At 69.2% G+C, this 49,764-nt stretch carries 44 protein-coding genes and 1 riboswitch; of the genes, 26 read left to right on the top strand and 18 right to left on the bottom strand.

What is annotated here, in order from left to right; genetic code table 11:
• Positions 1-439 precede the first annotated feature (439 nt).
• The 3 genes from SPF06_RS21005 to SPF06_RS21015 all read left to right on the top strand — a co-directional run bounded on the left by SPF06_RS21005 (position 440) and on the right by SPF06_RS21015 (position 2,596).
• Positions 440-874 (top strand): SRPBCC family protein, encoded by a 435-nt coding sequence (locus tag SPF06_RS21005; protein ID WP_323281115.1) that lies wholly within the window; start codon positions 440-442, stop codon positions 872-874.
• Positions 875-927: 53 nt separating this feature from the next.
• Positions 928-1,503 (top strand): dCTP deaminase, encoded by a 576-nt coding sequence (gene dcd / locus SPF06_RS21010; protein ID WP_323281116.1) that lies wholly within the window; start codon positions 928-930, stop codon positions 1,501-1,503.
• Positions 1,504-1,654: 151 nt separating this feature from the next.
• Positions 1,655-2,596, top strand: coding sequence for a hypothetical protein (locus SPF06_RS21015; RefSeq protein WP_323281117.1), 942 nt, complete (start codon positions 1,655-1,657; stop codon positions 2,594-2,596).
• A gap of 78 nt (positions 2,597-2,674) precedes the next feature.
• Here the strand turns inward: SPF06_RS21015 and SPF06_RS21020 are convergent, their stop codons facing one another.
• A complete protein-coding gene (locus tag SPF06_RS21020; protein ID WP_323281118.1) occupies positions 2,675-3,412 on the bottom strand; it encodes a FadR/GntR family transcriptional regulator in 738 nt (245 codons plus the stop codon).
• A gap of 116 nt (positions 3,413-3,528) precedes the next feature.
• Here SPF06_RS21020 and SPF06_RS21025 point away from each other — a divergent pair, with 116 nt between their 5' ends.
• From SPF06_RS21025 to SPF06_RS21040, 4 genes are read left to right on the top strand one after another with little or no spacing between them, the layout of a single operon-like run.
• On the top strand, positions 3,529-4,365 hold the full coding sequence (locus SPF06_RS21025; protein ID WP_323281119.1) for a (Fe-S)-binding protein: 837 nt from the start codon (positions 3,529-3,531) through the stop codon (positions 4,363-4,365).
• Positions 4,362-5,879, top strand: coding sequence for a lactate utilization protein B (locus SPF06_RS21030; protein WP_428985813.1), 1,518 nt, complete (start codon positions 4,362-4,364; stop codon positions 5,877-5,879). Before SPF06_RS21025 ends, SPF06_RS21030 begins: the two co-directional genes overlap by 4 nt.
• Positions 5,876-6,514, top strand: coding sequence for a LutC/YkgG family protein (locus SPF06_RS21035; protein ID WP_323281121.1), 639 nt, complete (start codon positions 5,876-5,878; stop codon positions 6,512-6,514). Before SPF06_RS21030 ends, SPF06_RS21035 begins: the two co-directional genes overlap by 4 nt.
• Positions 6,515-6,566: 52 nt before the next feature.
• Positions 6,567-6,773, top strand: a complete 207-nt coding sequence (locus SPF06_RS21040) for a PLDc N-terminal domain-containing protein (RefSeq protein WP_323281122.1) — start codon at positions 6,567-6,569, stop codon at positions 6,771-6,773.
• Between the two features lie 23 nt (positions 6,774-6,796).
• Here the strand turns inward: SPF06_RS21040 and SPF06_RS21045 are convergent, their stop codons facing one another.
• The 4 genes from SPF06_RS21045 to SPF06_RS21060 form a co-directional block, all read right to left on the bottom strand.
• Positions 6,797-7,693: an ACT domain-containing protein gene (locus tag SPF06_RS21045; protein ID WP_323281123.1), complete on the bottom strand. Its 897-nt coding sequence runs from the start codon at positions 7,691-7,693 to the stop codon at positions 6,797-6,799.
• A gap of 75 nt (positions 7,694-7,768) precedes the next feature.
• Positions 7,769-9,004 carry a cation:proton antiporter gene (locus SPF06_RS21050; RefSeq protein WP_323281124.1) on the bottom strand — a complete coding sequence of 412 codons (1,236 nt, stop codon included), beginning with the start codon at positions 9,002-9,004 and terminating at the stop codon, positions 7,769-7,771.
• Between the two features lie 7 nt (positions 9,005-9,011).
• Positions 9,012-9,494: a cation:proton antiporter regulatory subunit gene (locus tag SPF06_RS21055; protein WP_323281125.1), complete on the bottom strand. Its 483-nt coding sequence runs from the start codon at positions 9,492-9,494 to the stop codon at positions 9,012-9,014.
• 112 nt (positions 9,495-9,606) lie between these two features.
• Positions 9,607-10,992, bottom strand: coding sequence for an MFS transporter (locus SPF06_RS21060; RefSeq protein WP_323281126.1), 1,386 nt, complete (start codon positions 10,990-10,992; stop codon positions 9,607-9,609).
• Between the two features lie 142 nt (positions 10,993-11,134).
• Between SPF06_RS21060 and SPF06_RS21065 the strand changes: the two genes are divergently transcribed.
• From SPF06_RS21065 to mnhG, 6 genes are read left to right on the top strand one after another with little or no spacing between them, the layout of a single operon-like run.
• Positions 11,135-14,128: a Na+/H+ antiporter subunit A gene (locus tag SPF06_RS21065; protein WP_323281127.1), complete on the top strand. Its 2,994-nt coding sequence runs from the start codon at positions 11,135-11,137 to the stop codon at positions 14,126-14,128.
• Positions 14,125-14,643 carry a Na(+)/H(+) antiporter subunit C gene (locus SPF06_RS21070; RefSeq protein WP_323281128.1) on the top strand — a complete coding sequence of 173 codons (519 nt, stop codon included), beginning with the start codon at positions 14,125-14,127 and terminating at the stop codon, positions 14,641-14,643. Before SPF06_RS21065 ends, SPF06_RS21070 begins: the two co-directional genes overlap by 4 nt.
• Positions 14,640-16,211 carry a Na+/H+ antiporter subunit D gene (locus SPF06_RS21075; RefSeq protein ID WP_323281129.1) on the top strand — a complete coding sequence of 524 codons (1,572 nt, stop codon included), beginning with the start codon at positions 14,640-14,642 and terminating at the stop codon, positions 16,209-16,211. Before SPF06_RS21070 ends, SPF06_RS21075 begins: the two co-directional genes overlap by 4 nt.
• Positions 16,208-16,786, top strand: a complete 579-nt coding sequence (locus tag SPF06_RS21080; RefSeq protein ID WP_323281130.1) for a Na+/H+ antiporter subunit E — start codon at positions 16,208-16,210, stop codon at positions 16,784-16,786. Before SPF06_RS21075 ends, SPF06_RS21080 begins: the two co-directional genes overlap by 4 nt.
• Positions 16,787-16,791: 5 nt before the next feature.
• Positions 16,792-17,055: an MrpF/PhaF family protein gene (locus SPF06_RS21085; protein ID WP_323281157.1), complete on the top strand. Its 264-nt coding sequence runs from the start codon at positions 16,792-16,794 to the stop codon at positions 17,053-17,055.
• Positions 17,052-17,426: a monovalent cation/H(+) antiporter subunit G gene (gene mnhG / locus SPF06_RS21090; protein WP_323281131.1), complete on the top strand. Its 375-nt coding sequence runs from the start codon at positions 17,052-17,054 to the stop codon at positions 17,424-17,426. The genes SPF06_RS21085 and mnhG overlap by 4 nt, the downstream gene beginning before the upstream one ends.
• Before the next feature lie 153 nt (positions 17,427-17,579).
• On the opposite strand, the gene SPF06_RS21095 is transcribed toward mnhG, so the two are convergent.
• Positions 17,580-17,840, bottom strand: coding sequence for a DUF4235 domain-containing protein (locus tag SPF06_RS21095; RefSeq protein WP_323281132.1), 261 nt, complete (start codon positions 17,838-17,840; stop codon positions 17,580-17,582).
• Positions 17,841-17,909: 69 nt separating this feature from the next.
• Positions 17,910-18,037, top strand: a riboswitch (TPP riboswitch).
• A 42-nt stretch (positions 18,038-18,079) separates the two neighbouring features.
• Between SPF06_RS21095 and SPF06_RS21100 the strand changes: the two genes are divergently transcribed.
• The 5 genes from SPF06_RS21100 (at position 18,080) to SPF06_RS21120 (ending at position 23,244) form a co-directional block, all read left to right on the top strand.
• Positions 18,080-18,670, top strand: a complete 591-nt coding sequence (locus tag SPF06_RS21100; protein WP_323281133.1) for an ECF transporter S component — start codon at positions 18,080-18,082, stop codon at positions 18,668-18,670.
• Position 18,671: 1 nt separating this feature from the next.
• Complete coding sequence (locus SPF06_RS21105; RefSeq protein ID WP_323281134.1) at positions 18,672-20,192, top strand: ABC transporter ATP-binding protein; 1,521 nt, start codon at positions 18,672-18,674, stop codon at positions 20,190-20,192.
• Positions 20,193-20,244: 52 nt separating this feature from the next.
• On the top strand, positions 20,245-21,072 hold the full coding sequence (locus SPF06_RS21110) for an energy-coupling factor transporter transmembrane component T family protein (RefSeq protein WP_323281135.1): 828 nt from the start codon (positions 20,245-20,247) through the stop codon (positions 21,070-21,072).
• A 124-nt stretch (positions 21,073-21,196) separates the two neighbouring features.
• Positions 21,197-21,592 (top strand): VOC family protein, encoded by a 396-nt coding sequence (locus tag SPF06_RS21115; protein WP_323281136.1) that lies wholly within the window; start codon positions 21,197-21,199, stop codon positions 21,590-21,592.
• Between the two features lie 110 nt (positions 21,593-21,702).
• Positions 21,703-23,244 (top strand): UDP-N-acetylglucosamine 1-carboxyvinyltransferase, encoded by a 1,542-nt coding sequence (locus SPF06_RS21120; protein WP_323281137.1) that lies wholly within the window; start codon positions 21,703-21,705, stop codon positions 23,242-23,244.
• A gap of 28 nt (positions 23,245-23,272) precedes the next feature.
• On the opposite strand, the gene SPF06_RS21125 is transcribed toward SPF06_RS21120, so the two are convergent.
• Positions 23,273-23,758 carry a glutathione peroxidase gene (locus SPF06_RS21125; protein ID WP_323281138.1) on the bottom strand — a complete coding sequence of 162 codons (486 nt, stop codon included), beginning with the start codon at positions 23,756-23,758 and terminating at the stop codon, positions 23,273-23,275.
• Between the two features lie 168 nt (positions 23,759-23,926).
• On the opposite strand from SPF06_RS21125, the gene ggt reads away from it, so the two are divergent.
• Entirely contained in the window at positions 23,927-25,771 is a 1,845-nt protein-coding gene (gene ggt, locus SPF06_RS21130) for a gamma-glutamyltransferase (protein ID WP_323281139.1), read from the top strand.
• Here ggt and SPF06_RS21135 read toward each other — a convergent pair.
• The 8 genes from SPF06_RS21135 to SPF06_RS21170 all read right to left on the bottom strand — a co-directional run bounded on the left by SPF06_RS21135 (position 25,768) and on the right by SPF06_RS21170 (position 34,971).
• Positions 25,768-26,874, bottom strand: a complete 1,107-nt coding sequence (locus SPF06_RS21135; protein ID WP_323281140.1) for a DUF2891 family protein — start codon at positions 26,872-26,874, stop codon at positions 25,768-25,770. The two genes, ggt and SPF06_RS21135, sit on opposite strands and share 4 nt — an antisense overlap.
• 9 nt (positions 26,875-26,883) lie before the next feature.
• Positions 26,884-27,852 (bottom strand): DUF979 domain-containing protein, encoded by a 969-nt coding sequence (locus SPF06_RS21140; RefSeq protein ID WP_323281141.1) that lies wholly within the window; start codon positions 27,850-27,852, stop codon positions 26,884-26,886.
• Positions 27,849-28,565, bottom strand: coding sequence for a DUF969 domain-containing protein (locus SPF06_RS21145; protein WP_323281142.1), 717 nt, complete (start codon positions 28,563-28,565; stop codon positions 27,849-27,851). The genes SPF06_RS21140 and SPF06_RS21145 overlap by 4 nt, the downstream gene beginning before the upstream one ends.
• 214 nt (positions 28,566-28,779) lie before the next feature.
• On the bottom strand, positions 28,780-29,457 hold the full coding sequence (locus SPF06_RS21150; protein WP_323281143.1) for a GntR family transcriptional regulator: 678 nt from the start codon (positions 29,455-29,457) through the stop codon (positions 28,780-28,782).
• 41 nt (positions 29,458-29,498) lie between these two features.
• Positions 29,499-31,232 (bottom strand): acetyl/propionyl/methylcrotonyl-CoA carboxylase subunit alpha, encoded by a 1,734-nt coding sequence (locus SPF06_RS21155; protein ID WP_323281144.1) that lies wholly within the window; start codon positions 31,230-31,232, stop codon positions 29,499-29,501.
• Complete coding sequence (locus SPF06_RS21160; RefSeq protein WP_323281145.1) at positions 31,225-32,835, bottom strand: 5-oxoprolinase subunit B/C family protein; 1,611 nt, start codon at positions 32,833-32,835, stop codon at positions 31,225-31,227. The genes SPF06_RS21155 and SPF06_RS21160 overlap by 8 nt, the downstream gene beginning before the upstream one ends.
• Positions 32,836-32,839: 4 nt before the next feature.
• Positions 32,840-33,610: a LamB/YcsF family protein gene (locus SPF06_RS21165; protein WP_323281146.1), complete on the bottom strand. Its 771-nt coding sequence runs from the start codon at positions 33,608-33,610 to the stop codon at positions 32,840-32,842.
• Positions 33,611-33,753: 143 nt separating this feature from the next.
• Positions 33,754-34,971: an FAD-dependent oxidoreductase gene (locus tag SPF06_RS21170; protein WP_323281147.1), complete on the bottom strand. Its 1,218-nt coding sequence runs from the start codon at positions 34,969-34,971 to the stop codon at positions 33,754-33,756.
• 133 nt (positions 34,972-35,104) lie between these two features.
• Here SPF06_RS21170 and SPF06_RS21175 point away from each other — a divergent pair, with 133 nt between their 5' ends.
• Positions 35,105-37,336, top strand: a complete 2,232-nt coding sequence (locus SPF06_RS21175) for an ATP-binding protein (protein WP_323281148.1) — start codon at positions 35,105-35,107, stop codon at positions 37,334-37,336.
• A 30-nt stretch (positions 37,337-37,366) separates the two neighbouring features.
• Here the strand turns inward: SPF06_RS21175 and SPF06_RS21180 are convergent, their stop codons facing one another.
• On the bottom strand, positions 37,367-37,615 hold the full coding sequence (locus SPF06_RS21180) for a putative antibiotic biosynthesis monooxygenase (RefSeq protein ID WP_323281149.1): 249 nt from the start codon (positions 37,613-37,615) through the stop codon (positions 37,367-37,369).
• A gap of 143 nt (positions 37,616-37,758) precedes the next feature.
• Between SPF06_RS21180 and SPF06_RS21185 the strand changes: the two genes are divergently transcribed.
• Positions 37,759-39,984, top strand: coding sequence for an ATP-binding protein (locus tag SPF06_RS21185; protein ID WP_323281150.1), 2,226 nt, complete (start codon positions 37,759-37,761; stop codon positions 39,982-39,984).
• A 16-nt stretch (positions 39,985-40,000) separates the two neighbouring features.
• On the opposite strand, the gene SPF06_RS21190 is transcribed toward SPF06_RS21185, so the two are convergent.
• Positions 40,001-42,580 (bottom strand): ATP-dependent DNA ligase, encoded by a 2,580-nt coding sequence (locus tag SPF06_RS21190; RefSeq protein ID WP_323281151.1) that lies wholly within the window; start codon positions 42,578-42,580, stop codon positions 40,001-40,003.
• Between the two features lie 99 nt (positions 42,581-42,679).
• Between SPF06_RS21190 and SPF06_RS21195 the strand changes: the two genes are divergently transcribed.
• From SPF06_RS21195 to SPF06_RS21205, 3 genes are all read left to right on the top strand, one after another.
• Positions 42,680-44,293 (top strand): PucR family transcriptional regulator, encoded by a 1,614-nt coding sequence (locus tag SPF06_RS21195; protein WP_323281158.1) that lies wholly within the window; start codon positions 42,680-42,682, stop codon positions 44,291-44,293.
• 132 nt (positions 44,294-44,425) lie between these two features.
• Positions 44,426-45,601 carry an alanine racemase gene (gene alr / locus SPF06_RS21200; RefSeq protein ID WP_323281152.1) on the top strand — a complete coding sequence of 392 codons (1,176 nt, stop codon included), beginning with the start codon at positions 44,426-44,428 and terminating at the stop codon, positions 45,599-45,601.
• A gap of 213 nt (positions 45,602-45,814) precedes the next feature.
• Positions 45,815-46,756 (top strand): ABC transporter substrate-binding protein, encoded by a 942-nt coding sequence (locus SPF06_RS21205; RefSeq protein WP_323281153.1) that lies wholly within the window; start codon positions 45,815-45,817, stop codon positions 46,754-46,756.
• Positions 46,757-46,875: 119 nt separating this feature from the next.
• Here the strand turns inward: SPF06_RS21205 and SPF06_RS21210 are convergent, their stop codons facing one another.
• Positions 46,876-47,070 carry a CsbD family protein gene (locus SPF06_RS21210; RefSeq protein ID WP_323281154.1) on the bottom strand — a complete coding sequence of 65 codons (195 nt, stop codon included), beginning with the start codon at positions 47,068-47,070 and terminating at the stop codon, positions 46,876-46,878.
• A 285-nt stretch (positions 47,071-47,355) separates the two neighbouring features.
• Between SPF06_RS21210 and SPF06_RS21215 the strand changes: the two genes are divergently transcribed.
• Entirely contained in the window at positions 47,356-48,462 is a 1,107-nt protein-coding gene (locus tag SPF06_RS21215) for a LacI family DNA-binding transcriptional regulator (protein WP_323281155.1), read from the top strand.
• Positions 48,459-49,361 (top strand): carbohydrate kinase family protein, encoded by a 903-nt coding sequence (locus tag SPF06_RS21220; RefSeq protein WP_323281156.1) that lies wholly within the window; start codon positions 48,459-48,461, stop codon positions 49,359-49,361. The genes SPF06_RS21215 and SPF06_RS21220 overlap by 4 nt, the downstream gene beginning before the upstream one ends.
• Positions 49,362-49,764 lie beyond the last annotated feature (403 nt).

Here is a 49,764-nt window from a genome sequence, read left to right on the forward strand (position 1 = left end):
TCTGCCGTGCCTTGAGGCCCTTGTGGTAGCCCGCATCCTCGGCATGGATGACGTGGTCGGACGAGTGGGCGTGGCCGCCATCCTCAAGATGGTCGAGCTCAGGTTGCTGTGTCGTCATGATGCACTTTCCGGTAGGGGTGGGAGCCTGTCGAGCCGTAAGTGTGTCATGGCCTGAAGGGCTCACCTACGGGATTCCGGGCCCGGAAAGAGGAATTCACAAGGTCGCAACATGCCCGGAATATCAGGCGGAAGTGGCGTCCAGAATGCGGACGGAACCCGTGTGCTGCTTGGCTGTCGGACTGCTCGGCTGGCTGTCAGCCGGGCGGTGATCATCGCCGTCGTCCTCCAGCTGCGCGGCGCTGAGGTGGGGTTCGCCGCGTGGTTCCGCGCGCAGGCGATTCACAGGGGAATTCCAGTGGATTCCAATAGTCTTGACCTCATGCCAGCGGCCGAGAAATCAGTGACCATCCGACGCACCCCCGAAGACGTCTACGCGTTCATCGCCGACGGTCTCAACAACAAGCTGTGGCGACCCTCGGTGAAGTCGGTCTCACTCGCCTCGGGCGATGCGGGCCAAGTCGGGGCGGTCTACGCACAGCGCCTCGCGGGCCCTGGCGGCCGCGAGATCGACGGCGACTATCGCATCGTCGAGGCGACGCCGAGCGAGTCGCTGCGCTTCGAGGTAGTTGCGGGCCCCGCGCGCCCGAAAGGCACCTTCACGCTGCGGCCGACGGACGACGGCGGGACGGCCCTGAGTTTCGGCCTCGCCTATGAGCCCAAGGGCTTCATGAAGCTCATGGGCGGCATGATCCAGAAGACCATGGACTCCGAGGTCAAGCAGCTCGAGACGCTCAAGGCCGTCCTCGAACAGTAGTCACGGTTGAGGCCCGCGGGCATCGCGCCCGCGGGCTGCGGTATTTTGGGGTGGTGCTGCTCTCCGACCGCGACATCCGAGCCGAGATCGAGGCCGAGCGAATTGCGCTCGCCCCGTTCGACCCGGCCATGGTCCAGCCGTCCAGCGTCGACGTGCGGATCGACCGGTTCTTCCGGCTCTTCGACAACCACAAGTACGCGCACATCGACCCCTCGCAGGAGCAGCCCGAGCTCACGCGCCTCGTCGAGGTCGATGCGGACGAGCCGTTCATCCTGCACCCCGGCGAATTCGTTCTCGGGTCCACGTTCGAGACCGTCTCGCTCCCCGAGGACATCGCGGCGCGTCTCGAGGGCAAGTCCTCGCTCGGGCGCCTCGGCCTCCTCACGCACTCGACGGCGGGGTTCATCGACCCCGGATTCTCGGGCCACGTGACGCTTGAACTCTCGAACGTCGCGACCCTCCCGATCAAGCTCTGGCCCGGTATGAAGATCGGGCAGCTGTGCTTCTTCCGGCTGTCCTCGGCGGCGGAGCACCCGTACGGTTCGGGGGCGTACGGCAACCGCTATCAGGGCCAGCGGGGGCCGACCGCGTCCCGCAGCTACCTCAACTTCCACCGCACGACGGTGTAGCTGCTCGCTCGGGGCCCGAAGCGTGAGATCTCGTCGGATTGCGCCGGCGTTGACGGCCAGATCTCACGCTTCGATTTCGACCGATGAATTGCCCTGTGGATAAGTGACGTTTGCTCCCGAACGGGCCACATCGATTGGCAAGACTGGCCCCATGCGGACACCCGAGCCCCTGCCTGAGCCCCTTCGAGATCGATCGTTCAGCCTGCGCGAGCAGCGGATCGCCGGCGCGCGGGAGAGCGTGTCGCGCCGTCGCGACCTTTATGTCGCGAGCCGCGGCGTCCGGGTGCCCTGGGGCGTCGACCAACCCGTGGCCGGCACGGTGGCTCCACTTCTTGACGTGACGCCGGGCGCCGTCGCGAGCCATCTGACGGCGGCGCGGCTCCTCGGAGTGCCCCTCCCGTGGGACGCTTCGCCAGAGATTCACCTTTCGACGGTCGACGGCGGCAACCGTCCTGTGCGCCGCGGTGTCATTGGCCATCGGTTGACGCTCCTGCCGGCGGACGTCGTGAGCTGGGGAAAGCTCCGGCTCACGAGTCCCCGGCGGACGTGGCTCGACCTTGCGGGGCTACTCTCGCACGAAGACTTGGTCGCGGCGGGAGACCATCTGGTCAACGAACAGGGGCGTCGTTTCGGGGGAGCCAGGAAGCCTTACTGCCATCTTCCCGACCTTGCGGCCGTCCTTGAGTCGTACAAAGGCGTGCGCCACCTCGCGAAGGCTCGCGACGCCGTCGCCCGCGTGCGGGTCGGCGCGGACTCGGCCCCGGAGACCAAGCTGCGCCTCGCGTGCGAAGACTCAGGGCTGCCGGAGCCCGAGCTTCGGTACGAGGTGCTGGATGAAACCGGTTGGGGGGTCGCTTGGCCGGACCTTGCGTTCGTGCGCTGGAAGGTCGCCGTCAACTACGACGGGCGCCACCACCTGCAGGCCCAGCAGAGGCGCAACGACATCCTCCGCGACGAGGCCCTTGCCGCGCTCGGGTGGATCACCGTCACCATCGACGCCGAGATTGCTCGTCAAGTCGGTTTCGCAGGGGCGGCGGCGAAGATCGAGGCCGCGCTCCGGCGTGCGGGATGGGCCCCCGGAATCGAAGCGTGAGATCGCGGGCGGAAACGGCGCGTTTGGTGCCGTGATCTCACGTTTCGGCAGCGGGTGGGGCGGGATGGTCGCGGAGGGTCAGAGCGTCTGCGCGTAGAACCACTCGATGTGCTCGCGGACGAGACGTGCCGCCCGCTCGCCGTCGCGCGCCTCGACAGCGCCGAGGATGCCCCGGTGCTGTCGCCGCAGCTCCTCGACGATGCTGTGCCACTCGCCGTGCGCGAGCACCGCCTCGTCGACGTAGCCGCGGATCGATTCCCGCAGCGAGTCCATCATCGTGCTCACGACGGCGTTGCCCGCGAGCGCGCTCAGCGCGACGTGGAACTGCGCGTCCAAGGCGGTGAACGCTGCGGAGGGGAGCGCCTCGTCGTCCATCGCCTCCAGGAGGCGCCGCGGCTCTGCGAGCTGCGCGGGCTCCCACGGGGCGGCGGCCGCGTGGGCGAGCGACCATGTCTCCATCATCACGCGGGCCTCGACGATGTCCTTCACGGGCAGGCGCTGGCTCGCGACGTGCAGGCGCAGCGCCGAGCCCAGCGCCGAGGAAGGGTCTGACACCACGATCGTGCCGGCGTTCGGCCCAGACCCCGTCGCGGATCGCACGATTCCCATGACCTCGAGCGCGCGGATCGCGTCCCGTACCGACGCCCGCGAGATCCCGAACTGCTCGGCCAGCGCGCGCTCGCCCGGAAGCCGGTCGCCGAGCCTGAGGTCGCCGGACCGCAGGCTGTCCTCGATATGGCGCAGCACGGCGTCGTGGGCGCGGTCGGTGGTCGGGCGCTCGGAGACGGACCTCTCGGCGCGGCGGCGGTCAGGCATGTGATCCATCTTGCCGTACGGGCCCACCGGAGCGGGATTGCGGTCCGTGCTGAACCCTGACACTATGGTCAGACCACATGGCCCGCGAGGCTGGACTCGGGCCGGAGAGGACTCCCATGAAGATCGCGCTCTTCGCGACGTGCATCGTCGACGCGATGTATCCGCGCGTCGCGCAGGCCACGGTCCGGATCCTGGAGCGGCTCGGGCACGAGGTCGTGTTCCCCGCCGGACAGGCGTGCTGTGGTCAGATGCACATGAACTCGGGCTACTTCCGCGAAGCGCTGCCGGTGGTGCAGAACCACGTGCGCGCGTTCGAGAGCGAGGAGTACGACGTCGCCGTCGCGCCTTCCGGATCTTGCGTCGCCTCGGTGAAGCATCAGCACGCGATGGTCGCGCGGTGGGCGGTTGAGAAGGCGGATCGGCGCGCGGATCCCACGCTCGAGGCGCGGGCGAACGCCGTCGGCGATCGCACCTACGAGCTCAGCCAGCTCCTCGCCGACGTCCTTGGCGTCACCGACGCCGCAGCGCAGCTCGGCTCGTACCTCCCCGGCACGATCACCTACCACCCGTCGTGCCACGGCATGCGACTCCTCCGCCTGGGCGACCGCCCCCTGAGCCTGCTTCGCACCGTGGAGGCGCTCGACGTCGTCGCCCTCCCCGAAGCAGACCAGTGCTGCGGCTTCGGCGGCACCTTCTCCATCAAGAACGCCGACGTCTCCTCGGCGATGCTCGCCGACAAAGTCGCGAACATTTGCGGAACGGGCGCCAGCGCGTGCGCGGGCGGCGACGTCTCGTGCCTCATGCACATTGGGGGCGGACTTTCCCGTGAAGGGCGGACGACGGCGGATGGCACCCCGGTGCGGACCGTCCACCTCGCGGAGGTGCTCGCCTCGACCCGCGAAAACCCGCTTCGCTTCGATGGCGAGCTCGCGTTGGCAGGGGGTGCACGATGACGGCTGTAAGCCTTGGAATGCCTGGTTTTCCCTCCGGGGGTCCTCTGCGGGGCTTGCCCCGGGGGACGGGAAACATCTCCGCCGTCGAGCCCTTCCCCCAGGCCGCGCACCGCGAGCTCGGGGACGCCCAACTTCGCGCAAACCTCGGCCGCGCGACTCACACGATTCGCGACAAGCGGCTCAAGGTCGTGTCCGAGCTGCCTGACTGGGAGGCCCTCCGCGACGCCGGCTCCGCGATCAAGACAGAGGCTATGGCGAGGTTGCCCGAACTCCTGACCCAGTTCGAGGAGCAGTTCGCGGCCCGTGGCGGCACGGTGCATTGGGCGCGGGACGCGGCCGAGGCGAACGCGATCGTCGAGGGCCTCATCCGCGAGACGGGGGAGAAGGAGGTCGTCAAGGTCAAGTCGATGGCGACCCAAGAGATCGGCCTCAACGAGCACCTCGAGGAGCGCGGCATCGCGGCGTTCGAGACCGACTTGGCCGAACTCATCGTCCAGCTCGGCCACGACAGGCCGAGCCACATCCTCGTCCCCGCGATCCACAAGAACCGGACCGAGATCCGCGACATTTTCCTGCGCGAGATGCCCGACGTCGACCCCACGCTCACCGACGAGCCGCGCCGCCTCGCGATGGCCGCTCGAGCGCACTTGCGCAAGAAGTTCCTCTCCGCGAAGGTTGCCATCTCGGGTGCAAACTTCGGTATCGCCGAGACCGGAACGCTCGGGGTTGTGGAGTCTGAGGGCAACGGGCGCATGTGCCTCACGCTTCCAGAGACCCTCATCACGGTCATGGGGATCGAGAAGGTGCTGCCGCGCGCCCAGGACCTCGAGGTCTTCATGCAGCTGCTCCCGCGATCCTCGACCGGCGAGCGCATGAACCCGTACACCTCGATGTGGACGGGCGTGACGCCGGGCGACGGCCCCCAGAACGTCCACGTGATCCTGCTCGACAACGGCCGGACCCGTGCCCTCGCCGACCGCCACGGACGCAGCGCCCTGCACTGCATCCGCTGCTCCGCGTGCATGAACGTGTGCCCCGTGTATGAGCGGACGGGCGGCCATGCCTACGGTTCCACGTATCCGGGCCCGATCGGCGCGATCCTCTCGCCCCTGCTCACAGGCGTCGAGGCGGAGGAGAACGCGTCGCTCCCGTATGCGTCGTCGCTGTGCGGGGCCTGCTTCGACGCGTGCCCCGTCAAGATCAACATCCCCGAGATCCTCGTGCATCTGCGCGGCGAGGACGTCTCGGGCGGGACGGCGGGCCGACGACGGCGGGGCTTCCCTTCGCAGCTGGACGTCGCCTTGGGTGCGGCGTCGTGGGCGCTCTCCTCGGGTGATCGGCTGGGGCTCCTCGAGAAGGGCCTTCCCATTGCCCGGGCGCTCGCCGGGCGGGACGAGAAGATCTCGCGGCTCCCGGGTCTCGGCGCGGGCTGGACGCAGAGCAGGGATGTGCCGGCGCCGCCGAGCGAATCGTTCCGGAGCTGGTGGAAGAAGCGCGAGAAGGAGGCGCGATGAGCGCACGCGAGGACATTCTGGGACGCGTCCGCGAGGCACTTGGCCGCGAGCCCGATGTCGAGGAGTCCCTCGTTCAACCGTCAGGGTCCGTGGGCTACCGCACCGCGTCCGGGCTCGACGAGGACGCCCTCGTGGAGCTCCTCGTCGACAGGCTTGAGGACTACAAGGCCCGCGTCGAGGTGGTTGGCCGCGAGTCGCTGGCGGACGCGATCCGCGCCCGCCTCGACGGCAAGCGCTTCGTCGCGCCCGAGGGACTCCCGCGCGGGTGGCTCCACCCGAGCCTCGTCGAGAACAGGGTGACGGACTCGCACGAGGCACCGGTCGCCGTCGGCCGCCTCGACGCGCTCGACGCCGTTGTCACCTCCTCGGCCGTGAGCATCGCGGAGACGGGAACGATCGTGCTCGACGGATCGCCGGACCAAGGGCGCCGGGCGATCTCACTCGTCCCGGACCACCACGTGTGCGTCGTCCCGGTCGAGACGATCGTGGGCATCGTGCCGGAGGGCTTCGCGCGCCTCGACGTCACGCGGCCGCTCACGCTCATCTCTGGCCCGTCCGCGACAAGCGACATCGAGCTCGAGCGCATCGAAGGAGTGCACGGTCCGCGCACGCTCGACGTCATCATCGTGCGTTAGGCGGGGCCAAAGAGCCCTAGGGACGAGGATCCTCCGCGCGGACAATGTAGGCATGAGCGGCGTGTTGGCGAGTTGGCTGCCCGGCATCGTCCTGGCGGCTGCTTTGGTCTTCTGGGCGGTGTCGATCGTCGATCTCGCCCGTACCGATCCCCGCAACGTGCGGACGTTCCCACGCGAGGTGTGGGCCGCGATCGTCGTCTTCGGCAGCGTGATCGGGGCCGTGGGCTGGTGGACCGCCGGACGGCCCAGGCAGGAATAGCCACGCGCCGAGCCGGTAGCCGGTCACGATCCCGCCGTCCCGGCCCGGAGTACGGCGGCTTCGGCGAGTTCCGCGAGGCGGCTCACGCGCGCCGATTCGGCGGGCGTGAACGGTTCGTCGGGGCGCACGAGGACCAGGGGTTCGGGGGAGGCCGGCACCTTGAGCACGGTTCCCCGGGCGACGGCGGCAGGGTCGAGCAAGCTGTCGGCAGGCACGCGTTCGGCGCCCAGGAGCTCGGCCGCGGCGTGCGGGAGCTCGGCTGGGTTCGCGGCGACGCGCGTCGCGAGGCTCAGGGCCTGCGTCGGCCCGTCGACGAGGGCTAGCGGCGTCGTCGGCCAGACGCGTGGCGCGGCGCCGCCGCCGATGGCCAGCGCGTCGAGGAGGTCGTCCTCGGTGAGCCCGCCGGGCGCCGAGAGCACGAGCGCATCGACGACCCCGCCCGTGACCGGCTGCGACTGGATCGAGAGCACGTTGATACCGAGCTTCGCGAGGGAGCGCGTGAGTTTCTCGAGCGCGCCGGGCATGTCCGGGAGCGTCACGCGGCCTCGCCACAGCGACGGAGCGGCCACGAGTTCGCGGCGTCGCCGGAGTGCGGGCGCGTGAAGCCACGAGCGCAGGAGACGCCGGACGCTCGGCTCGGCGACCCAGATGACGAGTGCCGTCGTCGTCGCGGCGAGCAGGAGCACCTTGAGCGGAAGCGGCCACTCTGCGCCGACGACGGCGGCGTGCACCGCGAGCTCGATCGGCAGCATCGCGGCGACGTTGGCAAGTGTCAGCCGAATTTTCGGAGGTTCGGGCAGGCGTCCGCAGACCTCGCACGCAAGGTCTGCATGGGCGGAGTGGGCGGTTTGGCCGGGGGCGGCGGCGCGGGACGAGTCCGGAGGGGCAGATGCTGCTGCGGCCGTGCGTGAGGCGTCCATGCCTCCATGCTCGCGGAGCCGCGTTTCGTCGGGGTTGCGGTGGCGTTTAACCTCGGCTCGTGCACCCGTTGGGGGTCACGTCCCGCGGGTCGAACCCGCGCCACCTGACTCTTCGACGACTCTCAACTCGGGGGAGGCGAGCCCCGTCCGCCGCGCGCGCCGCAGGGCCTTGACCGCGGGTTCGATGAACCGCGCCGCGAGTGGGCCGATGACGGCCATCAGCAGAACGTAGGCCGTCGCGAGCGCCGCAAGGTCGTCCGTCACGGCACCGGAGGTCACGGCGAGGCCCGCTATGACGATGGAGAACTCGCCGCGCGCAATGAGCGACGCCCCCGCACGTGCGCGCCCGGGCACCGCGACGCCTGCCCGTGCGGCCGCCCACCAGCCGGTCGCCATCTTCGTCAGGGCCGTCACAAGCGCGAGCAGGAGCGCCCAGCCGAGCACGGGCGGGATCGAGCGCGGGTCCGTGTTGAGTCCGAACGCCACGAAGAAGATCGCGGCGAACAGATCGCGCAGGGGTTCGAGCAGCCGGGAGGCGATATCCGCCGTCGTGCCCGAAATGGCGATTCCGAGCATGAAGGCTCCCACGGCCGCCGAGACCTGCATCGCGGACGCGATCCCTGCCACGAGGAGCGCGAGCCCCATGACATTGAGGAGGAACACCTCGGAGTTCTCGCTGTGCACTGCCTTCGAGACCCGGTGCCCATGGCGGAGGGCGATCACGAGAACGATCGTGATGACGGCGAGCGAGATGCCGACCGTCTGGAGCCCTCCGAGCCAGCTCACTCCCGCGAGCATCGCGGTGAGGATCGGCAGATAGATGGCCATCGCGAGGTCCTCGAACACGAGGATGGAGAGGATCGTGGGCGTTTCGCGGTTGCCCACGCGGCCCAGATCGGTGATGACCTTCGCCGCGATGCCCGATGACGAGATATACGTGACACCGCCCATCACGAGAGCGCCGAGCGGGCCCCAGCCGAGGAGGAGTGCGACCACAGCGCCGGGGATGATGTTCAGCACGGCGTCGACCACGCCGGCCTGCCATGAGCGCCGGAGGCCCGTGAAGAGCTCCTTCGCGGTGTATTCGAGGCCGAGCAGGAGCAGGAGGAGGATCACGCCGATCTCGCCCGCGAGATGGGCGAACTCGCGCACGCCGTGGAGGTCGACGACGCTTCCCGCGCCGAACACGAGCCCTCCCAGGAGGTAGAGCGGGATCGGCGACATGCTGATCCGACCTGCCAGCCGCGCGAGGAATCCGAGGGCGAAGATCACCGCCCCCAGTTCGATGAGCGTGAGTGCGATCGGGTCCATGGTCTTCTCAGCCGTTGCGCAGAACGGCCGCCGCCGCGTCGAGGCCCTCCTGGGTGCCGACCGCCACGAGCAGGTCCCCGACGCGCAGCACCGTGTCCGGACCAGGGGAGGGCAGCACTTCGCCCTCCCGCATGATCGCGACGATCGAGACGCCCGTGCGCGTGCGGATCGCCGCCTTGCCCATGGGCTGCTCGCGGTACGGCGAGTCGGAGAGGATGCTGAACTGCCGGGTCGCGATGCCCGGGACTTCCTTGTGCTCCTCGCTGAGCTGCATGACGATCCGCTGGCTGCCGAGGAGATTGGCGAGCGCCGAGGCCTCTTCCCCCGTGAGCGGTACGGACGCTTGGCACGTGTCCGGATCGTCCCATGCCGAGACGATGAGCTCCGTCTGCCCGTCGCGATGAGTCACGACGCCGAGGCGGCGCCCCGACTGCGTCATGAAATCCTTGCGTACCCCGATCCCGGGGAGCTCGGTCTCGTCCACGTTCATGAAACAACTCTAGTCCGGCGTCTGTTTCCCCTCGGGGGTCACCTCGCGTCGGTGCAGGGGCGATCTGAAGGCCACGTTCCGTGGGGGCCCGCGGGTGGCGACCGCTGGACGGTCAGCGTTCGGGGACGACGGCGGTCGCGACCTTCGACGGCGGCCGCACCGGGAGCAGGACGAGCAGCCCCGCGAGGAGCACGACCATGATCCCGAGGATGCCCCAGCGCTGCGCCTGCCCTTCCGCGACGAGCGGGGCCGCGATCGCGATGCTCAGGCTGAAGAGCGACGGCGCGAGGAAGCTCACGGCGCGGCCCGTCGTCGCGTAGAGCCCGAAGAGCTCGCCGGACTCGCCGTCGGGGGCGAGGCGCGCGAGATACGCGCGAGCCGACGACTGCGCGGGGCCGACGAACAGGGTCAGGAAGAGCCCGAAGACCCAGAACGTCAGGGTCCCCGTCCACGTGAAGCCCCCGAGCTGGTAGTTCCCGTTCCCGAGGACGAGGATCGCGGTCCCCGCGACGAGCAGCCCAAAAAGGGCACCGAGGATGACACGTTTGGGGCCGATGCGGTCGTCGAGGAATCCGCCCGTGATCGCGCCCGCGGCCGCGACGATGTTGCCGAAGATCGCGAAGAAGATGACCTGGCTGAGCGAGAAGCCGAACGTCCCTCCCGCGATGACGCCGCCGAACGTGAACACCGCGGCGAGCCCGTCGCGGAAGATCGCGCTCGCGAGCAGGAAGTAGAGCGTGTGCGGGCTCGTGCGCCACATCGCGCCGATCCGCCGGAACAGGAGCCCATAGGAGGCGAAGACGCCCAGCCGAGCCGCGGGCCGCCGTCGTACTTCCGGCACAGCGATGAGGACGGGGATCGAGAAGGCGATGATCCACAGCATCGAGAACACGGCGACGAGCCGGACGTTGAGGTTCTCCGCCGTCGACGCGCCGAACCAGTGCACGACGGGCTGGATGAAGAGCACGAGGACAAGGATGAGCGCGACGATGCCGCCGAAATACCCCGCGGACCAGCCGATGCCCGAGATGCGGCCGATCGTCTTGGGGGTCGCGATCTGGCCGAGCATCGCGTTGTAGTTGACGCCCGCGAGCTCGGAGAACACGTGGCCGGCCGCGATGAGCCCGGCCCCGTACCAGAGCAGCTCGGGGCGCGGATAGGCGAAGAAGCACAGGCCCGTGAGGAGCGCGGCGACTCCCGTGTGGATCCCGAGCCAGAGCCTGCGCCGCCCGCCCGCGTCCGAGCGTTGGCCCGAGACCGGCGCGAGGAGCGCGATGAGCAGGCCGCCGATTCCGAGCGCCGCACCGAGCACGGAGGACGCGTGGTCCGCCCCGCCGAACGCGCTCGAGGTCAGGTACACGGTGAACACGAAGGTCGTCATGACGGCGTTGAACGCCGCCGAGCCCCAGTCCCACGAGGCCCAGGCGAGGATCTGGGACTTCCTGACGGGTGCGGTGTGGAGCTCAAGCTCCGATGGCTGCTGCGCGGCAGTCGTCATAGCTCGCATGCTAGCGCTTGATAAGCTGACGGGGACGCTCGCACCCCGCATCACCCTCTTCTGATTACTTTCACTGCACCCAACTGACATCCGCCGACCCCAACTTTCTGCGATTCCCACACCTGACATAGCGGAGGCCCCTGTGGTACCAGTTCTCGCCCTGCACTTTGCGGTGGCGGCTGGTGCGCCCTGGATCTTCCGGCGGTGGGGCCGCGCGTCGTTCCTCCTCCTCGCGGCCGTGCCCGCGCTCTCGCTCGTGTGGCTCGCCCTGCAGCACGACACTGCGTACGGCGGGGGCGTCGAGGAGATGCTCTCCTACATTCCCTCGCTCAAGCTCGAGTTCGCCTTCCGGCTTGACCCGCTCGCGTGGGTCATGGGCCTCCTGGTCCTCGGGATCGGGGCGCTCGTCCTCGCCTATTGCGCGCGGTACTTCAAGAACGACGACGACGGGCTGGGGGGCTTCGGCGGGCAGCTCTTGGCGTTCGCGGGCGCGATGCTGGGCCTCGTCGCCGCCGACGACCTCATCGCGCTCTTCGTGTTCTGGGAGCTCACGAGCGTCCTCTCCTTCCTCCTCATCGGCTTCGCCCGGACGCGCCTCGCCGCGCGCCGTTCGGCGGTCCAAGCCCTCATCGTGACGACGGCGGGCGGCCTCGCGATGTTCGTGGGCCTCGTGCTGATCGGCACCGCGGCGGGCACCTACCGGATCTCGGCGATCCTTGCGCGAGCGGGCGAATTGACGACGGCGCAGGGCACCTCGGGCGCTATGGCCATCGGCGCGCTGTTGATCCTCGTGGGCGCCCTCAGCAAGTCCGCGCTCGTCCCGTTCCACTTCTGGCTCCCCGGGGCCATGGCCGCTCCCGCCCCGGTCTCGGCGTATCTGCACGCCGCCGCGATGGTCAAGGCGGGCGTGTACCTCGTGGCACGCCTCGCGCCCGGTTTCGCGGACACGCCGTATTGGCGCCCGGTGGTCCTGGGGTTCGGCGTCGCGACGCTGCTCATCGGCGGCTACCGGGCGCTGCGCCAGACCGACATCAAGCTGCTCCTCGCGTTCGGCACCGTGAGCCAGCTCGGATTCATGGTCGCCGTCGTCGGCCTCGGCAGGCCGGACGCCGCGCTCGCGGGCCTCGCCCTCGTCGTCGCCCATGCCCTCTTCAAGGCGACGCTCTTCCTCGTCGTCGGGATCGTCGACCACCAGACGGGCACGCGCGATGTGCGCCGGCTCTCGGGCGTGTTCCGCCAGTCGCGCGCGCTCGGCGTGGTGGCGATCCTCGCGGCCGCGTCCATGGCCGGGCTGCCGCTGCTGGGCGGATTCGTCGCGAAGGAGACGGTGTTCGCCGCGTTCGTGCACCCCGGGGGCGACGTCCTCGCGGGGCTGTGGGCCGCCGTCGTCCTCGTCGGCTTCGTCCTCGGTTCCGCGCTGACTGTCGCGTACAGCGCGCGCTTCGTGTGGGGCGCGTTCGCGCGGAAGCCCGGGCTCCCGGACACGCCGTTCAAGCCCGTCACGCCGCTCTTCGTAGCGCCGCCCGCCGTTCTGGCCGTTCTCGGGCTCGTGTACGGGATCTGGCCCGCCCCGGTCGAGGAATGGGCGGCGCCGCACGCCGCGGAGGCGGGCCACGTCTCCGAGCATCTCGCCGCGTGGCACGGGCTCGGCCTCCCGCTCGCGCTCTCGGCGGCCGCGTGGGCGGTGGGCGGGCTGCTCTTCTGGGCGCGCGGACCGGTGTACCGGCTCCAGGTCGCAGTCTCGGGGCTTCCCGACGCCGAGCGGATCTATCGCGCGGCGATCGGTGCGGTCGACGACGTCGCCATCTGGGTGACTGGCCGGACGCAGCGAGGCTCGCTCTTCTTCTACCTCGCCGTCATCCTCTCCGTCGCGACCGTGCTGCCTCTCGCCGTCATGCTGATCACGCGGCCCGCGATCCCCGGCGGGGCGTTCTTCCTCGACCCGAACGCGCCGCTCCAGGGCGTCATCGGCGTGGGAATCGCGATCGGCGCGCTCGCGGCCGTCCGCGCGAACAAGCGCTTCCTCGCGGTGCTCATGGTCTCGGTCACGGGCTACGGGATCGCGCTCATCTTCGCGCTCCAGGGCGCCCCGGACCTCGCGATGACCCAGCTCCTCGTCGAGACGATCGTGCTCGTCGCGTTCGTGCTCGGCATGCGCCGCCTCCCGGCTCAACTCCGGGACCGCACAGGCGGGGCCTACCGCGTGGTGCGCATCGTCATCGCTGCGCTGTTCGGCGCCGTCGTCGTGTTCGCGGGGATGTTCGCTATGGGCTCCCGCACAGCCGAACCGATCTCGCTCCGGTTCCCCGAGCTCGCCTACACGCAGGGCGGAGGGGCCAACATCGTCAACGTCGCGCTCGTCGACCTCCGCGCGTGGGATACGTTCGGCGAAATCTCCGTGCTCGTCCTCGCGGCGACTGGCGTCGCGAGCCTCATCTTCATCAGCCACCGCGGCCGCGGGCTCGGGCCGACGCGCGACGTCGAGACGGGAAGCGTCGGGCGCGTGCGCGGCGTCGATCCCTCGACCCGGGGAGGTGCCGAGCTCGCCGTCGCGCGCACGTTCGCGAGCGTCGAGCGGGATCCGTGGCTCGTCGCCGGCCGGACGCTCGCTCCGGAACGCCGCTCGATCATCTTCGAGGTCATCACTCGGCTCGTCTTCCACAGCATGGTGCTGTTCTCGATCTACCTCCTGTTCGCGGGGCACAACGCGCCCGGCGGTGGATTCGCGGGCGGGCTCGTGGCCGGCATCGCGCTCACGATCCGCTACCTCGCCGGCGGCCGCTTCGAGCTTTACGAGGCCGCGCCCTTCAACCCCGGCCGGCTCCTCGGCGTCGGGCTCGCGACGGCGGCGCTCGCGGGCGGGATTCCGCTCCTCGCGGGAGGGCACGTGCTCGAGAGTGCGATCATCACGCTGTGGCTGCCCGTCTTCGGGGACGTGAAGTTCGTGACCTCGACGATCTTCGACGTCGGCGTGTACTTCATCGTCGTCGCGCTCGTGATCGACGTGCTGCGGAGCCTCGGCGCGCGGATCGACGAGCAGCTCGAGGAGGGCGCGCAGGCGGACGCGGAGCGAGCACGGTCTGACGGGGAGCCGGGCCTGCGGGACTCCGATGCTCGAGCGAAGGAGCGCGCATGAGCCCCAACGTGACGCTCCTCATCATCTCCGGCGTGCTGTTCGCGTGCGGAATCTACCTGCTTCTTGAACGGAGCCTCACCCGCGTCCTCCTCGGGCTGCTCATGCTCACGAACGGTGCGAACCTTCTCCTGCTCACGACTGGCGGCTACGCGGGCCTCGCGCCGTTCTTCGCCAAGGGCACGGATCCGCGCGCATACAGCGATCCGCTCCCGCAGGCGTTCGTGCTCACGTCGATCGTGATCAGCTTCGCCGTGACGGCGTTCATGCTCGCGCTCATCTACCGCACGTGGCAGCTTGGCCGCGCCGACGAGGTCGCCGACGACATCGAGGACCGCCGTGTCGCCTCCCAGTCGGGCTGGGTTGCCGAGGACGACGCCGATGTGCCCGCCGATCTGAGCGAGTTCCCGAGCGTCGAGGAGGCCGCCGCGGCGGACTGGGAGGCCCTGCATTCCGGCCCGCGCGAGAAGGCGTACGCCCGCGACGCCGACGAGAAGGCTGAGGGGAGCCTCGAATGAGCCTTGCAAGCCTCGCGCCGCTCGCCGTCGTCCTTCCCATCTTCGGCGCGGCGGTGACGTTCATGCTCCTGCGCCAGGAGCGCGCGCAGCGGATCGTGAGCATCGGCGTGCTCGCCGCGACGCTGGTCCTCGAGATCGCGCTGCTCCTCTCGGTGTGGGGCGGCGGAACCGTGGCCGTGCCGATCGGGGGGTGGGTGCCGCCGTGGGGCATCACGCTCGTCGTCGACCAGTTCTCCTCGCTCATGCTCGTCGTCTCGAGCTCCGTGAGCCTCGCCGTCCTCGTGTACGCGGTGTCGCAGGGCATTGCGGACGGGGACAAGGACGGGCCGATCTCGGTGTTCCACCCGAGCTTCCTCATCCTCATCGCGGGGGTCTCGGACGCGTTCCTCGCGGGCGACCTCTTCAACCTGTACGTCGGCTTCGAGATGCTCCTCACCGCGAGCTACGTGCTCCTCACGCTCGGAGGAACGACGGCGAGGATCCGCGCCGGGGTGACCTACGTCGTCGTGAGCGTCGTCTCCTCGCTCCTGTTCCTCGTCGCCATCGCGATGGTCTACGCGGCCACGGGCACCGTGAACATGGCGGACCTCGCTGTGAAGCTCGGGCAGCTCGCGCCCGAGACGCAGGTGCTCCTCCACGTCATGCTGCTCATCGGCTTCGGGATCAAGGCCGCGGTCTTCCCGCTCTCGTTCTGGCTCCCGGACTCGTACCCGACCGCCCCGGCCCCCGTCACGGCCGTGTTCGCAGGACTCCTCACGAAGGTCGGCGTCTACGCGTTCGTGCGCACGGAGACGCTCCTGTTCCCCGGCGACCAGCTCAACACCCCGCTCATGGTCGTCGCGCTCCTGACCATGGTCATAGGCATCCTCGGTGCGCTCGCGCAGACCGACATCAAGCGACTGTTGTCCTTCACCCTCGTCAGCCATATCGGGTACATGGTGTTCGGCCTCTCGATGAGCTCCGTGATCGGGCTCGCCGCGACGGTCTTCTACGTCATGCATCACATCACGGTGCAGACGTCCCTGTTCCTCGTCGCGGGGCTCATCGAGCGGCGCGCCGGCTCCGCGTCCATCGATCGGCTCGGCGGCCTCGCGAAGCTCTCGCCTCTCCTGGCCCTCCTGTACTTCATCCCGGCCATGAACCTCGCGGGGATCCCGCCGCTCTCGGGGTTCCTCGGCAAGCTCGGCCTCGTCCAGGCCGGTGTCGCGCTCGGGACGCCCATGGCGCTGGCCGTCGTCGTCGCCGGCGTCGTGGTGAGCCTCCTGACCCTGCTGGCCATGGCGCGCGTGTGGGGGCGCGCATTCTGGCGGTCGATCGACGACGCCGACAATCCCGATGCCGCCCTCCTCGCTCCCGCGCGGGCCGGCTCGATGCCCCGCGCGATGGTTGGCGCAACCGCCGGACTCGTGGGGCTCGGCCTTGCCCTCTCGGTCTTCGCCGGGCCGCTCTTCCAGGTCAGCGAGGAGGCCGCGAAGGAGATGCTCGACCGCACGCCGTACATCACCGCGGTGCTTGGTTCCCAGCCGGGCGCTCAGCAGCCGGGCGCTCAGGGGGCGGTGCGCCCGTGAGCCCCGTTCGCCGTCGGACGTCGCTGCGCAAGGAACTCCCGCTCCTCGCATGGCTCGTGATCGTGTGGGGCGCCCTGTGGCAGGATTTCAGCCCCGGCAATCTCGTGTTCGGCCTCGTGCTCGCGCTCCTTGTGACCCGATTCCTGGCGCTCCCGCCGGTCGAGCTGAGCGGGCGCTTCAACGTGTTCCACGCCGCGCGCTACGCCTTCGTGTTCGTGGGGCAGCTCGTCGCCGCGAGCGCGACCCTGCTCCGGCTCGCGGTGACCGTCGGGCCGCGGGTGAGCAGCGCCGTCGTCGCCGTCCCCCTGCGGAGCCACGCGGATCTCATGGTGACCGCAACGGGCCACCTCGTCTCGCTCATCCCCGGCTCGCTCATCGTCGACGTGGACCGAGCCAACGCGACGCTGTACGTCCACGGCATCGACGTGCCGGACGCCGCCGCGGCCGAACGCGTGCGCCGCTCCGTGCTCGCGACCGAGGCCGAGCTCATCCGGATCATGGGCACGAGGGAGGAGCTCGCGCTCGTGCGGGACGAGGAGCAGCTTCGCCGAGACGAATCGAGGGGAACCCTATGACGTTCATGGACGGGGTCCTCGTGGTGTGCAGCGTCCTGCTCGCGCTCGGGGCGCTCGGCGCGGTGGTCCGCATGATCAAGGGCCCTGCCCTGCTGGATCGGGTGCTCGCGGCGGACGTCCTGCTCGTCGTGCTCGCGTCGGCGCTCATCGTGGACATGGCCGCGCACCGGAATACGGACAACCTCCCGCTCGTCGTCGCGATCACGCTCATAGGCTTCGTGGGCTCGGTGACCGTCGCGCGCTTCGTGCAGGATCGGAGGCAGCCGTGAACCCTGGTCTTGACGCGGGCATCGACGTGATCGCGGGCGTGCTCATGGTGCTCGGGGCGCTCATGTCCCTCGGGGCCGCGATTGGACTCCTCCGCTTCCCCGACCTCCTCACGCGCATGCACGCCGCAACGAAGCCACAGGTGCTCGGGTCTTTGCTGCTGCTCACCGCGCTCGGGCTCGAACTGCGATCGTGGGCGCTCGTGCCCCTGCTCGTCGTCGCGTGGATCTTCCAGCTCCTGACCGTTCCCGTGTCCGCCCACATGGTTGGCCGCGCGGGGTACCGGACGAAGCACGTCGACAAGGCCGCGCTCACGGTCGACGAGCTCGATGAGGTCGTGGCGCGCGTCGAGCGGACCGACGAGGCCGGCTGAGACCCGGCGCCGCGTCGCGCTTCTCGAGACGGTTTGCGGCCGAGAAGACGCCCTCAGTGCGTCTTCTCGTGCACAAGCCGTCTCGGGTCACATCCGGAGCCAGCGTTCGAGCCTGAAACTGCCCTCGGCGCGTCGGAGCCCGGGAACCCCCCGCTACACCGCGTCCGGCGTGCTGTTGAAGCGCGCGATCGCCTTCTGCGTGAACCGCTGTGTGAGGACCTGGATCGTGGCTCCGACCGAGGCGGAGACCAACGCGAACACGAGGGTGTCGCGGAGGCTCTGCTCGATGTTGGTGGCGTCCTTGGGCGGCTTGTTGCCCGTGCTCTTCTCCCACACGGCGTCGACGACCTTGGTGGCGGCGAAGCCGGCGCCGAGGCTGATGGCGGTCCCGAACAGCTTGATGAGGATGGTCACGTCCGTCTCCTTCGCAGTCGGCGCAGAACAGGCGCTCTTCCGCCCAGCCTAGCGGTAGACTGTCGTCACTTCATACGACAGGGGAGCGCCGCCGTCGGGCATTGCTCGGCGCGCAGGGGCGCTGAGAGTGCGGACCACCGCAGACCCTCGAACCTGCTCCGGCTAATACCGGCGAAGGAAGTCGAGTTCTCAGGCAGTTCACGCTGCCGCCCCTCCTGCTCCAGTGGGAGGTAGAAATCATGGGCACCACCGTCAAGCCCGGCTACACGTGGCGCGTTGTCGACATCGTCGTTGCCGCCGTTGTCTCCGTCGCGTGCGGCGTCATCTTCTGGCTCTGGGACCAGGGCTACACAGGAATCCAGGCCGTCACGGCGGCGTTCGCGCCGCTCAGCGGCCTTTACTCGGGCGGCTGGCTCCTCGCCGGCGTGCTCGGCGGCCTCATCATCCGCAAGCCGGGGGCGGCCCTGTTCTGCGAGATCCTCGCGGCCGTGGTCGAGGCGCTGCTCGGCTCGCAGTTCGGCGTCACGGTGCTGCTCTCGGGCCTTGTGCAGGGCCTCGGGGCCGAGATTGGCTTCGCGATCTTCGCGTACCGCCGCTGGAACGTCGGCGTCGCGCTCCTCGCGGGCGCGCTCTCGGGCCTCGCGCTGGGCGTGAGCGAGGTCATCCAGTTCTTCGTCGAATGGGAGTTCGGCTGGCAGGTCGCGTACACGGTCTTCGCCGTGATCTCAGGCATCGTCATCGCGGGCCTGCTGAGCTGGCTCGCCGTGAAGGCGCTCGCGAAGACCGGCGCACTGTCCGCCTTCGCCGCGGGGCGCGCCGCGGACGTCTGAGATGCCCCCCGCAGCGCCCGCGGGTGTCAGGGCCCGCGGCTGGGGCTGGCGCCACGCGGGCCGAAAGGCCTTCGCCGTGAGCGGCCTCGACCTCGACATCGCGCCGGGCGAGCGCGTCCTCCTGCTCGGTGCGTCCGGCGCGGGCAAGTCGACGCTCCTGCACGCGCTCGCGGGCGTCCTCGGCGCGGCCGAGGAGGGCGAGGAACACGGCGAGCTCACGGTCGACGGCGTGCCGGCACCGAGTGCGCGCGGCCGCGCGGGGCTCGTGCTCCAGGACCCGGAGAGCCAGATCGCGATGGCCCGCGTGGGGGACGAGGTCGCGTTCGGGTGCGAGAACCTCGCCGTTCCGCGCGACGAGATCTGGCCGCGCGTGCATCGGGCGCTCGCCGACGTGGGCCTCGACCTTCCGCTCGACCGCCCCACCGCGGCCCTCTCGGGCGGCCAGAAGCAGCGGCTCGCACTCGCGGGGATCCTCGCGATGGAACCCGGCCTCGTGCTGCTCGACGAGCCGACCGCGAACCTCGACCCGGAGGGCGTCGAAGAGGTCCGCGAGGCCGTGCAGCGCAGCCTCGACCGCACGGGGGCGACGCTCGTCGTCGTCGAGCACCGGGTCTCGGTGTGGAGCGGGCTCGTGGACCGCGTCGTCGTGCTCGGTGCCGGCGGCGGGCTGCTCGCGGACGGCCCGCCCGAGCGCGTGCTCGCGGACGCGGGCGTACGACGGCGCCTGGCCGCCGCAGGCGTGTGGGTTCCGGGCTGGCATCCGCTCACCGGAGAAGAGCCGGCCAAGCCGCTCCGACCGGCGAACGGCGGCGGCGAGCTGCATGGGGGCTCCTTGCTCCGCGCGGAGGGTCTCGCCGTCGGCCGCTCGCCGAAGCTTCCGCCCGTCGTGGGCGGGATCGACCTGGCGCTCCGCGAGGGCCACGCGACGAGCGTGACCGGGCCGAACGGGGCCGGCAAGTCGACGCTTGCGCTCACGCTCGCGGGGCTCCTGCCCGCCGTCGGCGGTCGGCTCACGGCGCTTCCGCCGCTCGCGCTGGGGGCCAGCTCGAGCCCACACCGCTGGCGATCGAGCGAGCTCGTGAGCCGGATCGGGACCGTGTTCCAGGAGCCCGAGCACCAGTTCCTCACGCCGCGCGTCCTCGACGAACTCGAGTTCGGGCCGCGCCGCGTCGCCAAGCTGTCCGAGAAGGACGTGCGGCGCATCGTGGACGGGCTCCTCGAGCGGCTCCGCCTCGAGCGCCTCGCCGGGGCGAATCCGTTCACGCTCTCGGGCGGCGAGAAGCGGCGCCTCTCCGTCGCGACGATGCTCGCGACGAGCCCGCGGATCCTCGTCCTCGACGAGCCGACGTTCGGCCAGGACGCCCTCACATGGGCCGAGCTCGTGCGGCTCCTCGCCGACCTGCTCGCACAGGGCACGGCACTGCTCGCCGTCACGCACGACGAGGACTTCACGACCGCCCTCTCGGACACTGTCTATCGCGTCGATGGCGGGCGCGCTGCACGCGTGGAGGCCGCGGCATGAGCGCGGACATCTGTGTCGATGGCGGGCGCGCTGCACGCGTGGAGGCCGCGGCATGAGCGTGGACATCCTCACCCCCGACGTCGCCAACTCCGTCCTCGCGCGGGCCAACCCCGTCGCGAAGCTCGCGGCTGCCCTCTGCATCACGGTCACGCTGCTGTTGAGCGTCGATTGGGTCTCGGCGTCCGTGGCCCTCGCGTGCGAGCTGTGCCTCGTGCCGCTGCTCGGGGTGCGCCCGGGAACCCTCGCGAAGAGGACGTGGCCCCTCGTCGCGGCCGCCGCCATCGCTGCCTATTCGACGGCGTTGCTGGGCGTCAAGGCTGGGCCGGTATGGCTTCAGCTCGGGCCGGCCGCCTTCCAGATTGTGCTCTCCGAGCACTCCGTGCTCACGGGCGCGGCGATCGGCCTACGCGGCCTCGCGATCGCGCTCCCCGGCGTCTTCCTCCTCTTCTCCACCGACCCTACCGATCTCGCCGACGGCCTCGCGCAGAAGCTCCGCCTCCCGAGCCGATTCGTGCTCGGCGCGCTCGCGGGAATGCGGCTTGTCGGGCTGCTCGTGGACGAATGGCGCACGCTCGGGCTCGCGCGCCGCGCCCGCGGCGTGGGGACCGGCCACAGCCCCATAGCGCGCTTCCGGGCTTTCCTCGGCCAGGCGTTCGCGCTCCTCGTCCTCGCGATCCGGCGGGCCACGCGGCTCGCCGTCGCGATGGAGGCTCGCGGCTTCGGGGGCGTCGTGGACGGGCGTGCCGCGCCGCGCACGTGGGCGCGCGAGTCGAGCTTTTCGCGGCTCGACGCGTGGGTTCTCCTCTCCGGGGTGGGGATCGCGGCGCTCGCGGTGGGCGCCGCCGTCGTCCTCGGGACCTGGAACGTCGTGTGGGGGTAGCGCGCGCAAGCGATAGGTGACGGTTGGACGGGGCGGAACGCGAGCGCTCCGCCTCTGGTGCTCCGCACGCCGTCGTGGGATCGTGGCCCGCGGGGGAGGACCACCGCAATCCAAGGAGCCCACGATGTTTGAAATCTCCGGATCGTTCTCGAGCTTCAGCGTTGACGACGTCGAGAAGGCGCGCGACTTCTATGCCGGAACCCTGGGATTCCAGGCGGCGGACGCCTTGGGCGGCGGGCTCGACCTCACGCTTCCGGGCGGCGGGCGCGTCTATGCGTACCCGAAGTCGGACCACGTGCCCGCGACGCATACGGTGCTGAACCTCGTCGTGCCTGACATCGAGGCGGCCGTGGCATCGCTCCACGAGCTCGGGATCCGCACCGACCACTACCCGAGCACACCCGAGATGCCGCTCGACGAGAACGGAATCCTGCGCGATCCGAATGCTCCCGAAGGCTTCGGGATGGCATGGTTCAAGGACCCGGCGGGCAACGTCATCTCGGTCTTGGCTCAGCCTTAGGTCCTTGCAATATCTCATGAGAGTGTGCTAGCGAGCGGTCTAGACCGCCTGAGGACACAGTTTGGTGTCGAATTCGGGGTGCCTATCGCATCTGTGATATTTTGGCCGACATGGCGCAACAGACTGCTGAAACCGTCGGGGCGATTCTGCGCGAAGTGCGCAGCGACAAGGGCTGGACCCAGGGCCAGCTCGCAGCGGAGCTGGGCACAAGCCAAAGCGCCGTCGCCCGCATGGAGCAGGGCAAGCAGAATCTGAGCCTCAAGATGCTCCAGCGCATCGAGGACATCCTCGGCCAGCGCATCCTCAATATCGGCCCGTCCAAGATGACCCATCTCCGGGTCGAGGGCGGGCGCCGCCTCTCCGGCGCCGTCGACGTCAACACGTCGAAGAACGCGGGCGTGGCCCTTCTGTGCGCGAGCCTCATCAACCGCGGCACGACGACGCTGCGCAACCTCGCGCGCATCGAGGAGGTCAACCGGATCGTCGAGGTGCTCACGTCGATCGGCGTCGAATGCACGTGGCTACCGGCAGCCCCAGGCGAGCAGCCGCGCGACCTCCAGATCCGCCGCCCCACCGTCCTCGACCTCGAGGCCATGGACGTCGAGGCCGCCCGGCGCACGCGCAGCGTCATCATGCTTCTCGGCCCGCTGCTCGACGAGCGCAGCGAGTACAAGCTCCCGTATGCGGGCGGCTGCGACCTCGGCACGCGCACGGTCGAGCCGCACATGCAGGCCCTCCGCACGTTCGGGCTCGCGGTCGAGGCGACCAACGGCTTCTACTCCGTGCGTGCCCCCGAGGCCGACGGCCACGACCGCACGTTCGTGCTCACGGAACGCGGCGACACCGTCACCGAGAACGCGATCATGGCCGCCGCACACCGCGAGGGGCTCACAGTGATCCGCAACGCCTCGCCGAACTACATGGTCCAGGACCTGTGCTTCTACTTGCAGAGCCTCGGCGTGGAGATCGAGGGCGTCGGGACCACGACGCTGCGGATCCGGGGCCGTTCGCGCATTCACCAGGACATCGACTACTGGCCGTCGGAGGACCCGATCGAGGCCATGAGCCTCATCACGGCGGCTGTCGTGACGAACTCGCAGGTGACGGTGCGCCGCGTGCCGATCGAGTTCATGGAGATCGAGCTCGCGACGCTCATGCAAATGGGCCAGCAGCTCGAGATCTCGGGCGAGTACATGGCGCGCAACGGCCGCACGCGCCTCGTGGACGTGACCACGCTCCCCTCGGAGCTCGAGGCGCCCGCGGACAAGATCCACCCCATGCCCTTCCCGGGCCTCAACATCGACAACCTGCCGTTCTTCGCGGTCATCGCGGCGAACGCGACCGGCCAGACCCTCATCCACGACTGGGTCTACGAGAACCGGGCCATCTACCTCACGGAGCTCAACCGGCTCGGCGCCCAGATCCAGCTCCTCGACCCGCACCGCATCTACGTCAATGGGCCCACGAAGTGGCGCGCCGCCGAAGTCGGCTGCCCGCCCGCGCTCCGCCCCGCGGCCTGCATCCTCCTCGCGATGCTCGCGGCCCGCGGCACGAGCGAGCTGCGGAACATCTACGTGATCGAGCGCGGGTACCAGGACCTCGCCGAGCGGCTCAACTCGATCGGCGCTCGGATCGAGTACTTCCAGGACTGAGCTCGCCCGCTGCACCCGCCGAACGGGGTCAGCGCGGGACGGCGCCTTCGATCAGCGCAATGATCGCCGGGTCGTCCGGAAGGACGCGCGGCCGGAAACGGTGAACTGTTCCGTCCGGCAGCACGAGGAACTTCTCGAAATTCCAGATGATGCGACCCGCCTGGCCGGTCGTGTCGGGCGTCTTGGTGAGCTCCCGGTACAGGGGATGCGCGGTGCGGCCGTTGACGCGCACCTTTGCCATGATCGGGAAGGTGACGCCCCACGTCGTCGTGCAGTATTCCGCGATCTTCTCCGAGTCGCGGTACTCCTGGAGGAACTGGTTGCTCGGGAACGCGAGCACCGTGAAGCCCCTCTTCCCGTAGCGCTTCTGCAGCTCCTCGAGCTGCCCGTACTGGGGCGCGAGGCCGCAGCGGCTCGCGACGTTCACGACGAGCCGGACCGTGCCCGCCCACTCGCCGAACGTCGTCGTCCGTCCGGCCAGGGTGGTGACCGCGATCCCGTCAAGATCGGCCATGGTGCTCCCGTCAGCGCCCTCTCCCGGTAAGGCAAACGAACGGCGGCGGCACCGGGTTCACCCTTGGGGCAGCAGAAACTCGATCGCTCGGCGGGCTGACGCGTGCTCGGATCGCGAACTAGGTTGGTTCACACCTGTCAGCCCGCTGTGCCTTGATCTGGAGGGATCATGACCACTCTTCGACATCGCGTGGCCGCCGCCGCGGGGGTCCTCGCGCTCGGCGTCACGGCCGGTGCCGTCGCCGCTCCCGCCTCTGCCGATCCGAGACAGACCACGAAGTCTCCGACCGCCGTCGGCTTCGGCGGCGCCGTGACCACGGTCGACGCGGACGCCACGGCCGCGGGCCTCGACGTCCTGCGCAAGGGCGGCAACGCCGTCGACGCCGCCGTCGCGGCGGCAGCCACCCTCGGGGTGACCGAGCCGTACAGCGCGGGCATCGGCGGCGGCGGGTACTTCGTGTACTACGACGCCAAGACCCGCACGGTGCAGACGATCGACGGCCGCGAGACCGCGCCCGCGGTCATGCCGCACGACGCATTCATCGACCCCGCGACGCAGAAGCCGTACAACTTCACGCCGCAGCTCGTCACGAGCGGGATCTCCGTGGGCGTCCCCGGGACCGCCGCGACGTGGCAGCGTGCGCTCGAACGCTGGGGGACGCTCGATCTGGGCGAGGCGCTCAAGCCCGCGATCAAGGTCGCGGACCGCGGCTTCGTGGTCGACCAGACGTTCCGCCAGCAGACCCTCGACAACAAGCTCCGCTTCGAGGCGTTCCCCGCGACATCGAGCCTCTACCTCCCGGGCGGCGACGCTCCGCAGGTCGGCACGATCTTCCAGAACCATGACCTCGCCGCGACCTACCGCCTCCTCGGCCAGCAGGGGACGAGCGCGTTCTACACCGGGCCGCTCGCGCAGGAGATCGCGAACACCGTCCAGAACCCGCCGAAGTCGCCGACCACCACCCTTCCCGTGCCTCCCGGCCACATGACCGCCGCGGATCTCGCGGGCTACACGACGATCGACCGCGCGCCCACGCACGTCAACTACCGCGGCTACGACGTCTACGGCATGGCGCCGTCGAGCAGCGGCGGCACCACGGTGGGGGAGTCGCTCAACATCCTCGACACCGTCAACCTCTCCGAGATGACGGTGCCGCAGGCCTTGCACTACTACCTCGAGTCCAGCGCCCTCGCGTTCGCCGACCGCGGCAAATACGTGGGGGATCCGGCCTTCGTCAACGTCCCGACCCAGGCGCTCACCGACCCGCTGTTCGGCAAGGAGCGGGCGTGCCAGATCGACTCGAACAAGGCGACTCAGGTTCCCTTCATGCCGGGAGACGTGAGCAATTTCGACGGCGTGTGTCCGGCTCGCCCGGCTTCGGCCGCCAGCGAGAAGGACACCGAGAACATCTCGACCACCAACCTCACCGTCGCGGACAAGTGGGGCAACGTGGTCGAGTACACGCTCACGATCGAGCAGACCGGCGGTTCGGGCATGGTCGTCCCCGGGCGCGGGTTCATTCTCAACAATGAGCTCACGGACTTCTCCGCAGTGTGGAGCGCGTCGGATCCGAACAGGATCGAGCCGGGCAAGCGCCCGCGCTCGTCCATCTCGCCGACGATCCTGCTCGAGGACGGCAGGCCGTTCCTCGCCCTCGGCTCGCCCGGCGGCTCGACGATCATCACCACCGTCCTGCAGACGATCGTGAACCGGGTCGACCTGGGCATGACCACGCCGGAGGCGATCGCGGAGCCGCGGGCATCGGACCGGAACTTCGCGAACTCCTCGGGCCATGCCTTCGTCACCGCGGAGCCCGGGTTCATCGCGAAGTACGGCAGCGCGCTCGCGCCGTTCGGCCACCTCCTCGTGCCGTCCGGAGATGCGTTCACGTCGGCGGCCGAGATCGGGGCTGAGACCGCGATCGAGTTCCTGCCCGACGGGCGGACGCTCGCCGCGGCCGAACCCGTGCGCCGGGGCGGCGGCTCGGCGATGGTCGTCACGCCGTCGCCCTAGGCGAGCTCGAGCTCCCGCCGCGACTCGAGCGCATCCCACGCGAAGCTCGCGAGCCAATGGGTCGCCATGAAGTCATCGCTGTCGAGCGCCCCGAGCCCCGCGGCCAGGAGCGGCTCGAGCGCGGCGGCGAGCATGGGCTCGGCCGACGACGGCGCCGTCGCCTCCCGCAGTGCCCGCGCCACGCGCGCGAGCTGGCCCGCGCGGCTCAGGTTCAAGCCGTGCAGGTGGACCATGTATCCGTCCGACTCGTCGGTCACGCCGACCACGGCGAGCATGCGTGACTCGGCGCTCAGGCGCGGGAGGAACCGCTCGAACCACGCCGCGAACTCGTCCGGGCTCAGCACGCGCTGCATCAGGTCCGCCTCGCTGAGCCCGGCCGAGAGGAAGTCCTGCCCGCTGAGCTCCCACTCCGAGGCCCAACCGGCATCCGCGCCGAACCACGCGCGGGCTGCGGCCTCGCAGGCCCCCGCGGCGTCGGTACGGCCGAGGGCGCGGAACCCGTCGAGGAGGAGCGCGACGCCGAACGCCGAGTTCGTGTGGAGACCGTGCCGAACGGGATACTCGGCCTTGGCGAGCCACTCCTGCACGAGGCGTTCGACGACGTCGACGCACCCGTCGAGGTTCCGGCCCCACGCGCGGAGCTCGTCGTCCGGTGAGCTGTGGCACGCCGCTGCGAGGCGGACGAGCCATGCCCATCCGTACGGCCGCTCCCATGACGGGTTGGCGGCGAGATAGGCGGCCTCGACGGTGAGCTTCTCCGCCGTGAGGTTGTCCGCCAACGCACCCCGCAGCCGCGCCGCCGTTGTCTGGTCGAGGCGGGCGGCGCCGTCGTCTGCCACGCCGTCCAGGAGGTCGATCGCGGAGGCGGCACCGCCGTCGCCCCCCGTGCCGACCCCCGCGCTCAGCACGCTCACGCCGAGCCAGTGCATGTGGACGCACGAGTGCCAGTCGAATGAGGTGCCGAACGCGGGGTGGAGGTCGAGGGGTGTGGGGCGGTCGTCGTCGGACGTCTGTACATGGTGGGCCGAGTACGGGTAGGCACGCCTCAGGTTGTCGAGGACGACGCCCGCGCAGTGCGCGGCAGCCGTGGGGAAGAGTTCCATGGAGGCTCCTTAGAACGCGAGGAAGTACATGAGGGCGGTGTTGACGGCGAGCAGCGGGAACGCCGTGCCGAGCTGCGCCGCGATGACGCCGTACTTGTTCTTCATCTCGAGCAGGGCCGAGGGCACGAGGTTGAAGTTCGCGGCCATGGGGGTGCAGAGCGTTCCGCAGAAGCCGGCGAGCATGCCGATCGCGAACACGATCGCGGGGTTGCCGTGGAACTGCTGGACCAGCACCGGCCAGCCGATTGCCGCCGTCATGATCGGGAACGCCGCGAAGCCGTTGCCCATGAGGATGGTGAAGATGAACAGGCCCACGCAGTAGACGATCACGGCTGCGAGGAGCGAGCCCTTCGGCATGACGCCCGTCACGAGGGTGCTCACCGCGGTGCCGACGCCGGCCTTCGTGAAGAGGATGCCGAGCGTCGAGAGCATCTGGGGGAGCAGGGCCGCCCAGCCGATGGACTCGAGGATGCGCCGGCTCTCGAACACGGGTGTGAGGGGGTGCTTGGGCCGCAGGATGAGGAGGGCGACGACGGCGGCCGCGACTGCGCCGATCGCGAGAGCCACGAGGGTGGTGTTCTTTGGATCGAGGATCGGGGTCGTGCCGATGACGAGGACGGGCGCGAGCAGGACGAGGACGACCGTGACGACCGGGAGCGTAAGGGCTGGGATGAAGAGCCTGTTCCCGAAGCGGGCGGCGAACGCCTCGCGCTGGGGGCCGGTCGAGGTCGTGGCTTTGCCATCTGCGAGTTGCTTCGTCGCGGCGAGGGCCACGAGCACGAGTACCGCGATGCCGAGGATCCAGGCAGGTGCGGTGCCCGCCTGAACCCACGTGCCGTAGAAGAAGCACAGGCCAAGGAGTCCCCAGAAGGCGGCGCTGCCCCAGCGTCGGGGGTGGTTCGCGTCGCGGCCGATGAGGATGGCCCACGCGATGAACAGGATTCCGATGAGCCAGTAGACGGCTTCGACGTTGATCACTTGGCGCCCTCCGTCGCGGTAGCGGCTTCTTGAGCCTGGGTGGTGTTGGCGAATTCCTTGTCCAGCGCGCGATCGAGGCGGAGGAGCCGGAAGCCGTGGATGAGGAACGCCGCGAACGCCGAGGGGATGGCCCACAAGGCGAGCTGAAGCGGCTCGAGGTGGAGGTGGTAGGTCGTGTCGACGAAGGTCGTGATGAGCAGGATCGAGCCGACGGCCACGAAGACGTCCTCGCCGAAGAAGACGCCGACGTTGTCTGCTGCCGCCGAGTGGCCCTTGATGCGTTCCTTGATGTGCTCAGGGACGTGGCCGTAGCGACGCAGCGCCGCGCCCTCGGCCATCGGGAAGACGAGCGGCCGCACTGCCTGCGCGTGCCCGCCGATGCTGTTGAGGCCGACGGCGGCCGTGAGCTGGCGTACGGCGAGGTACCCGAGCAGCACTCGGCCTGCCGTGAGCTTGGCGAGCTTGCCGATGAGTGTCTTGGCCTGCTCCTGCAGCCCGAAGTATTCGATGATGCCGACGACTGGCAGCACCGCGACGAAGATCGTGACCGAGCGGCTGCTCGCAAAGCCGCTGCCGAAGGCGTCGAGGATCTGGAGGGGATTGAGGCCGCCGAGAAGGGCTGTGACGATGCCGGCGACGGTGACGACGACGAGTGGGTTCAGGCGGATGGCAAAGCCAACGATCACCAGAAGGACCCCGATGAGTACAAGCATGATTATCCGTTTCGGAGAGGATGCGGTCCTGCGGGAAGGCGAACGCCGATCGGGCGTGCTGTGACCCACAGCATATCCGTTTGTTGAACAATCAGGCAAGGTCTTGTTGAACAATCCTTGAGAAACGCAAATCGACTGCTCCGTAAGTGTCGTATTGGGTGCTCAAAACGACACTTACGGAGCAGTCGATGAAAAAAGGGCGGGCCGGGGTCGGTCAGTCTTCGAGCGCCGCGAGAAGCTGCCGCTCGGCCCGGCCGAGGTAGTCCGCCATGAAACCCGCAGCTTCGATGGTGCGGCCGGCCTCGAGCAGCGCGACGATCTCGGCGTTGTCTTCCACATACGGCGCGTGGAACCGGGGATCCGCGGCCATCGACGCGAACACGAGCCGCATCTCGGCGAGGATCTGCTCCATGAGGCTGTCGAGCCGCTCGCTCCCCGCGCGCGCGACGAGCGCTCGGTGGAACTCCTGGTTCGCGTTCGCCATCGCGGGCACATCCCCGGCTCCGGCGGCCTTGCGCGCGTCCCGCACAATCGCCGCGAGCGGTTCAGTAGGCCCCGCGGGAGACCACATGAGCGACGCCGGCTCGATGAGCCGCCGTACACGATAGATTTCCCGGATGTCCTCGGCGGTAGGGTGCGAGACGAACACCCCTCGGTTCGGGATGCGCGTCACGACCCGTTCGGCGTGGAGCGTCGCGAAAGCCTCGCGGAGCGTGTTCCGGGAGACCCCGAGCGCCTCGCGAAGGGACTCCTCCGCGAGCTTCGCGCCCGGCGCGAGGAGCCCGTCCGCGATGCGCTGCCGGAGCTGCGCTGCGACCCACGTGCTCGTCTCGGCGTGCTTCGTGCTCCGGGCCTCTGTGCGCAGGCTGGTGAGAACCTCCTCAGACGTCATGGCTCAACCCTAGCGGCGCCGCCTTCAGCGGCCGCGGTGGGTTACGTGATCGTCGTGAGCACGGTCCCAGGGGCGACGGCGTCGCCCGCCGTCGCGACGTGCTCGCCGACGCGTCCGGACCGGTGGGCGCGGACGGTCGTCTCCATTTTCATGGCCTCGAGGACGACGACGGCGGAGCCCGCCTCGACCGCGTCCCCGGGCTCCGCGAGCCACTTGACGATCGTCCCGCCCATGTCCGCGGTCAGTGCGCCGGGTGCGGCGCCGTCGTCGTCCGCGGGAACCGCGTGAGGCGCGCCGCCGGCGGCCGCAAGTCCCGCGAAGAGCGCCTCCGGCACGCCGAGGGTGACGCGGCGTCCGTCGAGGTCGACGGCGAAGGTGCGCCGGCCGAGGCCGGGCGCGGCCGGGCTGAACTCGGGATTCGCCGCGAGCTCGGACGCGAACTCGGACTCGATCCACGTCGTGTAGATGCCGAGTTCGCCGTCGGCCGCGAATGCGGGGCTGTCCACGACGGCGCGGTGGAATGGGAGGACCGTGGCGAGGCCGTGGATTTCGAATTCGCGCAGCGCCCGGCGGGCCCGCCGAATCGCCTGCTGCCGGTCCGCGCCGGTGACGACGAGCTTCGCAAGGAGCGAGTCGAACTGCCCCGGGATCACCGACCCGTCGCGAACGCCGGAGTCCACTCGGATCCCGGGCCCCGTCGGCACCGAGAAGCGAGACACGGTGCCCGGCGAGGGGAGGAAGCCGCGCGCGGGATCCTCGGCGTTGATGCGGAACTCGATCGAGTGGCCGCGCGGCTCGGGATCCGAGAGAACGGGGAGCGGCTCGCCGGCCGCGATCGCGAGCTGGGCGGCCACGAGGTCGATGCCCGAGGTCTCCTCCGTGATCGGATGCTCGACCTGCAGCCGCGTGTTGACCTCAAGGAAGCTCAGCGTGCCGGAGCGGTCGAGGAGGTACTCGACCGTCCCGGCCCCGACATATCCGGCCTCGCGGCAGATCGCCTTCGCCGATTCGTGGATGCGGGCCCGCTGCTCTGGCGTGAGGAACGGCGCGGGGGCCTCCTCGACGAGCTTCTGGTGGCGTCGCTGAAGCGAGCAGTCGCGCGTCCCGGCGACGACGACGTTCCCGTGCGTGTCTGCGATCACCTGCGCTTCGACGTGCCGCGGGCGGTCGAGGAACTTCTCGACGAAGCACTCCTCGCGCCCGAACGCCGCGCGGGACTCGCGGACCGCCGAATCGAAGCATTCCTCGATCTCGTCCATGGTCCGCGCGACCTTGAGCCCGCGCCCGCCCCCGCCGAACGCGGCCTTGATCGCGACTGGGAGGCCGTGCTCGCGCGCGAACTCCCGCACCTCGGCGGCGCCATCAACCGGCCCGTCGCTGCCCGGAGCGAGCGGCGCGCCCGCCCGGACCGCGACGGCCCGCGCGCTCACCTTGTCCCCGAGCAGGCGAATCGTCTCGGGGGACGGACCGATCCAGACGAGGCCCGCGTCGAGGACTGCTTGCGCGAAGTCAGCATTCTCGGACAGGAAGCCGTAGCCCGGATGGACGGCGTCGGCGCCGCTGCGGGCGGCGACGGCGAGGATCTTGGCGGCGTCGAGATACGTCTCCGCAGGGGAGGTTCCGCCGAGGGCGTAGGCCTCCGTGCAGGCTGAGACGTGGACCGCGTCGGCGTCCTGATCGGCGTAGACGGCGACGCTTGCGATCCCCCCGTCGTCGCAGGCTCGCGCGACGCGGACGGCGATCTCGCCGCGGTTGGCGATGAGGACTTTACGCATCGAATGTTCCTTCTGGTCCTTCGGGGCCCGAGGGGGCCACGGGTGCTTGAATCTGTTGGAACTGCACTGTTCCACCGGGCGCGATCTGCCCGGCCTTGTCGAGGTCTGCGCTGACGACGACGCCGATCACCGGGTACCCGCCGGTCACAGGGTGGTCGGAGAGGAAGATGAGGGGCTGTCCGTTCGGGGGGACTTGGATGGAGCCGCGGATAACCCCTTCACTCGCCAGTTCGCCTTCGCTCGCCCGCTTGAGCGGGCTTCCGTTCAGCCGCAGGCCCACGCGGTTGGACTGGGGGGTCACCGTCCATTCCTGCGAGAGGAAGGATTCGATCGCCTCTTGCGTGAACCAACTGTCCCGAGGGCCAAGGACTACCCGCAGTACCGCACCAGCCGGGTCGAGCTGCGGCGGGACCTCGGGATGTCCGACGACGGACGACGGCGGGGCGGGCAGCACCCGCATGGAGCTTCCGGCGGCGAGGGGCTCGGGGCCGAGGCCCGAGAGCGTGTCTGTCGAGCGGCTTCCGAGGACGGGGTCGACGCCGATGCCACCGCGGACCGCAACGTAGGTGCGGAGTCCCGCTGAGGGGCGCCCGAGGGCGAGCGTCTCCCCGGCGAGGAGCGCGAACGGGGCGTCCATTGCCGGGTGCCGGGCGCCGATCTCGAGGGGGACGGGTGCGCCGCTCACGGCCAGCACCTGATCCTTGACGGCGCGCAGCCTCAGTCCCCCCAGCAGGGTCTCGATCGCGGCGGCTTCTTCGGGGTTGCCCGCGATCCGGTTGGCGCGGCGAAGCGAAGACCTGTCCATGGCTCCGGACACGCTCACGCCCAGCGCGGAATTGCCTTCCCGTCCCAGGTCTTGCACCGTCGACTGCAGGCCTGGATCCGCAACGATGAGTCCCGCGTCTTTCCCAGCTGCCGGGCGCGTCTGCTCCGGCTCGGGTTCCGGACCGCGGACAGCGGCCGTGGCCCTCACCGGGGCGAAACGAACGCTGTCGCCGGGCCGGATGAGGGCCGGGTCGGTCCGAGCGGAGTCCCACATCGGCGCGTCCGTCCGCCCGATGAGCTGCCAGCCTCCGGGGGAGCTGCGGGGGTAGACCGCTGAGTAGCCTCCCGCGAGCGCGACGGAACCCGCAGGCACTGCTGTTCTGGGCGACGACCGTCGCGGGACGTCGAGCCGCCCGTCGGCAATGAGGTAGGCGAAGCCGGGGGCGAAACCCGTGAAGGCCGAGCTCCAGATCTCGGAGGAATGTGCCTTGACGACCCCCTCGCGGCTCAGCCCGGCCAGGCGCGCGACGTCGTCTAGGTCTTCGCCGTCGTACACGACCTCGATGGTCACGAGCCGACTGTCTCGGGTTTGCACGGTGCCGAGGACGAGGCTCCGGACGTGATGCATGAGGCGTGCGGCGGACTCGGGCGAATCGGCGGTGATGAGGACCGTCTTCGCCGCCGCGACGACGTCGACGACACCCTCTGCGGTTCCTTCGTGAAGCTGGGCCTGAAGGCTCATGACGGCGTCCAGCGAGTCGAGCTCCGCGAGAAACGCTCGGTCGCCCACGAGGCGGAGCGCTGTCACGCGTCCGACGGCGGTTTTCGCTCTGTTCATGGCGTTAGACGAAGCTCCGTACGGCGATGCCTTCGCGCTCGAGGGCTTGGCGGATGCGGGCCGCCATGGCGACGGCGCCGGGGGAGTCGCCGTGGACGCAGATGCTTTCGGCGTTGACGCGCACCATGGAGCCGTCGATGGCGCGAATCTTCCCTTCGGCGAGTCGAAGGACGTGCTCGACGACGTCGTCGACGTCATGCAGGACGGCGCCGGTCTCGCGTCGCGAGACGAGGGTGCCGTCGGGGTTGTACGCCCGGTCCGCGAAGGCTTCGTTCACGGTTCGCAGGCCCGCCGCGTGTGCGATCCGCTGGATCTCGGAGCCGGGGAGGACGACGAGGGGGAGCGTGTCGTCGACGGCTCGGATGGCATCGACGACGGCCTGCGCCTGTCGGGTGTGGTGGACGATCGCGTTGTAGAGGGCGCCGTGTGGTTTCACGTACCGAACCGAGGTGCCGGCGGCGCGGGCCAGAGCCTGGACTGCGCCGATCTGGTAGATGACCTCGTCGGTGAGCTCGGTCGGCGAGATGTCCATGAAACGGCGCCCGAACCCCGAGAGGTCGTTGTAGCCCGGGTGAGCTCCTACGGTGACGCCGGCGATGGCTGCGGCCCGGCAGGTCGCGCGGATCGTGCCCGGATCGCCCGCGTGGAAGCCGCAGGCGACGTTTGCGCTCGAGACGCTCTCGAAGATTGCTTCATCGTCGCCGAGCGCCCACCTGCCGAAAGACTCTCCGACATCGCTGTTGAGATCGATTCCTTCGCGGTCGATGCTTGCCAATGTGACCTCCGTCGCAAGTGCTGATGCTTCCAGCATGCCCCATCACCACAGATTGTTCAACAATGTCTTTCGGCTTTGCTGTGAGGCGCGAGATGCAGACGTGAATTTGAAGCCGCAGAGGAGTAGTCAGCCAGACCCGCACGTCAGGGGACTTGCACGGGCTCGAGCAGGGTGTGCGGTCCGGTGTCGAGGATCCCGGAGAGGGCCAGCGCCTGCTTCTGGCTCGCTCCGGCGAGGGCGGCCGCGCGGAAGGCCAGATGCAGGAACGGCCGCAGCGGCGTGGGCACGAACATCACGCGCCCAATCTGATTCGTCGCCTCGATGACCTTCGCTGCAACTGCCCGGCGATTCGCCGCATACGCGTCAAGCAGGGGTTCCACATCTGCGGGCCGCCCCGAGTCCTCGGCGTCCGTGGCTGCGGCCAGAGTTGAGGCGAGGTACCACGCATCCCGAATCCCGAGGTTCATGCCCTGGCCCCCGGCGGGGCTGTGGACGTGGCCGGCATCCCCCGCGAGGAGCACGCGGCCAGCTCGGAAGCTGTCGGCGAGGTGGTGCCGGAAGCGGAATCGCGCTGACCAGACCACTTCCTCAATGCGGACTCGGCCGCCGTTCGCAACGGGCTGCCAGCGTTCATCGATGAGCCTTTGCACGGCATCGACAGTGTCCGCCCGGGCGCCGTCCGCGAGGTTGGCGATCACGCGGAGCCTTCCCAGAGGCAGTGGAACGAGCCCTAGGACCCCGCTGCGCGCCGTCAGGAAGATGGCGCGGCTCCTGTCCACGGGCCCGGAGGGCACGACGTCGGCAAGCACCATGTTCTCGTGGTCACCCCGGGAGCCCCCAGTGTCCGGATAGCCGATTCCCACGGCCACGCGCACCGTGCTGTGCATCCCGTCTGCTCCGATGACGAACCGCCCCCGGACCGTGGCGCCTCCTTCGAGCGCCACGGTAGCTCCGCCGTCGTCCTGCTCGATCCCCACGGCGCGGCCCGGGACGAAGCGGACGCCCGCTTCGTTGGCGGCGGCGCGGAGCAGAGCCTGCGTCCGGGTTTGAGGCAGCGTTGCCGCGAAGGGGTACTTCCCGGGAAGCGAGTCGAAACGTGCGGTGCTGAGCACGGATCGCGGATTCCGGGTCTGCATTGCAGAGATCTTGGCGGCTTCCGCCAGGATCCTCTCCACGCAGCCCAACTGTTCGAGCACTCGGAGGGTCCCGGCATGGATCGTGATGGCCCGCGACCCCACGCTCTGGTCTTCCCCGGAGTCGACGATGACAGCGGAGCGACCTTTGCGCGCGACGGCGAGGGCCGCCGACAGTCCAGTGGGCCCAACCCCCACGATCACGACGTCTGCTTCTGCGAGGTACATGGCCATGCTCCCTTCACTCGTTGGATTGATTTCACGGTAGGTTTCGAGGCCGGGGGGAACATCCGGGAAACTACGGACCTGGTACGGATTCGGGCGGCTGGACACCCCCAGAGCACGCGCCCATACTGAGCGCATGGCCACGGGAACCGCTCCGTCGGCACTCACGACGGCCGTCGCCGGGCGTGTCCCGGCATCGGCAAGCAGCTTCATCGGGCGGATCGACGAACTCGCAGCCGTGGACCGTGCGCTCGCGACCGGACGCCTCGTCACCCTCACTGGCCCGGGCGGCGCCGGCAAGACGCGGATCGCGCTCGAGGCCGTTTCGCGGGATGGATCCCGGTCGACACGGGTCGTGTTCGTCGACCTCACGCGCATTCCCGCGGGGAGTTCACTGGCATTCGCAGTCGCCGAGGCCGCGGGCCTCCGGGGAGTGACGGAAGAAGCCGCGCTCGCGTCGATCCTGTGGTGGCTCGATCTCGGGGAAGAGTCCCTTGTCATCCTCGACAGCGCCGAGCACATCCTCGGCGAGGCTGCCGCCTTAGTGGCGGCGCTGCTCGAGAACGCGGGAAGGGCGCGCGTGCTCGTGACGAGCCGGCAGCCGCTTCGACTCGCGGGGGAGCGGATCGTGAACGTCGGCCCCATGCCCGTCGACGACGCCGAATCGCTCTTCTGGGAGCGGGCTCTCGCCGTGCGGGCGTCGTTGCCGGAAACGCCCGATGCGCGGGCGGCTGCACGGGAATTGTGCTCGCGCCTGGACTGCCTGCCGCTCGCCGTCGAGCTTGCGGCCGCGCGCGCGTCCGTTCTGACTCCCGCGGAGCTGCTCCCCGAGCTCGCACGTGGCTTGGCAGTCTTGAGCCGGGGGCCCGCGATGGCTCCAGACCGCCATGCGAGCCTGCACGCGTGTATCGCGGCAAGCATCGATGCCCTTGATGGCAGGGAACGAGGCGTCTTCGAGGCATGTTCAGTCTTCGCGGGCTCCTTCGACGCACGGGCCGCGGCGGCCGTCGCCGGTGCCTCACTGGCGGACCTCGAGGCCCTCGTGTCACGGTCTCTGCTCCAGACGTCGGCGGACGCCGCCGGCCGAACTGCTTTCCGTATGCTCGAAACCCTCCGCGAGTACGCTGTTGAGCGCCTCACGGACGGTCGGCTCGCGGAGATCAGAGGTCGTCACCTCGCGTGGATGATGTCCGAACTCGGGACTGGCGGTTTCCCCAGCGTCACGGAGAGTCTGCGCCGAGGGGCCGAAGCCAAGGGCCTGCTCCCAGATCTGCGCGCGGCCCTCGATTTCGCGGCCACGACCGCGCCGGCTGCCGGGATCCTGCTCATGGCGTCGACCGAGGAACTGTGGCGCCTCGCTGCCGAGGACGAGGGATTCGCTCGGGTGGAGCGCTTGCTTGAGCAGTACCCAGAACCAGACGAGGTGAGAGCGGCTGGTCTGGTCACAGCAGCCTGCCTGAGCCTCGTGCGGCAGGATATCAAGGGCGTGCGTGATTCCGCCGAGCAAGCACTCGGCATCCTTGAGCCCCGCTCTGCGGCAGCTGGGACCGTCCTGTACTACGTGGCGGTGGCACTTCTCTACGGCGGTGACTTCGAAGGTTCGACGCTGGCCGCGATGAGGGCGTTCGACGCCTTCGCCGCAATCGGCGACGTGGCAGGACAAGGGTGCGCTCGGGGTGCGCTCGGCAGCGTCGCCCTGTTCGCGGGGCGGAGCGAGGACGCAATCCCCTTCTTCGAGGAGGCTCTGCCCTTGGCCGAGGAGGCAGGCGACGCATGGCGGCAGGGACAGATCCTGACCCATTGGGCCATGGCCGAAGAGGCTCTCGGTCATCGGGCCTCAGCGCACGAGAAGCTGCTCGGCGCCCTCGAACAGTTCCTCCAGGTGGGCGACATCTCGATCTACGGCAGTGCGATCGCGCGACTCGCACTGCTGGACGTTCGACGGCGCCCGACGGCGGCCGTACGCGCGGCTGCTTCAGCAAGCCAACGCCAAGGCGCAGGCGGCCGCTACCATTCCACGACCCTCGCGGACATTGACCAGGTGCGCGCGACCGCCGCTCGGCTGATCGGGGAAGGGGCGGTTCGGTCAGCATGGGAGACGGGCGAGCGGCTCACGTTCGATCAGGCGGCGGCAGAACTCCTGCGGCTCGCGGAGCCGCGCGAGGGCACACTCACGCCGCGAGAGCTCGAGATAGCCGAGATGGTGCGGCGCGGCCACAGCAATGCCTCGATCGCGAAGCGGCTTGGGCTCTCGGAGCGGACAATCGAGAGTCATGTTGCCCACGCCACGACGAAGCTGGGTCTGCACAACCGCGCGGGCCTCGCCGCGTGGGCGGCCGAGCGGGGGAAGTCCTCAGCTGACAATTGACAGCGCTACGGCCGTCGCGCGGGGGGGCGATCAGTGCCGCCGGACACGACGCAGGTAGGCCGCCATGAGTTTGGGGACGACGACGTACACGGCGACCGGCACGACCACGAGCGTGACCGCAAAGGCCCGAAGCACCGGCGGCCAGGGCCCGATCAGAGGCGTGAGCGCCCACTGCGTGAGGGAGACGAGCGGGAAGATGGCGGCCCACGTGATCAATGCCCGCTCGTGCACGGTGGGGGACATGGGCTTGCTGGCCGGGGTTGTTTCTGCGGCGTACACGGCGGGCTCCTTTCGGGCCGTATGCCTTTGCTGATGACCTTCACGATAGGTTTCGAGGGCCAGCCGGCACGTCCGGGCAATTACTCATTTGCCTACTCATCTCTCGCTGGACACCCTTCTTTGGCCCCGCCGATACTGATGGCATGGCCAGGGAAACTCTTCCCACGGCACCCATGACGCGCGCGTCCGGGCGTCTCCCAGCATCGGTGAGCAGCTTCATTGGACGGACCGCGGAACTCTCGGCTGTCTCCGACGCCCTCGCTTCGAACCGACTGGTGACACTCGCCGGGCCCGGCGGCGTCGGGAAGACTCGCGTGGCACTGGTCGCCGTCCGCGCGGTTGGCGAGCGGCTTGGGCATCCTGTGTTCATTGACCTCACTCGCATTCCCGAAGGTGCCCCGGTGGCGCTCGCCGTCGCGGAGGCGGTTGGACTTCGCCTTGTTGAGAAGGACGAGGCCATCGATGCTCTCCACTGGTGGCTCGACACCGGAAAGCCGGTTCTCCTGGTGCTCGACAACGCCGAGCACGTCATCGACGAGGCGGCAGCCCTCGTCGCGGAACTCCTTGAGGGCGCCGCCGACTGCAGAGTCCTTGTCACGAGCCGGCAGCCGCTGCACATCGCGGGGGAGCACATCGTGCCTGTCGGGCCCATGCTGGAGGAAGACGCCGAGACTCTTTTCTGGGAGCGTGCGCTCGCAGTCAGGCCAACGCTCTCGAACACGCTGGAATCCCGCTCCGCGTCCCGGGAACTGTGCGCGCGCCTCGACCGGTTGCCGCTCGCCGTCGAGCTTGCGGCAGCGCGCATGTCGGTCATGAGCCCCGCGGAGATGCTGCCCCTTCTCGAGCGGCGTCTGCCCGCCCTCGGATCGGGGTCGGTGACAGGACCGGCCCGCCATCGCAGCCTGCGCGCCTGCATCGCGGCGAGCGTTGACGCGCTCAGTGAGCATGAGCGGGCCGCCTTCGAGGCGTGCGCCGTCTTCGCGGCTCCATTCGACGCGCGGGCGGCGGCCGCCGTTGCCCGCGCCTCGCTCGAGGATCTGGAGGACCTGGTCTCCCGGTCTCTGCTTCAGCCCTCAGTCGACCCCATGGGGCACACCGCGTTCCGATTGCTGGAGAGCCTGCGGGAGTTCGCGCGAGAGGGTCTTGAGGCCGCGGGCCGACTCGAGGAGGTGCAGAGGCGGCACCTCGCGTGGATCGGGACGGAATTCGGCGCGGACCGAGCGCTTTCCGTCATGGAGCATTCGCGCAACGCGGAATCGGTCGATCGCCTTCCGGACTTGCGGGCCGCCCTCGACTTCGCGGTCGTCGCCGCACCTGCCGAGGGCCTCCGCCTCATGGGAGCCACGCGCGAGCTCTGGTTCCGCAACGCCCAGGACGAGGGGACGTCCCGGTCCCTTGAGCTGCTTTCACGCCACCCGGACCCGGATGAGGCGCGGGCCGCTGGGCTCATCGCCGCGTCGGTCTGCCACACGAGCCGACAGGAGACCGTCGCCGGAAACCGTCTGGCCGTGGAGGCGCTGGGCCTTGTGGACCGCAACTCACCCGCGGCGGCTGCCGCCCACTATTTCCGGGCGATCGCTCAGTGTCTCGCCAAGGACACCGACGGCTCGGCAGAGTCGTGCCGGACGGCCCTCGACGTATATACGAAGCTCGGCGACGCAGCCGGACGCGGCCGGTCGGTCGGCATTCTCGGTATGGCCTCAGTCTGGGCGCATAGGAACGTGGAGGCCATTGGCATTCTCGACGAGGCTCTGGCGCTTGCGAAAGACGCGGAGGACTTCTGGGCCCAAGGGCAGATCCTCACCTACCTTGGCATCGCTGAGTCCAACCTTGGCCGCGCGGCCGTGGGCCGCATGAGACTGCTCGAGGGCATCGATGCCTTTACCCGAGTTCGAGATATCGCCATCCGGGCCGTAGCGCTCGCCCGCCTCGCCGCGCTCACGGTGAGGCGGGATCCCGGGGCGGCAGCTCGGGCGGCCGCGGCGACGACGCGCCGTGAGGGGGCTGGCGGGAGATTCCATGAGATCGCGCTCGCCGATCTCGCCGAGGTGCGCTCCGCGGGGGAGTTGCTGCTTGGACCTCACGGATTCTCAGAAGCATGGGAGTCCGGGGAGAAGCTCTCGTTTGCCGAGGCCGCGGCGGAGCTGAGGGGCGTCCGTGGCGGACCGGAGCCAGATGAGCTGACACCCCGAGAGCTGGAGGTTGCCGAGCTCGTGCGCAGGGGCCTCGGCAACGCATCAATCGCGAGGCAGCTTTCCCTCTCAGCGAGGACCGTGGAGAATCACGTCGCCCACGCGATGCTCAAGCTGGGCCTGCACAGCCGCGCCGCCCTCGCCGTGTGGGCCGCGGAGCGCGGGAAGACCGAGTGAGCGTCGGGAACTTGAATCAGGCCTCGACTCTCACGTCGCCCGGCTCCTTGTCCGGCCGCCACCCTCGCCACACAGGGTGCCGAAGCCGATGGTCCTGGGTCCACTCCCCATACCGCACCTCCCCGACGAGCTTGGGTGTGACCCAGTGGGCATCACGGGTGTCCTGGCGCGGCACATCGGCGAAGGGCGTCGTCTTCCTTTCGAGGGAATGCAGCTTCGCGGCCGCCTCCGCGAGGTCTCGCTCTGTGAAGCCCGTGCCGACGCGCCCCACGTAGCTGAGCCCGCCGTCGTCGTCCGGGATGCCCAGGAGCAGCGAGCCGATCGTGCCCTCGCGCCCGCCCTTCCCCTCGCGCCAACCGCCCACGACGACCTCTTGCGTCCGTTCGTGCTTGATCTTGAGCCACGCGCCCGAACGCCGGCCCGGCTCGTAGCGAGACGAGAGCCGCTTCGCCATGATGCCCTCCATGCCGTGCTCGGCGGAGGCGTCGAGGACGTGTTCGACGTCGTCGTCGAACACGGGGGAGAGCTGCGCGTTTTCGGGCAGGCCGCCTTCCGCGAGGAGTTCGAGCGCCTTGCGGCGCTCGCGGAACGGCAGGGGCGTGAGGTCGCGGCCCTCCCACTCGAGCAGGTCGAACAGGACGATCTGCACGGGCACCTTCCTTCGCGCCGCCGCGACGTCGGTCTGGTCGGTGAGGCCCATGCGCTGTTGGAGGCGCGCGAACGAGGGCCGGCCGCGCGAGTCCATCGCGACGATCTCGCCGTCGAGGATGGCCGGGCCGAGCTCGGCGAGCCCCGCGAGCTCCGGGTAGGTCGCCGTGGTGTCGAGGCCGCGGCGGCTGATGAGCTTGAGCGGCCCGCGCGCGTCGACGATCGCCCGCACGCCGTCCCACTTCATCTCGAGCGCCCACTCGCCGCGCCGCACAAGGCCCGGCGTGCCGATCTGGGCGAGCATGGCCGACGGCGCGGCGCCGCCTTTCGCGGCGGCCCGCGCGCCTGCGCCGCTTCCCGTTGCGCCGTCGGCTTCACTGTGCGGACGTGACGGCGCATCGGATGGCCCAGCGCCGTCGTCGGCCGTGGGTACGGCGTCGTCGTCGCGCCGTGCGCCCCGCCGCCAATGGCCCTTGGCCTGGTCCTTCATGAGGTGGATGAGCCAGTTGTCCTTGTCCCCGCCGAGCCCGCCCTCCGTGCGGATGAGCGCGAGCCGAACGGGCTTCCCGCCTTCAATGCTCGCGAGGCCGCCGCCGGGCTTTCCCGTGAGGATGACGATGATCTCCTTGTCCTCGCGCCATTTCTCGAGCTCGTACGTGCCCGTGTCCCACACGAACATCTCCCCGGCGCCGTATTCGCCCTTCGGGATCGTGCCCGAGAACGTGAGGTATTCGATCGGGTGGTCCTCCGTGTGCACGGCGAGGTGATTGCGCCCGGGGTCGGCCGGCACGCCCTTGGGCAGCGCGAACGAGGCGAGCACGCCCTCGTGTTCGAGCCGCAGGTCCCAGTGCAGGCGGCGCGCATGGTGCTCGTGGATGACGAACGCGTTCCCCTCGCCCGGCACAGGCGCTTCGGCGGGAACCGGCTCGGGAGTCGCGGCGGCGTCCCGCTTGGATCGGTAGGCCGTGAGGCGGTCCTGCCCGCCGTGGGCGCGGCTTTCCGAAGCGGACGACGACGGCGGAGGCCTCCCGTCGTCGTCCTGCCCAGCGTCGTGCTCGGAGTCGGGCAGCACGGGCGCAAAGAGGTTGCCGTACTTCTCGAGCCGGGCCGGCATCTCGTCGTAGCGCACGTGTGCTAGATCAGGCGAGCCGATCTCCTCCCACGTCCGCGGCGCGGCGACCATGGGCTGGAGCCTTCCCCGGAGGGAATACGGCGCGATCGTCGTCTTCTGCCCGCTGTTCTGGCTCCAGTCCACGAGCACGCGGCCCTCGCGGAGAGTCTTCTTCTGGTCGCTCACCACGAGGTCTGGGTGGTCCGCGGCGAGCGATCGCGCGAGCTCGTGCGCCACCGATGAGACCCGCTCCCAGGACTGCTTCATGTCGAGCTTCGCGTAGAGGTGGATTCCCTTGCTCCCGCTCGTCACCGGCACGGCGGCGAGCCCGAGGTCGTCGAGGATGGGCTTGATGAGACGCGCGACTTCGACGCATTCGGGAAGGCCCGCGCCCGGGCCGGGGTCGAGGTCGAGGACCATGCGGTCGGGGTGAAGCATCCGGCCCTTCGCGTCGACGCGCCACTGCGGCACGTGGATCTCGAGGGACGCGATCTGGCCTAGCCACACGAGCGTCGCGAGATCGTTCACGAGGGGATACGTGTTCGTGGAGTGGCGGTGCTCGAGCGTGACGCGCTTGACCCATTTGGGGGTCGCCGCGTCGAGGTTCTTCTGGAAGAACACCTCGCCCGGCTCGTCCTTGGTGCCCACGCCGTGCACCCAGCGCTTGCGCGTGGCAGGACGGTCGCGGATGGCCGGGATCATCGCCGGGCCCACCGTGCGGAGGTAGTCGAGGATGTCCGCCTTCGTGACACCCGCATCCGGGTAGAGCACCTTGTCCAGATTGGACAGGCTCAGCTTCCGGCCCTCAACGGTCACGCTCTCGCGTTTCGCTGCCATGGCGCCCACCCTGCCACGCAGCGCAGCGGGAGTGAAGGGGAGGACGCTGTAACCCGATATTCTCGTCCGGTGGGATCGAATGCATCCATCGACGGATCGATGTGGCCGTCGGACCCGGACGGGCTTCCAGCCGCGGAAGGCATTTCCCTCTCGAGCTTCTTGGCTCGCCTCCCCGCCGGCGTTCGGGTGCTGCATGATGCGGGGGATTCTCCGCTGCGTTGGGTCGACCCCAATGAGGTGGCCGACCCAACGCCCTATCTCGTGGAACATGAGATGCTGCTGACGTCCGGCATGCCGTTTCGTGCGGACGACGGCGTGGACTTCGACGTGTTTGTGCGGCGCCTCGTGGCGGGGAGGGCTTCGGGGCTCGGTTGCGGCCTCGAACCGCATTTCCACGCCGTCCCGGAGGCGCTAGTCGAAGCCTGCAGGAAATACGGCCTGACCCTGTGGGAGATACCCCCAGGCATCCCTTTTGCCGCGCTTGGGATGACCTTTGCCCGCCTCCTGGAATTCCAGAACGCAATCATGCTCCGCGATGTCGCCGAGGCGAGCCGGCAGCTATTGCGGGCCATCTTGGGCACACGGCCGGAACAGGACCTCATGGATTGCCTAGCCCGGCTGAGCGGAGCACGCTTCGAACTCTACGGCCCGAGGGGACAGCTGCGTTTCTCCGCAGCCGGACGCTCCGCCGTCGGACCGGCCGACGTCGAACTCGTGGGCGGATTGGTGCGGAAAACACTCGAGGGCTCTGGCTCTCGGGTCGAGCGTCTCGCGGCGCACGGCGCCGTCATGGCTTCCTTCCCGCTCCGCAGCCAGGTGCCGGGGAGGCACGAGAACCGTCGCCGGGAGGCGACCCTCGGCGCCCTCGTCGCGACGCACTCGCAAGAACTCTCGGCCGTCGAGCACACCATCGCGTCGACAGCGGTCGGACTCTTGGAAGTGCTCGCGCGAGAGCGGACGGCCGGCTCGGTCTCCCCGGGCCAGCTCGCGACCGCCGTGCTCCTTGGCATCGATCTCGACGGCAATGCGGCGATGGCAGAGCGGCTCCTGGCCGAGAGCGTCGGCGGGTCGCGCCGCGCGCCGGTGCGGGTTGTGGTCGGAACAGCCCTCCCTGGAGTTTCACATTCCTTCGCCAGCAGCAATTCCGAAGTCGTGCAATGGAGCCGCCTGTGGGAGACCGGGCTGGTGCTGAAGGACGCCGGGCGCCTCTACGCCATCACCCGATTGCAGCCGACCGACGCCGTGCTGTCCGCGGCAGTCAATGCCGGCTACGCGGTCGCCGTCAGCGGGCCTTCGGGGGCCAAGGCATTCGGGGCGGCCTCTGCAGACCTCGGACGCCTCCGCGAGCATGCCGAGGCCTATGTGGCCAGGGCGAAGGAAGGAAGAAAAGCCGTCCGGGTTGAAGACTCGGCGCCGACGTTGCTCGGCCTCCTGAGCCCGGAAGCCGGTGCGATGCTGGCCCACGAGATCTTTTCTCCGCTGGCGCAGCTCGGTTCCGAGCGCGAGAGCCTTCTGCTCCGAGTGCTGGCCGCGTGGCTGGACGCGAACGGCTCGTGGGATACGGCGTCGTCGGCCCTCGGCCTGCATCGCAACAGCGTCCGCCGCCACATTGCCACCCTCGCTGACCTTCTCGGCAGAGATCTCCGGGACGCCGGGGTGAGGGCGGAGCTGTGGACCGCCCTGCGGTTCCTCCCCCAGGGCAGGCGCCCCTGAGCTCCTGCCGATTTGAAGCCCGCGCAGCCGCCTGACCGGGAGCCTATCAAGGGACGATTGATCCCGATGCAGGCACAGGCGGGATGTTCTGCACCTATGGCCAGTCCCCGGACATGCCTAGGCTCGAGTGTCATGAGTCAACGACCTGCCGTCCTCGGGAACGAGGCGGTCCAAGCACATGCTGGCCAAGTCACCGTGGACTTGTCTGCTATCACGGACAACGTCGGGCGTCTGCGGCGGCTTTCCCGGTCATCGCATTTCATGGCCGTCGTGAAAGGAAACGGATATGGCCACGGTCTGGTGTCCGCGGCCCGTGCAGCGCTCGACGGCGGCGCGGACTGGCTGGGCGTCGCGCAGCTTGCCGAGGCCATTGCCCTGCGTGAGGCGGGGATTGCGGAGCCGATTCTCGCGTGGCTTTATCTTGCATCCGCGGACAACGAGATGATCGAACGTGCCGTTGCCTCTGGAATTGATCTTTCTGTGGGAAGCGTCGAACAGCTTCGGGCTGTTGCCGGCGCATCGCGGCGACAAGGGCGAAGGGCCGAGATCCACCTCGAACTCGATTCCGGCCTGAGCCGTGGGGGAGCGAGGCTCGAAGACTGGCCAGAACTCGTCGAGGCCACGAAGCAGCTCGAGCGTCAAAACGTTCTTCATTCGCGCGGAGCATGGACTCATCTGGCATGGGCTGATGTGCCCGCGCACTCGGCAAATTCGGCGTCCGTGCTCGATTTCGAGCGCGCTGTCCATGAGGCGCACATGGCAGGTCTTGGCCCGCTCACCCGCCATGTGGCCAGCTCCGCCAACATCCTCGACCGCCCCGACCTTCATTTCGACATGGTGCGGGCGGGGTTGGCCATGTACGGACTTTCTCCGGCGGATCACATCAATCCGGCGGCTTTCGGGCTTCGACCCGCGCTGACAGTCACAGCGCCTCTCGTCCTGGTCAAAAGGGTTCCTGCCGGCACGGGCGTGAGCTATGAGCATCGCGCGATGACCCATGAGTCTCGCTTCCTGGGTCTCGTTCCCTTGGGCTATGCGGATGGAATTCCGAAGGGAATCAGCGGGCACCGCCTCGTCAAGGTCGGGGGAGAGCTCAAGCCGGTGATCGGGAAGGTCTGCATGGATCAGTTCATGGTGGATCTCGGTCCAGAGGCTGGCGGTATTTCCGTCGGCGACACGGTGGAGCTTTTCGGCGATCCGTCCACCGGGGCCGCAAGTGCGGACATGTGGGGAGAGGCCATCTCAAGCCACGGCGACGAGATCATCAACCGGATCGCACCCCGTCTAGTCCGCAGATACCGCGCATGACCGTCGTTCGTCCCCTGACCCAGGGCCATCATCGCCTGCGGGTGCCAGAGCGGCGCGTCAACGGTCCGCCCGAACCTCTTGCGCTTCCGCACCGCTTGGTGTCCAATATGAAACTAAAGTTGCATGTGACGTACTTCCATCAGATGGGGGCATCCGCTGGGGCAGATGTCGCATGAGCAGCCCATTGCCTCCATCTCAAGTAAGGGACAACCTATGACCATCACCACGAAGCTCGCCGCCAAAGGCGCTGTGGTCCTCGCCGTGAGCGCCCTCGCGCTGAGCGCCTGCACGAACGCCTCCGAGGCAGGCGGTGCTCCCAAGCCGAGCAGCTCCGGTTCCGCCGCCGCAACCTTCGATCCCAGCTCTGTCCAGAAGGACGATTCGCTCGCCTCGCAGGTGCCGGCCGCGATCAAGTCGAAGGGGACCCTCGTGGTCGGCTCCGACACGACCTACGCGCCGGCGGAGTTCCTGGCCGGGGCGGACAGCCACACGCCGATGGGCTTCGACGTCGACTTTGCCCAGGCAATCGGTGCCACGCTCGGTCTCAAGGTCGACTTCGAGACCGCGGATTTCACCGGGATCCTGCCGGCGCTCGGCCCCAAGTACGACCTCGGCATCAGTGCCTTCACCATCACGAAGGAGCGCCTCCAGGCGGTCAACTTCGTGAGCTACACCCAGGCCGGCACTTCGTGGGCGGTCCAGAAGGGCAACCCGAAGAAGTTCTCCGTCGACGATGTCTGCGGCAAGGCGATCGGCGTCCAGACCGGCACGACCGAGGCCGATGATCTCAAGGCCGCGAGCGACAAGTGCACCGCAGCCGGCAAGAAGGCGATCGACATCGTCTCCCTCGACAAGCAGACGGATATCAATACCCGTCTGGTCAACGGCGCCCTCGATGCGATGTCCGCCGACTCGCCCGTCGTCGCCTACGCACTCACCCAGACGAACGGTGCGATCGAGAAGGTCGGCGACACGACTGATGTTGCCCTCGCGGGCATCGCCATCGCGAAGGGCGACACTGCGTTGGCGGATCTGATCCAGAAGACGATGGCGAAGCTCATGGCGGATGGCACGTACAAGAAGATCCTGGACACTTGGGGCAATGCCGACGGCGCCATCGCCAAGTCTGAGGTCAACCCGTCCGTCCCCTCGTGAGCGTGCATTCTTCGGGCCATCCGCATCGACCGGGTTGCCGATAAGCCGTCCTCGGTAAAGGGTGCACGCGCAGCCGCCCGGGTCGCCCTCGTCGGGCAACCCGGGCGGCTCTGCGGGTCCTACTTCTTGAACGCGTCCTTGATGTCCTCGACCGCGTCCTTGGCCTTTTCGCCGGCCTGCTTGAGGCCTGCCGATGTCTGATCTGCCTTCCCCTCGGCCTCGAGGCTCGGGTCGTCCGTGGCCTTGCCGGCAGCTTCCTTGGCCTTGCCCTTCAGCTCTTCGGCCTTGTTGCTGAACTTGTCGTCGAGTCCCATCTCGTCCTCCTCTGTGCGGGCTCTTGGCCCGTCCGCTGTCGGATCGGCCGCGGGCGGTGGCCCGGGCAAGCGCATTGGGCTGCGCTGTCTTCATCGTTGGCACGGCGTGCGCCGGGATTCAAGGGTGAGGGGGTATCGTCGTCGTCCTTTCAGCGAACTGCGAAAGCCGGTTTGGAACACGCCGCGCGGGGAAGGCGCGCCGCGGAGCGAGGTCCACTTGACAGTGCAAAACGGTTTGCCTCACACTGTTTTGCAGGACATGCAAAACGTTTTGTTGGAAGGGCGATGATGGCCAAGGTCGGAATCCGGGACGTCTCCAAGGCGGCCGGCGTCTCCGTGACCACGGTCTCCCACGCCTTGAGCGACGCGCATCAGTCCCGCGTCAATCCCGAGACTCGCCGCCACGTCCAGGAGGTCGCGGCCCGCCTCGGCTACGCGCCGAACCGGCTCGCGAGCGGACTCCGGAACCAGCGCTCGTACCTCCTTGGCCTCGTGAGCGATCAGATCGCGAGCACGCCTTTCGCGGGCGAAATGATCCTCGGCGCCCAGGACGCCGCGTATGAGCGCGGATGGCTCGTCATGCTCGTCGACAGCGGGGGCAACCCCGACCTCGAGGAGCGGCAGGTCAGCACGCTCCTCCAGCATCAGGTCGACGGCATCGTCTACGCGAAGATGTACCACCAGCAGCTCACCGTCCCCGGCGGGGCCAGGGGCATCCCGCTCGTCCTCCTCGACGCCGAGGACCTCGACGCGAAAGTCTCGTCGGTCGCGCCGGACGAGGTCTTGGCCGCGCGGACGGCCGTGAAGGAGCTCCTCGACGCGGGCCATCGGCGAATCGGCTTCATCAACCAGAACAACGAGATTCCGGCAACCTCCGGCCGTCTCGAGGGCTACCGCTCGGCGCTCGCCGAGGCCGGGATCGAGTACGACGCCGACCTCGTCACCTACGAGGTCCCGGACGTCTCGGGCGGCCGCGACGGTGCGCTCAAACTCTTGCGGCTCCCTGAACCCCCGACCGGGCTGTTCTGCTTCCGCGACCCCCAGGCCCTTGGCGCCTACGAAGCCGCCCAGAGCCTCGGCCTCGGCATCCCCGAGGACGTCTCGGTCACGAGCGTCGACGACTTCGAGATCATCTCCGAGGGCCTCTGGCCCGGCCTCACGACCGTCGCCCTCCCGCACTACGAGATGGGCCGCTGGGCCGTGAGCCGCCTGCTCGACGAGATCGAGGATCCCGAGAAGGCGAGGACGCCCGAGCGCCTCCTCTTCGAATGCCCCATCGTCCGCCGGGGCTCCGTTGCCCCGCCGCGGGCGTCCATGCCCCGCGACTCCGACCGGAAGGACCCATCGCGCATGAACTCCGCGACCGCTGCCCCGACTGAGGGCGCCGCGTGACCGCCCCCGGGCCCCGCGTCCTCGTCGTCGGCGAGGCGCTCACGGACATCATCCAGACCTCGGGCGGGAGCAGGGAGCATCCCGGCGGTTCCCCGGCGAACGTGGCTCTCGGGCTCGCGCGGCTCGGCGTCCCGACGTCGTTCCTCACCGCGCTGGGGCGAGACGCGCGCGGCGAGGCGATCGCCAGCCGGCTTACGCAGTCAGGTGTCGCGGTGCTTCCCGAGTCGTGGTCGCTCGAGGCGACATCGACGGCCGCCGCGGCCATTCAGGACGACGGCGCCGCCCACTATACGTTCGACATCGCCTGGACGCTGCCCGTCGACGTCGACCTCCCGGCCGCCGGGCACGTCCACATCGGTTCGATCGCCGCGTTCCTGACGCCTGGGGCGGAGCGGGTCGAGGAGATCGTGGCCGCCCTGGCACCGAACGCCACCGTGAGCTTCGACCCGAACATCCGCCCCGCGCTCGTCGGCGACCCGGACGACGCGCGGGCGCGCTTCGAGCGCCTCGCGGCGCGGGCCGACGTCGTCAAGCTGAGCGACGAGGACGCCGCGTACCTGTACCCGGGGCTGAGCACTCGCGAGGCGGCCCGCGCGATCGCCGAACTTGGCACCCGCGTCGTCGCCGTCACGGCGGGAGCGCAGGGCTCGATGCTCGTCCTGGGAGGCGACGTCGTTGAAGTCGCCCCGGTCGTGACGAGCGTTGCCGACACGGTGGGTGCGGGGGACAGCTACATGTCGGCGCTCCTGCGGGCGCTGCTTGACGCCGGGCATCCGCGACTTGTGCCGGGGACACGCGACGACCTCGCGTCCGCCGGATCCTTCGCCGCACGTGCGGCGGCCGTGACCGTCTCACGAGCCGGCGCCGAGCCTCCAACGCTCGAGGAAGTGCCGAGCTGAGGACCATTTCCGGTCTCGCTTTGAGGCCGGATTGCTGATGAAACCGCCTCGTCGGTTTTGAAGGTTGAAAGTACTTTTAATGCGGATGAAAGCCCATAAGGCCCAGCACGCGTTAATCGTTGCGGCCGGCGCTCTGCGCTGACCGTACGTGATCCGTCGCTCGTGAGAGTGGCGCGTCGATCCGCCAAAGGCTGCGGTTTTCCCTGGGTCCCAGGGATCCTTTGGCCTCTTTCGGATTGCTTCGAAATCGAGAATCCAACCGAATCATTTATTCAAGAATTTCCCTTGACAGTCTCGCGCACCGTGCGCAAGACTATTTTCACTCTAGTTATTCATACGTATGAACAGAGAGGTTCTGTGATGGGTTCAGTGTTGTCTGCGCCGGTGGGGCGGCGGGCGGTTC

The sequence above is a fragment of the Sinomonas terricola genome (assembly GCF_034931225.1).
GTDB lineage: Bacteria > Actinomycetota > Actinomycetes > Actinomycetales > Micrococcaceae > Sinomonas > Sinomonas terricola.

Bases quoted from the DNA above. Each gene is read 5' to 3' on its own strand.
- SPF06_RS21005 (WP_323281115.1), top strand. From the start codon at position 440: ATGCCAGCGGCCGAGAAATCAGTGACCATCCGACGCACCCCCGAAGAC.
- SPF06_RS21015 (WP_323281117.1), top strand. From the start codon at position 1,655: ATGCGGACACCCGAGCCCCTGCCTGAGCCCCTTCGAGATCGATCGTTC.
- SPF06_RS21020 (WP_323281118.1), bottom strand. From the start codon at position 3,412: ATGCCTGACCGCCGCCGCGCCGAGAGGTCCGTCTCCGAGCGCCCGACC.
- SPF06_RS21025 (WP_323281119.1), top strand. From the start codon at position 3,529: ATGAAGATCGCGCTCTTCGCGACGTGCATCGTCGACGCGATGTATCCG.
- SPF06_RS21030 (WP_428985813.1), top strand. From the start codon at position 4,362: ATGACGGCTGTAAGCCTTGGAATGCCTGGTTTTCCCTCCGGGGGTCCT.
- SPF06_RS21035 (WP_323281121.1), top strand. From the start codon at position 5,876: ATGAGCGCACGCGAGGACATTCTGGGACGCGTCCGCGAGGCACTTGGC.
- SPF06_RS21040 (WP_323281122.1), top strand. From the start codon at position 6,567: ATGAGCGGCGTGTTGGCGAGTTGGCTGCCCGGCATCGTCCTGGCGGCT.
- SPF06_RS21045 (WP_323281123.1), bottom strand. From the start codon at position 7,693: ATGGACGCCTCACGCACGGCCGCAGCAGCATCTGCCCCTCCGGACTCG.
- SPF06_RS21050 (WP_323281124.1), bottom strand. From the start codon at position 9,004: ATGGACCCGATCGCACTCACGCTCATCGAACTGGGGGCGGTGATCTTC.
- SPF06_RS21055 (WP_323281125.1), bottom strand. From the start codon at position 9,494: ATGAACGTGGACGAGACCGAGCTCCCCGGGATCGGGGTACGCAAGGAT.
- SPF06_RS21060 (WP_323281126.1), bottom strand. From the start codon at position 10,992: ATGACGACTGCCGCGCAGCAGCCATCGGAGCTTGAGCTCCACACCGCA.
- SPF06_RS21070 (WP_323281128.1), top strand. From the start codon at position 14,125: ATGAGCCCCAACGTGACGCTCCTCATCATCTCCGGCGTGCTGTTCGCG.
- SPF06_RS21075 (WP_323281129.1), top strand. From the start codon at position 14,640: ATGAGCCTTGCAAGCCTCGCGCCGCTCGCCGTCGTCCTTCCCATCTTC.
- SPF06_RS21085 (WP_323281157.1), top strand. From the start codon at position 16,792: ATGGACGGGGTCCTCGTGGTGTGCAGCGTCCTGCTCGCGCTCGGGGCG.
- SPF06_RS21100 (WP_323281133.1), top strand. From the start codon at position 18,080: ATGGGCACCACCGTCAAGCCCGGCTACACGTGGCGCGTTGTCGACATC.
- SPF06_RS21105 (WP_323281134.1), top strand. From the start codon at position 18,672: ATGCCCCCCGCAGCGCCCGCGGGTGTCAGGGCCCGCGGCTGGGGCTGG.
- SPF06_RS21110 (WP_323281135.1), top strand. From the start codon at position 20,245: ATGAGCGTGGACATCCTCACCCCCGACGTCGCCAACTCCGTCCTCGCG.
- SPF06_RS21115 (WP_323281136.1), top strand. From the start codon at position 21,197: ATGTTTGAAATCTCCGGATCGTTCTCGAGCTTCAGCGTTGACGACGTC.
- SPF06_RS21120 (WP_323281137.1), top strand. From the start codon at position 21,703: ATGGCGCAACAGACTGCTGAAACCGTCGGGGCGATTCTGCGCGAAGTG.
- SPF06_RS21125 (WP_323281138.1), bottom strand. From the start codon at position 23,758: ATGGCCGATCTTGACGGGATCGCGGTCACCACCCTGGCCGGACGGACG.
- ggt (WP_323281139.1), top strand. From the start codon at position 23,927: ATGACCACTCTTCGACATCGCGTGGCCGCCGCCGCGGGGGTCCTCGCG.
- SPF06_RS21135 (WP_323281140.1), bottom strand. From the start codon at position 26,874: ATGGAACTCTTCCCCACGGCTGCCGCGCACTGCGCGGGCGTCGTCCTC.
- SPF06_RS21145 (WP_323281142.1), bottom strand. From the start codon at position 28,565: ATGCTTGTACTCATCGGGGTCCTTCTGGTGATCGTTGGCTTTGCCATC.
- SPF06_RS21150 (WP_323281143.1), bottom strand. From the start codon at position 29,457: ATGACGTCTGAGGAGGTTCTCACCAGCCTGCGCACAGAGGCCCGGAGC.
- SPF06_RS21155 (WP_323281144.1), bottom strand. From the start codon at position 31,232: ATGCGTAAAGTCCTCATCGCCAACCGCGGCGAGATCGCCGTCCGCGTC.
- SPF06_RS21160 (WP_323281145.1), bottom strand. From the start codon at position 32,835: ATGAACAGAGCGAAAACCGCCGTCGGACGCGTGACAGCGCTCCGCCTC.
- SPF06_RS21170 (WP_323281147.1), bottom strand. From the start codon at position 34,971: ATGTACCTCGCAGAAGCAGACGTCGTGATCGTGGGGGTTGGGCCCACT.
- SPF06_RS21175 (WP_323281148.1), top strand. From the start codon at position 35,105: ATGGCCACGGGAACCGCTCCGTCGGCACTCACGACGGCCGTCGCCGGG.
- SPF06_RS21185 (WP_323281150.1), top strand. From the start codon at position 37,759: ATGGCCAGGGAAACTCTTCCCACGGCACCCATGACGCGCGCGTCCGGG.
- SPF06_RS21190 (WP_323281151.1), bottom strand. From the start codon at position 42,580: ATGGCAGCGAAACGCGAGAGCGTGACCGTTGAGGGCCGGAAGCTGAGC.
- SPF06_RS21195 (WP_323281158.1), top strand. From the start codon at position 42,680: ATGTGGCCGTCGGACCCGGACGGGCTTCCAGCCGCGGAAGGCATTTCC.
- alr (WP_323281152.1), top strand. From the start codon at position 44,426: ATGAGTCAACGACCTGCCGTCCTCGGGAACGAGGCGGTCCAAGCACAT.
- SPF06_RS21205 (WP_323281153.1), top strand. From the start codon at position 45,815: ATGACCATCACCACGAAGCTCGCCGCCAAAGGCGCTGTGGTCCTCGCC.
- SPF06_RS21210 (WP_323281154.1), bottom strand. From the start codon at position 47,070: ATGGGACTCGACGACAAGTTCAGCAACAAGGCCGAAGAGCTGAAGGGC.
- SPF06_RS21215 (WP_323281155.1), top strand. From the start codon at position 47,356: ATGATGGCCAAGGTCGGAATCCGGGACGTCTCCAAGGCGGCCGGCGTC.